General features: G+C 62.3%; 63 protein-coding genes (1 of these 63 running past the window's edge). 35 read left to right on the top strand and 28 right to left on the bottom strand.

The genetic code is table 11. The features are described from left to right. Positions 1-696, bottom strand: partial view of a hypothetical protein gene (locus APY03_RS03290; protein ID WP_146039459.1) — the 5' portion only. It extends 648 nt beyond the left edge of the window; only the first 696 of its 1344 coding nucleotides appear in the window; it begins with the start codon at positions 694-696; its stop codon lies off the left edge, out of view. Between the two features lie 78 nt (positions 697-774). Between APY03_RS03290 and APY03_RS03285 the strand changes: the two genes are divergently transcribed. Next, positions 775-1863, top strand: coding sequence for a GIY-YIG nuclease family protein (locus APY03_RS03285; protein ID WP_068673844.1), 1089 nt, complete (start codon positions 775-777; stop codon positions 1861-1863). A gap of 696 nt (positions 1864-2559) precedes the next feature. On the opposite strand, the gene APY03_RS03280 is transcribed toward APY03_RS03285, so the two are convergent. After that, complete coding sequence (locus APY03_RS03280) at positions 2560-3009, bottom strand: hypothetical protein (protein ID WP_146039460.1); 450 nt, start codon at positions 3007-3009, stop codon at positions 2560-2562. 321 nt (positions 3010-3330) lie between these two features. Between APY03_RS03280 and APY03_RS03275 the strand changes: the two genes are divergently transcribed. Next, complete coding sequence (locus tag APY03_RS03275; RefSeq protein WP_068673841.1) at positions 3331-4302, top strand: AAA family ATPase; 972 nt, start codon at positions 3331-3333, stop codon at positions 4300-4302. A gap of 117 nt (positions 4303-4419) precedes the next feature. On the opposite strand, the gene rnhA is transcribed toward APY03_RS03275, so the two are convergent. Further along, positions 4420-4920, bottom strand: a complete 501-nt coding sequence (rnhA, locus tag APY03_RS03270; protein WP_068673839.1) for a ribonuclease HI — start codon at positions 4918-4920, stop codon at positions 4420-4422. 84 nt (positions 4921-5004) lie between these two features. On the opposite strand from rnhA, the gene APY03_RS03265 reads away from it, so the two are divergent. From APY03_RS03265 to APY03_RS03250, 4 genes are all read left to right on the top strand, one after another. Further along, on the top strand, positions 5005-6114 hold the full coding sequence (locus tag APY03_RS03265; protein ID WP_232081410.1) for an ATP-binding protein: 1110 nt from the start codon (positions 5005-5007) through the stop codon (positions 6112-6114). 18 nt (positions 6115-6132) lie between these two features. Next, positions 6133-7059, top strand: a complete 927-nt coding sequence (locus APY03_RS03260; RefSeq protein WP_068673835.1) for a hypothetical protein — start codon at positions 6133-6135, stop codon at positions 7057-7059. A 22-nt stretch (positions 7060-7081) separates the two neighbouring features. Then, positions 7082-8380 carry a vWA domain-containing protein gene (locus tag APY03_RS03255; RefSeq protein ID WP_146039462.1) on the top strand — a complete coding sequence of 433 codons (1299 nt, stop codon included), beginning with the start codon at positions 7082-7084 and terminating at the stop codon, positions 8378-8380. A gap of 219 nt (positions 8381-8599) precedes the next feature. Beyond that, positions 8600-9616 carry a glyoxalase superfamily protein gene (locus APY03_RS03250; RefSeq protein WP_146039463.1) on the top strand — a complete coding sequence of 339 codons (1017 nt, stop codon included), beginning with the start codon at positions 8600-8602 and terminating at the stop codon, positions 9614-9616. Between the two features lie 58 nt (positions 9617-9674). On the opposite strand, the gene APY03_RS03245 is transcribed toward APY03_RS03250, so the two are convergent. From APY03_RS03245 to APY03_RS03215, 7 genes are all read right to left on the bottom strand, one after another. Then, positions 9675-10682, bottom strand: a complete 1008-nt coding sequence (locus APY03_RS03245; RefSeq protein ID WP_068673829.1) for a hypothetical protein — start codon at positions 10680-10682, stop codon at positions 9675-9677. 110 nt (positions 10683-10792) lie between these two features. Then, complete coding sequence (locus tag APY03_RS03240) at positions 10793-11107, bottom strand: hypothetical protein (RefSeq protein ID WP_068673828.1); 315 nt, start codon at positions 11105-11107, stop codon at positions 10793-10795. Between the two features lie 111 nt (positions 11108-11218). After that, positions 11219-12892: an ATP-binding protein gene (locus tag APY03_RS03235; protein WP_068673825.1), complete on the bottom strand. Its 1674-nt coding sequence runs from the start codon at positions 12890-12892 to the stop codon at positions 11219-11221. A gap of 165 nt (positions 12893-13057) precedes the next feature. After that, positions 13058-14011: a queuosine salvage family protein gene (locus tag APY03_RS03230; protein ID WP_083944134.1), complete on the bottom strand. Its 954-nt coding sequence runs from the start codon at positions 14009-14011 to the stop codon at positions 13058-13060. Between the two features lie 92 nt (positions 14012-14103). Beyond that, complete coding sequence (locus APY03_RS03225; RefSeq protein ID WP_068673821.1) at positions 14104-14475, bottom strand: hypothetical protein; 372 nt, start codon at positions 14473-14475, stop codon at positions 14104-14106. Between the two features lie 113 nt (positions 14476-14588). Further along, positions 14589-14942, bottom strand: coding sequence for a single-stranded DNA-binding protein (gene ssb, locus APY03_RS03220; protein WP_068673819.1), 354 nt, complete (start codon positions 14940-14942; stop codon positions 14589-14591). Between the two features lie 55 nt (positions 14943-14997). After that, positions 14998-15384 carry a hypothetical protein gene (locus APY03_RS03215; RefSeq protein ID WP_068673817.1) on the bottom strand — a complete coding sequence of 129 codons (387 nt, stop codon included), beginning with the start codon at positions 15382-15384 and terminating at the stop codon, positions 14998-15000. 187 nt (positions 15385-15571) lie between these two features. Between APY03_RS03215 and APY03_RS03210 the strand changes: the two genes are divergently transcribed. Beyond that, positions 15572-15793: a hypothetical protein gene (locus APY03_RS03210; RefSeq protein WP_146039464.1), complete on the top strand. Its 222-nt coding sequence runs from the start codon at positions 15572-15574 to the stop codon at positions 15791-15793. Here APY03_RS03210 and APY03_RS03205 read toward each other — a convergent pair. Beyond that, on the bottom strand, positions 15780-16187 hold the full coding sequence (locus APY03_RS03205; RefSeq protein ID WP_068673813.1) for a hypothetical protein: 408 nt from the start codon (positions 16185-16187) through the stop codon (positions 15780-15782). The genes APY03_RS03210 and APY03_RS03205 overlap by 14 nt on opposite strands. Before the next feature lie 122 nt (positions 16188-16309). On the opposite strand from APY03_RS03205, the gene APY03_RS03200 reads away from it, so the two are divergent. The 4 genes from APY03_RS03200 (at position 16310) to APY03_RS03185 (ending at position 18846) form a co-directional block, all read left to right on the top strand. Then, the gene (locus APY03_RS03200) at positions 16310-16630 is read left to right on the top strand and encodes a hypothetical protein (RefSeq protein WP_068673811.1); all 321 of its coding nucleotides are present in this window, start codon (positions 16310-16312) and stop codon (positions 16628-16630) included. 68 nt (positions 16631-16698) lie between these two features. Then, positions 16699-17091 carry an FAD-dependent oxidoreductase gene (locus tag APY03_RS03195; protein ID WP_162571090.1) on the top strand — a complete coding sequence of 131 codons (393 nt, stop codon included), beginning with the start codon at positions 16699-16701 and terminating at the stop codon, positions 17089-17091. Positions 17092-17177: 86 nt separating this feature from the next. Beyond that, positions 17178-17918, top strand: coding sequence for a hypothetical protein (locus tag APY03_RS03190; protein WP_102905887.1), 741 nt, complete (start codon positions 17178-17180; stop codon positions 17916-17918). An 85-nt stretch (positions 17919-18003) separates the two neighbouring features. Then, entirely contained in the window at positions 18004-18846 is an 843-nt protein-coding gene (locus APY03_RS03185; RefSeq protein WP_068673805.1) for an exonuclease domain-containing protein, read from the top strand. Between the two features lie 106 nt (positions 18847-18952). On the opposite strand, the gene APY03_RS03180 is transcribed toward APY03_RS03185, so the two are convergent. Next, positions 18953-19678 (bottom strand): hypothetical protein, encoded by a 726-nt coding sequence (locus APY03_RS03180; RefSeq protein WP_146039465.1) that lies wholly within the window; start codon positions 19676-19678, stop codon positions 18953-18955. 242 nt (positions 19679-19920) lie between these two features. Here APY03_RS03180 and APY03_RS03175 point away from each other — a divergent pair, with 242 nt between their 5' ends. Genes APY03_RS03175 through APY03_RS03165 form a run of 3 tightly spaced genes read left to right on the top strand, consistent with a single transcriptional unit; the run spans position 19921 to position 20822 of the window. Next, complete coding sequence (locus tag APY03_RS03175; protein ID WP_068673801.1) at positions 19921-20160, top strand: hypothetical protein; 240 nt, start codon at positions 19921-19923, stop codon at positions 20158-20160. Further along, positions 20157-20387: a hypothetical protein gene (locus tag APY03_RS43190; protein ID WP_068673799.1), complete on the top strand. Its 231-nt coding sequence runs from the start codon at positions 20157-20159 to the stop codon at positions 20385-20387. Before APY03_RS03175 ends, APY03_RS43190 begins: the two co-directional genes overlap by 4 nt. Positions 20388-20393: 6 nt before the next feature. After that, positions 20394-20822 (top strand): hypothetical protein, encoded by a 429-nt coding sequence (locus tag APY03_RS03165; RefSeq protein WP_068673797.1) that lies wholly within the window; start codon positions 20394-20396, stop codon positions 20820-20822. Between the two features lie 32 nt (positions 20823-20854). On the opposite strand, the gene APY03_RS03160 is transcribed toward APY03_RS03165, so the two are convergent. The 3 genes from APY03_RS03160 to APY03_RS03150 form a co-directional block, all read right to left on the bottom strand. Then, a complete protein-coding gene (locus APY03_RS03160) occupies positions 20855-21175 on the bottom strand; it encodes a hypothetical protein (RefSeq protein ID WP_068673795.1) in 321 nt (106 codons plus the stop codon). 422 nt (positions 21176-21597) lie between these two features. Continuing rightward, positions 21598-22011, bottom strand: a complete 414-nt coding sequence (locus APY03_RS03155) for a hypothetical protein (protein WP_068673793.1) — start codon at positions 22009-22011, stop codon at positions 21598-21600. A 118-nt stretch (positions 22012-22129) separates the two neighbouring features. Then, complete coding sequence (locus APY03_RS03150) at positions 22130-24559, bottom strand: DNA polymerase (RefSeq protein ID WP_083944133.1); 2430 nt, start codon at positions 24557-24559, stop codon at positions 22130-22132. Positions 24560-24857: 298 nt separating this feature from the next. Between APY03_RS03150 and APY03_RS03145 the strand changes: the two genes are divergently transcribed. From APY03_RS03145 to APY03_RS03135, 3 genes are all read left to right on the top strand, one after another. Next, on the top strand, positions 24858-25493 hold the full coding sequence (locus tag APY03_RS03145; RefSeq protein WP_068673789.1) for a hypothetical protein: 636 nt from the start codon (positions 24858-24860) through the stop codon (positions 25491-25493). After that, complete coding sequence (locus tag APY03_RS03140; protein WP_068673787.1) at positions 25490-25735, top strand: hypothetical protein; 246 nt, start codon at positions 25490-25492, stop codon at positions 25733-25735. Before APY03_RS03145 ends, APY03_RS03140 begins: the two co-directional genes overlap by 4 nt. Before the next feature lie 132 nt (positions 25736-25867). After that, on the top strand, positions 25868-26737 hold the full coding sequence (locus tag APY03_RS03135; RefSeq protein WP_068673785.1) for a mechanosensitive ion channel family protein: 870 nt from the start codon (positions 25868-25870) through the stop codon (positions 26735-26737). 85 nt (positions 26738-26822) lie between these two features. Here APY03_RS03135 and APY03_RS03130 read toward each other — a convergent pair whose 3' ends face one another. The 3 genes from APY03_RS03130 to APY03_RS03120 all read right to left on the bottom strand — a co-directional run bounded on the left by APY03_RS03130 (position 26823) and on the right by APY03_RS03120 (position 31580). Next, entirely contained in the window at positions 26823-28001 is a 1179-nt protein-coding gene (locus APY03_RS03130; protein WP_162577695.1) for a hypothetical protein, read from the bottom strand. A 156-nt stretch (positions 28002-28157) separates the two neighbouring features. Next, positions 28158-30782 (bottom strand): ATP-binding protein, encoded by a 2625-nt coding sequence (locus APY03_RS03125; RefSeq protein WP_068673781.1) that lies wholly within the window; start codon positions 30780-30782, stop codon positions 28158-28160. 168 nt (positions 30783-30950) lie between these two features. After that, positions 30951-31580: a hypothetical protein gene (locus APY03_RS03120; protein WP_068673778.1), complete on the bottom strand. Its 630-nt coding sequence runs from the start codon at positions 31578-31580 to the stop codon at positions 30951-30953. A 217-nt stretch (positions 31581-31797) separates the two neighbouring features. Between APY03_RS03120 and APY03_RS03115 the strand changes: the two genes are divergently transcribed. After that, positions 31798-32796 carry a 3'-5' exonuclease gene (locus APY03_RS03115; protein WP_083944132.1) on the top strand — a complete coding sequence of 333 codons (999 nt, stop codon included), beginning with the start codon at positions 31798-31800 and terminating at the stop codon, positions 32794-32796. Between the two features lie 58 nt (positions 32797-32854). Here APY03_RS03115 and APY03_RS03110 read toward each other — a convergent pair whose 3' ends face one another. Further along, complete coding sequence (locus tag APY03_RS03110; protein ID WP_068673777.1) at positions 32855-33280, bottom strand: HAD domain-containing protein; 426 nt, start codon at positions 33278-33280, stop codon at positions 32855-32857. Between the two features lie 81 nt (positions 33281-33361). On the opposite strand from APY03_RS03110, the gene APY03_RS03105 reads away from it, so the two are divergent. From APY03_RS03105 to APY03_RS03085, 5 genes are read left to right on the top strand one after another with little or no spacing between them, the layout of a single operon-like run. Then, entirely contained in the window at positions 33362-34006 is a 645-nt protein-coding gene (locus tag APY03_RS03105; protein WP_068673775.1) for a hypothetical protein, read from the top strand. 7 nt (positions 34007-34013) lie between these two features. Then, on the top strand, positions 34014-34760 hold the full coding sequence (locus APY03_RS03100) for a hypothetical protein (RefSeq protein WP_068673773.1): 747 nt from the start codon (positions 34014-34016) through the stop codon (positions 34758-34760). A gap of 18 nt (positions 34761-34778) precedes the next feature. Beyond that, positions 34779-35219: a MotA/TolQ/ExbB proton channel family protein gene (locus APY03_RS03095; protein WP_068673771.1), complete on the top strand. Its 441-nt coding sequence runs from the start codon at positions 34779-34781 to the stop codon at positions 35217-35219. Positions 35220-35221: 2 nt separating this feature from the next. Then, a complete protein-coding gene (locus tag APY03_RS03090) occupies positions 35222-35581 on the top strand; it encodes a hypothetical protein (RefSeq protein ID WP_068673769.1) in 360 nt (119 codons plus the stop codon). Continuing rightward, positions 35578-35946, top strand: a complete 369-nt coding sequence (locus tag APY03_RS03085) for an ExbD/TolR family protein (RefSeq protein WP_068673767.1) — start codon at positions 35578-35580, stop codon at positions 35944-35946. Before APY03_RS03090 ends, APY03_RS03085 begins: the two co-directional genes overlap by 4 nt. A 9-nt stretch (positions 35947-35955) precedes the next feature. On the opposite strand, the gene ligD is transcribed toward APY03_RS03085, so the two are convergent. Further along, complete coding sequence (gene ligD / locus APY03_RS03080) at positions 35956-37935, bottom strand: DNA ligase D (RefSeq protein ID WP_083944131.1); 1980 nt, start codon at positions 37933-37935, stop codon at positions 35956-35958. Positions 37936-38097: 162 nt separating this feature from the next. Here ligD and APY03_RS03075 point away from each other — a divergent pair, with 162 nt between their 5' ends. Then, positions 38098-38283, top strand: coding sequence for a DUF3606 domain-containing protein (locus tag APY03_RS03075; RefSeq protein WP_068673763.1), 186 nt, complete (start codon positions 38098-38100; stop codon positions 38281-38283). A gap of 66 nt (positions 38284-38349) precedes the next feature. Here APY03_RS03075 and APY03_RS03070 read toward each other — a convergent pair whose 3' ends face one another. Continuing rightward, positions 38350-38592 (bottom strand): hypothetical protein, encoded by a 243-nt coding sequence (locus tag APY03_RS03070; RefSeq protein ID WP_068673761.1) that lies wholly within the window; start codon positions 38590-38592, stop codon positions 38350-38352. Positions 38593-38726: 134 nt separating this feature from the next. Here APY03_RS03070 and APY03_RS03065 point away from each other — a divergent pair, with 134 nt between their 5' ends. After that, positions 38727-39125, top strand: a complete 399-nt coding sequence (locus tag APY03_RS03065) for a hypothetical protein (RefSeq protein WP_068673759.1) — start codon at positions 38727-38729, stop codon at positions 39123-39125. Here APY03_RS03065 and APY03_RS03060 read toward each other — a convergent pair. From APY03_RS03060 to APY03_RS03050, 4 genes are all read right to left on the bottom strand, one after another. Further along, complete coding sequence (locus APY03_RS03060; protein WP_068673757.1) at positions 39088-40131, bottom strand: hypothetical protein; 1044 nt, start codon at positions 40129-40131, stop codon at positions 39088-39090. The two genes, APY03_RS03065 and APY03_RS03060, sit on opposite strands and share 38 nt — an antisense overlap. Positions 40132-40201: 70 nt before the next feature. After that, entirely contained in the window at positions 40202-40855 is a 654-nt protein-coding gene (locus tag APY03_RS03055) for a reverse transcriptase-like protein (protein WP_162487229.1), read from the bottom strand. Between the two features lie 247 nt (positions 40856-41102). Further along, positions 41103-41273, bottom strand: coding sequence for a hypothetical protein (locus APY03_RS41170; protein WP_157103369.1), 171 nt, complete (start codon positions 41271-41273; stop codon positions 41103-41105). Positions 41274-41405: 132 nt separating this feature from the next. Further along, the gene (locus tag APY03_RS03050) at positions 41406-41834 is read right to left on the bottom strand and encodes a hypothetical protein (RefSeq protein WP_068673753.1); all 429 of its coding nucleotides are present in this window, start codon (positions 41832-41834) and stop codon (positions 41406-41408) included. Between the two features lie 48 nt (positions 41835-41882). Here APY03_RS03050 and APY03_RS03045 point away from each other — a divergent pair, with 48 nt between their 5' ends. Beyond that, entirely contained in the window at positions 41883-42986 is a 1104-nt protein-coding gene (locus tag APY03_RS03045; RefSeq protein ID WP_083944130.1) for a DUF7146 domain-containing protein, read from the top strand. 57 nt (positions 42987-43043) lie between these two features. Here APY03_RS03045 and APY03_RS03040 read toward each other — a convergent pair whose 3' ends face one another. Together APY03_RS03040 and APY03_RS03035 are read right to left on the bottom strand one after the other, a co-directional pair. Further along, the gene (locus APY03_RS03040; RefSeq protein WP_068673749.1) at positions 43044-43598 is read right to left on the bottom strand and encodes a hypothetical protein; all 555 of its coding nucleotides are present in this window, start codon (positions 43596-43598) and stop codon (positions 43044-43046) included. A 38-nt stretch (positions 43599-43636) separates the two neighbouring features. Next, positions 43637-44254: a hypothetical protein gene (locus tag APY03_RS03035; protein ID WP_068673747.1), complete on the bottom strand. Its 618-nt coding sequence runs from the start codon at positions 44252-44254 to the stop codon at positions 43637-43639. Positions 44255-44422: 168 nt separating this feature from the next. On the opposite strand from APY03_RS03035, the gene APY03_RS03030 reads away from it, so the two are divergent. The 8 genes from APY03_RS03030 to APY03_RS03000 all read left to right on the top strand — a co-directional run bounded on the left by APY03_RS03030 (position 44423) and on the right by APY03_RS03000 (position 51703). Beyond that, entirely contained in the window at positions 44423-45400 is a 978-nt protein-coding gene (locus tag APY03_RS03030; RefSeq protein ID WP_068673744.1) for a 5'-3' exonuclease H3TH domain-containing protein, read from the top strand. A 48-nt stretch (positions 45401-45448) separates the two neighbouring features. After that, the gene (locus tag APY03_RS03025) at positions 45449-45772 is read left to right on the top strand and encodes a YbaB/EbfC family nucleoid-associated protein (protein ID WP_068673742.1); all 324 of its coding nucleotides are present in this window, start codon (positions 45449-45451) and stop codon (positions 45770-45772) included. 159 nt (positions 45773-45931) lie between these two features. After that, the gene (recD2, locus tag APY03_RS03020) at positions 45932-48169 is read left to right on the top strand and encodes an SF1B family DNA helicase RecD2 (protein WP_068673740.1); all 2238 of its coding nucleotides are present in this window, start codon (positions 45932-45934) and stop codon (positions 48167-48169) included. 42 nt (positions 48170-48211) lie between these two features. Next, positions 48212-48811, top strand: a complete 600-nt coding sequence (locus APY03_RS03015; protein ID WP_068673739.1) for an AAA family ATPase — start codon at positions 48212-48214, stop codon at positions 48809-48811. Next, positions 48808-49128, top strand: coding sequence for a hypothetical protein (locus tag APY03_RS03010; protein WP_068673737.1), 321 nt, complete (start codon positions 48808-48810; stop codon positions 49126-49128). Before APY03_RS03015 ends, APY03_RS03010 begins: the two co-directional genes overlap by 4 nt. Then, entirely contained in the window at positions 49121-49438 is a 318-nt protein-coding gene (locus tag APY03_RS41165; protein WP_146039466.1) for a hypothetical protein, read from the top strand. The genes APY03_RS03010 and APY03_RS41165 overlap by 8 nt, the downstream gene beginning before the upstream one ends. Before the next feature lie 79 nt (positions 49439-49517). Further along, on the top strand, positions 49518-50483 hold the full coding sequence (locus tag APY03_RS03005) for a hypothetical protein (protein ID WP_068673735.1): 966 nt from the start codon (positions 49518-49520) through the stop codon (positions 50481-50483). Between the two features lie 140 nt (positions 50484-50623). Beyond that, a complete protein-coding gene (locus APY03_RS03000; RefSeq protein ID WP_068673733.1) occupies positions 50624-51703 on the top strand; it encodes a hypothetical protein in 1080 nt (359 codons plus the stop codon). A 119-nt stretch (positions 51704-51822) separates the two neighbouring features. Here APY03_RS03000 and APY03_RS02995 read toward each other — a convergent pair whose 3' ends face one another. Continuing rightward, positions 51823-52314, bottom strand: coding sequence for a hypothetical protein (locus tag APY03_RS02995; protein ID WP_068673730.1), 492 nt, complete (start codon positions 52312-52314; stop codon positions 51823-51825). 463 nt (positions 52315-52777) lie between these two features. Here APY03_RS02995 and APY03_RS42315 point away from each other — a divergent pair. Beyond that, positions 52778-53713, top strand: a 936-nt coding sequence (locus APY03_RS42315) for a hypothetical protein (protein WP_198161208.1), incomplete at its 3' end; no start/stop codon positions are given.

Raw genomic sequence — 53713 nt, 5'->3', positions numbered from 1 at the left:
AGGGGCTTCGGTCAGCACGGCCAAGTTGATGCGGCGGGTGTCGAGGATGTCCTCGCCGGGCGTGTGTGTCGTTGGAGCGGTCGCAGCGGGCGCCCGCGTCTTCTTGGCGGGCTGAGAGCTTTGTTTTTTGGCCATGTCTTCGTCCTGTCGTTGAGGTGCGGCTTCTGTGCTGGCTGGCGCTGCTTCCGGCACCGCTGCGAGCGTCAACTGGACCGGTGCCTGAACTGCCACTGCTGTTTGCGTTTCGGTTGATTCCGCTTCGTTTTCAGTCGCGTTGAAGTTTAGCGGAGATTTTAAACGATTTACAACTTCAGGTGTCAAGCGGGCGTTTACGCGGTCAAGGAACCCGCTGGGCAGCTCTAGCGTTACCTCGATGTGGTACGCAACGTCGTGGGGAAAGTTTTCGCCTCGAAGCAGCTCATTCACGCGCTGCAGTGGCATGTCCAGGGCTAGGGCGAGGTTTTCGACGGAGGTCGCGGCGTCCAGGAGAGCTTTAAAGTTTCTGACCTGGATGGCCGAGGCGAGCTGGGTGGGGTCTATCGCGGGCGGTTGATGCCGTGGCGCATTGTTGCGCTTCTGAAACTCACCAAATTGGGGCTGTCGGTTCGACCGTGCCTGGTGTCTTCCGGGGCTTTGATACATAGGGAGACGCTCCTGAAACGAATAAAGCACGTTAAGACGGCGAGTATAGCCCATGAACACTTTCGATTGCCTGTCTTTTTATCGGTATGAAACAGGCCCTCTATACGCCCAAAGCACTTTGAAGCGGATTGAATGGACCACGATTTTGGCTACGTCTACGTACTCACCAACCCCTCGATGCCGGGGCAGGTGAAAGTGGGCATGACCAGGCGACGGCCTGAGCGTCGAGGCGCGGAGCTGTCCAGTGCCACCGGGGTTCCGCAGCAGTTTGAGCTCTTCTACGCGCGCTCGTTCGAGGACTGCGCGCTCGCCGAAAAGGTCGTGCATTCGGTCCTGGATGAGCAGGGTGCCAGGACGGCGAAGAACCGCGAATTCTTTAACCTTACGCCCGAGCAGGCTAAAGAACTGATTGACAAGGTCGCGGAAAGGCTTGCGGTACCCGAAACGGCCGATGTCTTCGCCGAAGCCTTCACCGCCCGCGCCCAGCAACACCTGACCTTACCCCGGCCTGGCGTCGCCGAGCTGGAGGAGGCTTTAACGCTCTTGGAACACGCGGCGTCTCTCGGTCACCATCTGGCGCCATATCTGGCCGGCGAAACAGCCGTTGCGCTGTCCGAGAGAAAGAAGGGTCCTGCAGGGGTCGCCGAGCGATTGGTTGCTCGGGGCCGCGAGCTCTTTCAGCTGTCCGCGGAGCGCGGAGTCAGTCGCGGCTTCGGTAGGGCCGCCGAGGCCTCTTTGCGCCTGGGAGAGACCTTTGAGTACGCCACGCTCTGGGGCCGCTACCTCGCGGCGCTTCCTCCGGACGAGCCTATTCCCGAAGAGGAGCTCGAATTCATCCTCGTTTTCGTGCACGACCACATGTTCAGCGGCGAAAAGGCATGCCCACCGGTTCATGGCTATCTCCAGGCAAACTATCGTCAGTTGCGCGCCGGCGCACGCGGGGGAGGGGCGTCCAAGGAGTTTCTTGTCTGGCTTGACGAATACGCCAGTACGCTCAGCAGCCGGCTGGTGACAAAGGCGAAGTGGCCCCTGGTCGGCCTCGCTGGTCTAGCGGCATTCTGGGCCATTCGGCCGGAGGCCTTCGTGCTCTTCCTCGCTGCAGCCTTGCTCCTCGCGGGCGTAGGTGCCGGCATCAGAAGGCGGTACCGGACACGCGCCGCTTTGAAGGCATCCAAACGTAAGCCGAAGACGGGCCGAATCGACGTTAGCGGGCGACGCTAAAGCCTTGGCGCAGGAGGATTTACCCCATCCACTGCGCTTTTCGACCCGTAGGTGTAACCGATGAAGACGAGGTTGCTATAGGTGTTTGCTGACGCTTTCTGAAGCACTCAGCGGCCTTTCATCGGCAAGCGGCGTGTCCGGACGCGCTGCTTCCCGGGGAACAAGCAACTACCGACCCACCGGGCGCGCTCGTCGCGATGGCCGGGAATCCAGAGTGGCACCAAGTGCGCCTGGGTCGTGTCGCGGGGCCGTTGAAGCGGGGAAGTTGGTCCGCTGGCTTGGCCAGTCGTTGCTTTCGTAGATTTGTCCTGACGAAACTCGGGGCTCCGCGGAAATCGAAAGAGCAATGGCGCGTGCTGGGCCGGCGGGCTGAAATCCCCTTCGCATTCGTGCGAGCGCCAGCAAAAACCAGACAGTCGGTTTGAGCCAGGCAGGAAACTGCTTGACTGGGTCCACTTGAGGTGACGTCGTCGACGGGACTCGAAGTCGTTGCCAATGGTAAGCTCTACGCTCACCAGGCCGAACGCGTTGACACAGGGCTGCCTTAGCCTAGAGACCGGTGGAGTTCGCTTCACCGCGGTACACGAGGCGGCCACCGTGGGTTTGTTGCAGGTTGCGCTATGTCTCACCAGGCCGACCATGGAATCGACCATTCAGAGGGCTCACGTACGGGAATACGGGGGCCCTTTTTTCTGCTCAGCTGCCGCCTCGCATGACATTCCCCAGGCTGATGACGTTGGAATCGACCTCATGCGGCGTCATTTCGTCCAACCCAAGGAACACCATTCCCCGGCCGGCTGGACCGTCTCCCGCGCAAATGAAAGTGCACCGGCCCGGTGCAGGCAGCGCTTCCGCGGGGCGAAGAAAGTCCACGACGAACCGCGCACGCTCTTCGGAAGCGGCGCAGAAACGATATTCCCTGCCCAGGCGCACGCCCCAGTTGCGATAGGCCGCCTGGCCGGAGAGCAGTAACGCCCTGCGCCGAGCGGCAGCCTGCTTGGCCACTGCGTTGTCGTGCAGGAGCTGCGCCTTTGACAGGGCTTCGGAAGCCAGGCCCCTCGAAAATGCATTCGACCAGACCATCTCGGCCTGGCACCGGTTCACCGAGTCCGCAAAGGAAGCTGCCTCCCGCTCGGCCTCGTCCACAACCTTCCATTGCTGGCAGGCCTGGATGTACGTGAGGTCGATTACCTGCGCTTGCATTGCTGAGGGGCCGGCCGCTTAGTGACCCGCGTCCTCGACACCCAATGGCTTCGCACCGCCGCCGATGATGCGGTAAGGCAGAAAGGCGAGCTGTACCCAAAGGCGAATGCAGCTGTCGAAGTACGCTTCCATGAAATGGTTCCCGTTGAGGTGACCGGCTGTTTAGGCAAGCGACTTAAATGTTTGCGCAACGGCATAAAAGTCAGCGCTACACGACGTCAATCCAGCCAGCCGCTGGCGTCAAGGCTCACTTCGGGAGTTTCCATGAGTCAGTTCACGATGTCGCTGTCCCTCGGCGGAACCCGCGAGATTTACAGCCCCGAAGCTGTGGTCAAAGCCATGGCCCGCTCAGAAGGAACGAACAACGCGCTCCTGATGAAAACCTACGGTCGAATGCTTGACGTCGGTGCCCAGCGCTTCATCTCCAAGCCGTCTTCCTCCGACGCGCTTGCGCCGCTCGCCCAGGCGTGCCCCAACTTCCAGGGCGTGGTCGACGACTTGCGCAAATACCTGGAGCTCGCGCTCTATGGCTCATCCCCGCTCAACTTCGTGCCAATCCTGCTGGCAGGCGAGCCTGGGGTCGGAAAGACGCACTTCGCCGCAGAACTGGCGAAGGCGCTGAACATCCCGCATCGCTTCGTCTCGATGGGCACCATGACCAGTGGCTGGGTGCTGTCCGGGAGCTCGTCGGGCTGGAGCGGTGCACGCCACGGCAAGGTGGCCCAGGCGCTGATTGAGGAGACCATCGCCAACCCGGCGTTCACCCTCGATGAGGTGGACAAGGCAGGTGGCGACCACCGCTATGACCCCTTCGGCGCGCTGCTGCAGTTGTTGGAGCCGGACACGGCCAAACACTTCACCGATGAGTTCCTCGACGTCGAAATCGACACGTCAGGCATCTTCTGGGTCGGAACCGCGAACAATCTCTCGGCCATCCCCGACTACATCCTCCAGCGAATGATGGTGTACGAGGTGCCGTCCCCGACGCGCGCCCAGGCCGCCAGCATCGCTCAAAGCATCTATTCGGGGCTTCTGGCCGCTAACGGCTGGGGTTTCGACCCGGACCTCACCGATGCCGTGCTCGAACACATGGCGGAAGTGTCCCCGCGGGAAATGAAGAAGGCCCTGCTCGACGCCATGGGGTCCGCGCGCCTGGCCAAGCGTGAGACGGTCCTTGCCGACGACGTCGGACATTCGCACGTGAAGAAGAAGACGTCGATGGGCTTTCGAGCCTGAATGCTCGCCGGCAGGATTCGGCGTGATTGAGCGAGAAACGCCGAGCTTTAGCTGGGCGTTATGGCATGAGGCGCCTGCGGCAGCTAGCCGTCGGCTTGCCGGCGGGCCGGAGCCAGGTCAGGCGGACGCGAGGGCGTTCGCCGCGCCGAGATTGGCCAGCGCATCCGCGCGTTCATTGCCTGGGTCGCCATTGTGGCCCTTAACCCAGGTCATCTTCACCTTCCGTTTCGCGAAGAGGGCATCCAGCTGCTGCCAGAGGTCGACGTTCTTGACGGCGTCGCCGCCGGCGGTACGCCAGCCCTTGCGCTTCCACCCGGGCATCCACTCGGTCAGGCCCTGAATTACGTACTTCGAGTCGGTGAAGACCTCGATGCGGGCGCCTTCCGGGACGCGGCGAAGCGTCTCAATGGCCGCCGACAGCTCCATCTTGTTGTTGGTCGTTCCAAGGGCTCCGCCGTGGCCCTCAGCAACCACGGTGCCGGTCTGGTCCCGGAGCGAGAAGCCCCAACCTCCGTTTGCTGCGGCGCCGACCTTGCCGTTGGCCTTGCAAGCACCGTCGCAATATGCGACGTAGCTGAGAGCAGCAGGAGCGGGGGCGGCGAACAGGTCGTTTTGCATTTTAGATTTTCTGTGAGTGGTGTCAGCATTGTAGCAGAAAGCGCCTGGCTCTAAAGTCTAAAACGTTTCCTCTTTCGGGGCATCGTGGATGCACCGATAGCCGCGTGCGGGCCGTTCGCTAGACCAAGCAGGACAACTTTCACTCAAGAGGACAAACCAATGAAAATCAACAGAGTTCGTCAAAGCCTGGTGCGCAATATCAATGCGGGTCTGGCGGTTCTGCTTGTTGGCGCCCCTGGCGTCGGCAAGACGGACGTCGTGCACGAAGTCGCAAGACAAACTGAGCGGGAACTGCTCGTTTCGCACCCGGTGGTCTCCGACCCGACGGACGCGAAGGGCTTGCCCTACCCGAACAAGAAGGGCGACGCAGCGCGGTTTCTGCCGTACGGTGTGATGGCTCAGGCGCTCAGCGCCACGAAGCCGACGCTCTGGTTCCTGGACGACCTTGGCCAGGCTGCCCCGGCGGTGCAAGCCGCCTTCATGCAGCTGCTGCTGGCGCGGCGCATCGACGAGCACGCTCTCCCGAACTGTGTCACCTTCGTTGCCGCCACGAATCGCAAGCAGGACCGCGCCGGCGTCTCTGGACTGCTGGAGCCCGTCAAGAGCCGCTTCGTGACCATCCTGGAGGTCGAGCCTGACCTGGATATGTGGATTGACTGGGCGCTCGCAAAGGGACTTCCTCCGGAGCTCGTCGCTTTCCTGCAGTTTCGCGGGGGCGACCTCTTTCACAAGCCCAACCCGACGACCGAGCTGGTGAACAGCCCGTCGCCACGTACCTGGCACAACCTGGCAAAGCTGCTCAAGGCTGGCGCTGCCGATGACCTCAAGGAGGACAAGGCCGGCGTACTGGAAGAGCTAAGCGGCTCTGTGGGCAAGGAAGCGGCAACCGAATTCGTCAACTTCCTGGAAGTGGCGAAGGACCTGCCGAGCCTGGACGACGTCCTGCTGTATCCGGACACCGCGCGCATCCCTGATGAGGTCTCCACTTTGTGGGTCCTGGCATCGGGGCTCGCATCGGCAGCGACGAAGACCAACTTCGGTGCGCTGAGCACCTATGCAGGACGCATGGTCCAACAAGCCTACGGCGAAGCCGCGGCCTTCATGGTCCGCAAGAGCATCGTTCTGACCCCCGGAATCACCCAAACCGCAGCCTACTCACGGCTGCTGGCTGGTGAGGTGGGCGCATTGCTGTAAACGAACAAGGAATCAATCATGGAAATCAAGAATGCAGTGCTCGTTTCGCTGAACATCAGCGTGTGGCAAGCCAACCGCCAAGATAAGAAGATTTCGGAGCAGGTCACCGACGCCCACCAGGTGACGGACCGCCGCCTCGGACGATTCTGGAAGAGCCTTCTGCCGAAGTGCCAGGTGCTGGACACGCTCTACGCGGCCCAACGGGCGGCGCGGACGTTCCACTACGAAAACACCCTGGCGTGGATGCATGACGGCCCGCGTATCTTGCCGACGGCAAACTACGAGTCCTACATGAAGGCGATGCGCGGCTTCAAGCATCAGTTTGAAGTCGCCGTGCTCGGTCTCATCGACCAGTACGACGGTATCCGCGAAGAAGCGCGCAAGGTGCTCGGCCAGCTGTACAGCGAGAGCGACTACCCTGACAAGCAGTCGCTCAAGTACAAGTACGACTTCGACATGAAGGTGATGACGATGCCGGCGTCTGAAGGGATGCTGCATCTGGGCCTGGCCGACAAGGAGGCGCAAGACCTTTGCGCCAAGCTGGAAGCCGACATGCGCGACACGTTCAAACGGGCCAACCGCCGGATGTGGGAAGACCTGCACGAGCGCCTCGAGCGCCTGTCGGCGAAGCTGATGGACGGGGACGCCTACGTGCGCGAAGAGACGATTGCAGCGGTGCGCGACCTCGCGGACCTTCTGCCTCGGCTCAACGTGACGAACGACGAAAAGCTGGACATGCTGGCAAACCGCCTGAAGGGCTCGTTGACCAACGTCAGCGCCGCGATGGTGAAAAACGACCCCAGCGCGCGCAAGCGCGTCGCGGACGAAGCCAAGACGGTGTTCAGTGTCATGCAGGCGTTCATGGGCCAGAAGCGTGCCCCGCCGGCGCCAATGGCCGCACCTGCGGTCAACGCGACGGTGATGGAGCTCAAGCGTGCAGCCTAAGTCGGCACACGTCAAGCGGGTCATGAAGGCCCGCTCCGACATGCTGGCCGACCAGCCGTTCTTCGGGTTTCTGGCGCTGCGCCTGAAACTCGCCGAGGACCCGACGTGTGCGGGCATGTGGACGGATTCGGTGACGCTGGGATTCAACCCCCGGTATATCGATACCCTGGTCGACGTTGAGCTCAAGGGCTTGATTTCGGCTACCGTCCTGCACATCGTAGCGGGCCATCCCTGGAGGCAAGACAGTCGAGAGACAGTTCTCTGGAACGAGGCGTGCGACGAGGCCATCCATCCGATGGTCCTGAAATCGGGTTTCCGACTGCCGCAAGGCATGGCAACAGGCAAGGAGCACCTCGGATTCTCCGCGGAGTTCATCTACTCGAAGCTTCTCGAAGCTCGGCCGCCGGCTCCGCCGCCCGCGCCCCCCACACCGGAAGGTGGCGGCGGGGACGCGGATGGCGGGGACGGAGGCAGCGACCCCACCCCCTCACCCGAGGGTCAGGAAGGCCCCGAGCCCCGGTCACCGGACAACGGAAGCGGGTCGGGCGAGCCAGAGACCGGCGACGAGGATGGCGAGGAGGATGGCGAGGGCGGGCAACCGCAGGCCGCGCCCGCACCGCCGCAGATGCTGGGTGAAGTCCGCCAGGCCCCCACGGAGGCCGAGAACGGCCAAGGGACCAAGAGCCTGGAGACTGAATGGCAACTTGCCGTGGAAGCGGCGACGCACATGCAGGGGGACCTGCCTGGCAACGTGATGTCACTAGTCGGTGAGGCGCTGAAAAGCAGGGTCGACTGGAAGTCGGTGCTGCAAAACTTCGTCGAAACGTCGATGCACGCCCCGGACTACACGATGGCCGTCGTCAATCGCCGCTACCTGCACCTGGGGTTCATTCTCCCAGGCCTGCGCGGGGCAAGCATGAAGACGTTGGTCGTCGCGCGGGACACCAGTGGCTCGGTGAAGAACGACTACCGGCGCCTGTTCAACGGGGAGATTCTCGACATCGTCGAGCGGCTCAAGCCAGAACGGGTTGTGGTTCTTGACATCGACACGCATATCCGCAAGGTACAGGACATGGTGGACGACGTCGCAGAGGAGCTGGACCAGACCACCTATGGTGGCGGCGGTACGCACTTCGAGCCCGCGTTCAGCTACGTCGAGGACGAGGACATCGAGTGCTGCTGCATGGTCTACCTGACCGATTTGCTGGGAACCTTTCCCTGCGAGGCACCCGACTACCCGGTTCTCTGGGCAGTCCCAGAAGGAAGCAACCGAGGAAAGCTACCGCCATTCGGCGAAATGGTTGAACTCGACGTCGACTGAAAACATCTTTTCCAATCCCGGACGCTCACGCGGTCCGGGATTTTTCTTGGGGTGCGGGTTCCGGTATAGGTCGCTAGACACAGAGCAACAGCCTTGTGCTGGGGTTGCTTCACCTCCCGTTCGCACCTCGCAAAAGGCACGGCAAACGAAGCGTCTCCCGAGCTTCGGCTCAAAGGACACCTATCTCAACACCCATGACAACTCAACCTAGCGGTTGGCATGTCGGGACAACGCGAACATCTTGAAAGCAACAGGCCAACTGCCAAACGGAGAAATCTCATGGAAGTTCAAGAACAATCGAATGTCGACCTCTTCAAGGAGTCGGCACGCCGCATGACCGAATTCTTTGCGTCCAAGGGCGTGAAGGTCAAGAACACCATCGCTCTCGAGGCGCTTTCGACCGCCCTCGGCGCGAAGAACTATCGTACGCTGCTCGCCTCGCTGAATCGGCCGGCCGCCACGCGCGCCGAGGAGGACCCGAATGCCTGGAAGCCTGGGCAGCCGCGATACACCGTGCACGCCCTCTATGAAGACAACAATCAGCGCTACTCGGACGACTTCGGGGGTGCTGACGCGCTAGAGGCCGCGGTCTGCTGTCAAGTTGACCGCAATGCGGACTTCTGCAGCGTCACCATCGCGTCTGTCATCGACCGGGTCACCGGAAAGATTGCCGACACCGGCTGGTGCGGGGACGACGAAATCGGAAAGCACGGAGCGGCGGTCCGAGCCATGCTCGACGTTGCGAAGGGTGTCCTGAGACAGGATACCAAGGTGCCAGAAGACGTGGCCGCAGCGTTTCTCTACCTGAACGTGCAAGTCGACGGAACCAGCACAGAGCTCATCGACGAGATGTCTCCGGGCGAAGGCGACATCAAGGAAAGAAAGCCGGTGACGCTCAAAGCCTACGGCCTTGAGCATGTCGTAGAGCCGGTCGAAGCCCTGGAGACCGTGGCTCGGTACATCCTGGACTGCGTGCATGTGCATGGCTGGGTCAAGCTGACCAACGAGGAGCTTCGCAGCGTGTATCACGCTTCGGCGCTCACGCGGTATTTCGAGTACGAGCTTCGTGGCGCATTATTCGACGAGAACGAGCTCGAAATCCTCGATGAAGCACTGCCTGCGGGCAATCTCGCAGGTCACCCGATGGCCCCAGTCACCTGGCTGGCCATTGCAAACGACGAGCAGGTCTTCGCGCAAGGTACGCATTACACCGTCGCCGGGTCAACTCCCGCCTGACGTCATTCGAGCCGCCATCTTCGGATGGCGGCTTTTTCTTGGCGCTGGCCACGCGCAGCTACAGGCGATACACCTTGTCCACAACGCCGCGTAAGCCGGCGCCGATGGTCGTCGGACGAACGAAGGTAATCCGGTCTGGCGCCAGGCGACGGATATGGCCGCGTCGCAGATGTTGCCGGGGCGGATTGCGCTGGCCGTCAATTTCGTAGCCGCCGGCCCGGGCGGGCCCAGCAGGCGCTTTCATGAGGTCCAAGACCCAGCTCTCGTAGAAGGGTGGTCGGCCGTTTTTGATGCGCTTCTTGTTCAGCTTGTCAGGCGCGGGCATCCGCACACGGCCCACGTTGCTGGCGTTGACCGTCAGGCAGAACCCCAGCGCCGTGCTCGCCTCGTCACGCACATCGATGGATAGACGCGCGATGGCCTGCTCCATTGAACCAGTCTCTTGGGCCATGAGGGCGACCATCTCCGGGCACAGGTTGACGGTCTGGCACTCGTACGTTGCCGTCGTTGGTTTGAGGCGCCCCTGGCTCAAGAGAAACTCGCGCTCCAACTGGTCCGAGCCTGGCAGTGGCTCCTCTGCACCTCGCCAGATGCCCGGGTTCAGTGGGATGAACGAAGCCAGGGGTGCTACGAGCCAGCGCTTCGCATCGTCGTGGTAGTACACGGACGCAACAAAAAAGCCGGGTCGGCTCATGCCTGTGGGGCACAAGGCCGGATACCGTTCGGCCAGGCTGCTGGACCAGCAAGCAGCGATTCTCCTGGAGGATGCAGTTTCCTGGAACGCACCTCCGCCGGCGTATACCTCCTTATCCTGGGGGAAGGGCGCCTCGAGCGCGACGGCATCGAACGGAAGCCGGATGAATTCCGAGAAGCTGTCCGTGGAGTTTTCCAGCGCAACGAGCTCGCCATGTTCGGGCAGGTTGAATTTCACGGCTTCGCGCAGGAGTTGGCCAAGTTGCTCATGGACCGCTGCGGTGGTGGTGAAGCCGTTACCTCGCAAGCCTGGCACGCGCGCTTCGAGTTCCTCGATGGCGGTGGTGGAGTAATTCAGGGCTGTAGGTGACACGCGCGGGCCTTTGCTGGAGTGCGTCCATTTTCTCTCATCAAAAGAAAAAGGCGCCGGGGGGCGCCTTTTGAATCATGAAGAAAGCTCAAGCGATGGACTGGTCCATGTAATTAGGCCTTCGGCATGACCGCTTCACCCACGGGACTGGATGTTACGGCTTCTGCTTCAGGCTCGACGGCGGCAGCGGATGCTACGCGACGACGACCGGCGTGAGCGGCAGTGGTTTCGACGAGCCCAAGGACGAATCCGAGGAACGCGACGAAAGAGAAGGCGAAGCACAAGATGAGGTTCAACGAGATGTTGTAGCCAAAAATCGCGTAAATCGGCCAGGGAGCGTCGACGATGAGTGAACCAAAAGCCAACGCGCACCCGAAAGTGATGAGGCGCTTCGACAGGGGAACCGATTGCTGCTTGTTGCGGGACATGGATACTCCAAAAAATGGTCTATGCGCGGTATAGCAACGGCAGGCGGCGGCCCGAGAAAGCTGAATCTAGCAAGAAAAACCCGACCTCAAAGAGGTCGGGTTGGAATGACATTACTCGATGCCGAGCTTCGCCAGGTCCGCGAGCTTGCGCTGCGGAAGCGGCAGGTCTTTCTTCTTGCACTCGTAGACGTACCTGGCCGCGGCGGTTTCAGCAAATTCGCCGACCGCCGACGTCTGCGTCACCAGCGCAAGCAAAATCTCGTCCACGCGCTCTCCGAGCGGCTCTGCGAGTGCATCGCGCAAGGCCTGCATCAGATAGCTGATGACCTTGGCCAGGCCGCCTTCGGCCGCCTTGGTGGCTTCCTTTCGACGCAGCACGAGGCTGCCATCGTCTCCGAGCCACGCGAGGTGGTCGGGCGCATCGCCGAACTCGAGGTGCAGGGCCCCCTTCGACAGCGCCAGTCCGCGGGATTCGACGAGCGAGGCAAGGTCCTTGGCGAGGTAGATGGTCGACGTCTTGAAGGCTGTTTGCGCTGCCTTCTCGGCAGGCTCCAGCTCCGAATGGGCCAGGACAATGCGGTTGCTCACCAGCGAAGGGAAGGTTGCCCGTCCGTCGGCGGTCCACACGTTATTCTCGAATCGCGCAAGGCGCGAAGGGTCCTGCACTTTCAAGCTTTCGGCGAAGACTGCCTTCAGCTGGCTCGGCTCCGTAAAGCCCCAAAGCTTGAGGGTGTCCAGGGAGACGGCCGTACCCTTGCGCAGCTTGACAATCCGCTTGCCCAGCTCGTCCCCCTTCGGGGCGAACAGAACGACCGGTGCGCGCCAGTCCGACACGAGGTCGAAGTACTTGATGCCGCGGCCGAGTACGGACGTCACCAGCTGAGGGTGGTTTTCCAGCGCGGAGAAGAGCGGTTTGGTGCCGGCCTTCACGGCATTGGCGACTTCCTTCAGCTCTTCCTCGGTGTCCTTTCGGACCTTAGGCTTGTCCTTCTCCTTCGCCACGGTTGCGGGGAAGTGCTTGGCGATGCGGGGCCAAACAGGGCAGCTCGACATGATGTCGTTGCGAGCAACGTTCAGGCTGAGCGTGAAGTCCGGCTTGGTCACGACCTCGCCGGCACAGGAGAACCGGTAGCGGCCGAAGTGGTTCACCAGCACGCCGCCGTTGTAGACATCCAGGCTGTAGCCCTTCGGGTCAAATCGGTAGTAAGCCTCGTTGGTCTCCAGGTCCCAGGCCTCGGTGGCAGGGTCCTTCGTGATGAGCTTCGCGTTCAGATAGACAGCGCCAGGCACGTAGCGCACGAGGCGCTCGAGCTCGGCTTCCAGCTGCAGCAGCTCCGCGTCGCTCAAGGCCTTGTAGAACTTCCCGAAGATGGAGGTACCTTGGCGAGCTTCAGTCTCCTGCAGCACGTAGTCGAGACCTTTGGTCTGGACATCGACGTGCATGAGGAACTCGTTGGAGTGCCAGACGTTGCTTGCGTAGGCCCATTGCTGAGCTCTCCCGAGGCCGAATTTTCCGTATATGCGGTGGTTACCTTCGTCATGCGGAAAGCCCAGGGTTTCAAACCAGGCATAAATTTCTTCGCGCGACAGAAAGCCCGAGCCGTCATCGACGATGGTGTACTCGGTGCTCGAGACGTTGATGTCGACCCGTGTGGCGCCGGCGTCGACCGAGTTCATCACGGACTCGGACAATGCCTTGCCCATCGAGCCGGCTTGCGCCTTGATGAAGGTGTGGATGGCCAGCGGATGAAGGGTCAGCTTGCGACTCTCGATAACAGTGCTCATGGTGTCCTTGAGTTGTGGGAAGACGAGCTTCCGGTTGTGATATTTCCTTGTCCGTCGTCTAGGAACCGCCAGCAGGTGGTCTGGCGCCGTCCCGTTTAGGCAGGGGCGCCGGCATAAAAAAGCCCGGCTGTGGTGACAGCCGGGCGAGAAGCGAGGAGGTGGGGCCTAGTAGTTGGTGGTCCGAGTCAGGTGGAATTTCGCGTCGCGTGCCTGGTTTCGGTTGGCCCATAGCCAGAAGTCCACCGCCTCCACAGAGCACCTGAAGTGTTCGGCAAGTTCATTGACAGCCAGGATGGTTGCCGCACGGATAGCCAGTTCCTCCTGGCTGCCTGCCTCGATGAGTTCCTGTCGGTCGATGGCCGCCGCCCACGCCGGCGAGTAGTCGAGCAGTCCCAGCGCGCGCAGGACTTTCGGCAGCTGGTAGTCGGCCGCGGCGGTCACGTCGAGTCGCACCTCCTGGCCCCCCATGCGTGCGTTCCACTCGCTGGCGGCAAACATGAGGGTGAGCTGGGCCTTCTTCAGGTAGCGGTCGCCGTACGCAAGCGGGAACATGTACGCGAGAACCTGCGCGTCCGCCCAGGCAAGTTCGCCGTTCCAGAGCACGCGCCGTGCAATGAATTCAGCCGCGGTGGTGAGCTTCGAGGGCTCCAGCACCTCGTGAAGGATGCGGGCGCGGGCTTGAGCGGCCGGGATGTCTCCGAAGATGAAGCCGACGCCTTCGTGCGCGATGCGGGAACGCAGTTGGCTGGCCACTTCGGTGCACTGCTCGTGGATGGAGCCGTGACCGCCTAGGCCGCCGAGGGCCTCGAGCCAGGCGGCGTGGAATCCTTCCTGCATTGCAAGGGCGCCGACCTTGCCATTGTGGGCATAGCGGATGAACTGGCCCTCCGCATCGACGTCCCAGAACTGGAAGTTCATCGTGTTCATGACGATGAAATACGGAACGAACATGTGCGGATGCGCAGCCAGCGGGCTGGCACCGAGGGACGAGCCCATGGCGCCGAGGTCAGAGGGTCGTTCGAGGGCGGTAATCGCCTCCGATGCGACGCGCACCATGTGCGGGGTGTAATCGGCTTCAGCGACGACGAGAACGGGGTTTCGAAGTGGGTGAGGGTGCATTCCCTGGTTTCCTTTGAGGTGTGTTGCCTCAAAGGTGTAGGGAGCCCTCTTATCGCTATGGCGGCGATACCTCGCCGTACGGTATACGTGCGCTAGGCTGCGCGGCGCGCGCGCCACTTCAGGAAGTTGACCACAGGTGCTGCGCCGCAGGGGGCGTGCGCCAAATGCGGCTGACCAAGAAGCTCAGCCATCAACAGGCGCTCGGGGCTGCCAGGAGGCTGCTGCCGCAGGTGTGTGAGGTCGGGGGCACGGAGGTCGGCGTACGGAAGGGCTTTGATGGCAAACGCCGCAAAGTCTTGCCAAGGCAGAGCGACGTAGGGCGCCCCGAGCGCCGTTTCGAGCGGCGCGGCCAGGGCGTACTGGCCTGCTCGTGTCAACCACACGCGGCCATCCGCGGCCACGAGGACCAGATGCCGAAAGGTGTTCCAGAATTCCTTGGAGGGTGACGAGGTACGCGCAGCCATCGGCTGAATCTAGCACGCGGGTTTCACATCACAAAATCCAAGAGAAAACGCGTTCTCCCCAATGACAAAGGACCGGTGGTCCGGTCCTTTGAGCTTGGGGGGGAGGGAGGCTATCAGGCGCCGGATGCGGCCTCGTCGCGCTTGCCCAGCAGCTGGAGCTCGCGGCCGACGATTTCGGTCGTGTACTTCTCCACGCCATCCTTGTCGGTGTACTTGCGCGTGCGCAGCTTGCCCTCGATGTAGACCTGGCGCCCCTTGGTGACGTATTGGGCCACCACGTCGGCCAGCTTGCCGTACACGGTCACACGGTGCCACTCCGTCTGTTCCTTGCGCTCGCCCGACTCCTTGTCGGTCCAGCGTTCGCTCGTGGCGACACTGAAGTTCGCGACGGCCTCGCCGGAAGGCAGGATGTTCATTTCCGGGTCGTTGCCAAGGTTGCCGACGATGATGACTTTGTTGATGGACATGGAAGGTTCAGTTCGAAGTGAGAGTGAGTTGTGGGAGGAGGGGGTGGGAAAGGGGTCAGTGCAGGTGCGCGCTCAGCGCGCCCGAGGCTTGAAGTTGTGTAGAGAGGCCCAAGCGTTTGAGGGTCAGGGTTGCGACGTTGAGCGCGACGTCATCAGGCCCTGAGAACCGAGCGACATCGACGGCAGCGGCGAAGGGCGGCAGGAGCGCCGCGGCGTCCTCAATGGGGAGCCCGTCATCCTCGGCAAGCGCCGCAACGAGTTGCAGGAGGTCCTCGACTTGAGCTGTTGGAAGCCCTACGCAGTGCAGCGCCTCGAGCTGACGCGCGAGAGCATCCAGGACCGGCGGGTCGAGGACGACGAGGAAAGAGCCCAGAGAAGGACGGAACCTTGTCTGGCTGCTTGCCTGTCGGTAGACACTGTAGAGGGGGAAGAACCTTCGCATTGCGGCTCATGCCCGCGGAGCTGTGATGCGACTTGTAGAAAGACGAGTTTAGCCCTCGACCTAAAACAATGCTTACGGGATGCATTTTAGGTGTGCTACAATGGCTGCGCTTTAGATTGATGAAAGCGGCTTAAAGTGATTCATTCCGCTCCCGTTCCCCTGTAGCTAAGTTGGCGAGGAAACCGCCTTGAAAATCAAACCCATGTCCAAGTCCCAAGCAATCTCTCTGGCGAAGCTCTTCGCCTTGCAAATCTCCGCCCAAGCTATGCTCGTCACCGATGGCATGACCATGGAGCGCGCCTGCCTCGCGGTCAGCGCGGTGATGTTCGTCCTGCCTTTCATCTCCCGCTCCGTTCGCAGCTTCTACCGCAGCGCGCTCGGCCCGCTGCCGGGGCTCATCCGCCCGTAACTCGCGCCCAGACCTGGCTCTCCATCCGCGCGAGGGCCATGTCCATCAAGGGATGCAGGCGCCTCGTGAGGGCACAGGGCCCAGAGAGCTGGCCGTCGACGTCGGTGCAGGCGAGCTCCGGGCCACCCATCATCTCAGGGTCGTACTCGTACGCGCAGAGCTGCACCCGTTGCTCGCCGGCGAACAGCGCAAACTGAACCCGAGTGGGGTCGACCTGGCTGAAGAGCACGCGCAGCTGTGCCTGGGCGCTGCCATCCCTTGCCGACTGCTCGTTGAGTTCGGCCAGCCCGAGCAAAACCGCGTCGACGAGGTGGGCCGACTGAGCGCCTTGCATCTCAAGGACGGCGAGCGCCTGGCTGCGGCTGAAGGGACGAGGGGTCGTGGTGGTTGTCATGGATGAAAAGTGGGTTCCTGCTCCCGTCTAGAACACGCAGCCGGAAATCTAAATCCATGGGCTATAGGTGAGGCCTCGGCCGTCGCGTGCGCCGCACGCATCCGAGGCTCCGCCTATTCGCCATGACTCAAGCTACACTCGCCTCGGTCCTTTCGTTTCTCCTGCCGTGCCTGCTGTACGCGCAGGCCATCCTGCGCCTCTTCAAGGCGGCGTCCCTCAAGCGCGCCTGGTACACCGTTGCTCCTGCCATCAGCTTTGCCTTCACGTCCCTGTGGCTTTCGAGTTCCATCCGGTCGCACTGGGCAGGCGGTCTGCCGGCGGAATCCGTACAGGCACAACTGAGCATCGGACCGCTCTTCTTCGGCTTCCTGCTGGTGCTGGTCGAGGTCCCATTCCTGGCTGCATGGCTATACACGGCACGAGCACCCAAGCGGCGCGCGTGAGTGTTTTTTGCTGACATCCAGAGAGGCCCGCTATCAATCTTCAACTTCAGACCCCTTTTCTCGACCGCATGAGCCAGCTTGCGGCAGGAATGCGTACCAACTTCATCCAGCTGCAAGGCGCCATCGAAGCGGCCCGCAGCCGTCAACTGACGCCGGGACGCTTCGTCGTGCTGAAAGACACCGACGAGTTGGCCCTTGTGCTGCGCTACAACGACGCGGAGCTCTCGCTGTACCCAGGCCACGACTACCCCGTGGTGGTGCGCACCGGCCTCGGCGAGCAGGAATGTGCGCTAGAGGACCTGCACATGAGCCCCCTCGACCAGGTTGTCGCCGTACTCGAGGACGACCGCCAAGTTTGGGTTCGCGCAGTGCAGACCGGCGCAGGCTGGGTCCTCCACGACGCTCAAGGCCGAGCGCTTGCCCTCGACCAGCTGGTCGAGTTGCACGCGGATTCGTTCTGACCTTCCTTCCAAGTCGCCCCATTGGGCGACTTTCTTTTGGCTAAACGCGCCAGCTACAGGTTGCGTCTTCGAACCCACAACACGCCATGAATCGTCGTTTCGCCCGCTTCCTCCTACTGCCCGTGTTTGGCGTGTTTCTCAGCGCCTTGATGGGGTGCACCGGGAAACCGGACCTTGACATCGTCGCTCAGTGCATTGCCGACAAGGCCACGCCAGCTGAAGTTTCGCGGTATGGCTCCCTGCTCGTGAGCGAGGGCAAGGTGACGCCGGACCGCTGGGCGAGCGTTGGTTGCAAGGGCGGGTGGGCGGTGGCCACGGACAAGGAAGCCCGCCAGAGCGTTGCGGAGAAGCTCCCTGAACTCCTGGTCCCCGACCCGGAGTTCCGAGCGGGCGCGTTCAGCGCCTTGCTGGGTGACGGCGCGACGTTAGAGCAACGTAAAGCAGTGGCGTCCCTTGGCCTCAAGCTGGAGGACTTTGCGAACTTGCGAGAAGAAGCCTTGAACTGCATCCAGGCACCGGAGGCGGTGCTCCTAATGATGGCGGAAAGCGACCTTCCATTCGCCATCGCAGTGCTCGGGAGTCGCGCTGACATCGGCGAACCCGCGCACGCGAGGGCGCTCGCTGCGGCGCTGCTGACCCAGGTCAGCCAGACCGCGAGCCTGAAACGCACCCAGCAGTGCGAGGGCGCTAAGGACACTGAATTTCGCGCGTACGCCGCGGAGCTGGAGAGCTTCATGGCGGGCACGCATCCGTGGGCGCCGGGGTGCCGCGCTGAGATGGACGACAAGGGCATGACGCTCTCGTGCCGGGGCGTCGACAAGCCGTAGGCCTATATCCGCGGGCCGCCCGGCCCGGCGGCGCTGCGCCGTTGTAGCTACACGCAGGGTATTCCACCACTAGGACACCTGCACAATGCAAATTCGCACAATCGCTCTCGACACCGAGACCACGGGCCTGGACGCCGGCGCAGACCGGCTCATCGAAATCGCAGCGCTCGACTTCGACCCCGAGACCGGCCTGCCCACCGGCAACACCTTTCACCGGTTCATCAACCCCGAACGGGAAATTCCCCTCGAGGTCTCCCGGGTGCACGGCAAGACCTGGTCCGACCTGAAGAGTGAACCTGTCTTCAAGGAGGTCGTGAAGGACTTCAAGGAGTTCATCGCCGGACAACACGTGGTCATCCACAACGCGCCCTTCGACCTGCGCTTCCTCGACGAGGAACTGCGCTTGGTCCGCGGAGGCAAGATGGATAAAATCGTCGAGCGCACGACTGACACGCTGGCGATGTCGCGGCGGCACACGACGGCCAAGGTTCACACCCTGGACGCGCTGTGCGACCGCTACGGCATCGACCGCACCAAGCGCGTGCTCCACGGGGCCTTCGTCGACTGCGAAATGCTCGCAGCCGTGTATCCACCCCTTCTGGCAGACGCCAACCAGCTTGTCGCGCGCCTCAATGCCGTGCTGCCGTTTCCCCTCGGAGATGCGGTGCCTGATTCCATTGAGGGCATGGCCAAGCGCGCGCTGTTGCTGGCCGACCTCAAGAAGGTCCTGGAAAAGGAGTACGACCGCTATACCGAGCCTGTCAAGAAGCTGACCGCCGGCAAGGACTTTGCGACCGAGCTCTTTGAGGTCACATACACCCCCAGCACCAAGACCGACTGGAAGAAGGTGCAGGCCAACCACCTCGAAGGGGTGGACCTCAAGCAGTACCAAACGCCGTCGAGTAGCATGTACATCCGCTACGTGTGATTCCCGAAACCAGCCCTTGCGGCTGGTTTTGCTTTTGCCCGATGCGGAAGGTCACAATAGAAAAGGCCCCTGACACGAATGTCAGGGGCCTCGAATGTTGATGTAGTCAGTGGCGGGGTAGGTAGCCACCGGCGAAACCGCGTTGGGGGTCGCCGTAGAGCCGAGCCAATCCACAGTTGTCCATCCATGCCTGCACCAGGTGCGCAGGCGCGCTCCTGATGCCGGCCTTGAGCTGCTTCGCATCCTGGCGCCTCACGTAGATGTAGGGCATGCCGAGACGAGCGGATGCCTCGCTCACTTCCGTGGGCGGCTCCTCGATGAACGCGACCTGCTCGCCGGCCAGCGAGATGCGTGGAGCTGCCTCCAGAAGCTTCGACGCATGGTCAATCTGGCGATGCAGTTCAACCTCGGTCAGGCCCCTGGCCCGGCAGCGACTCGCGATGCGCCAGGCGGCCAGCTCCTCAGGGGTTACGCCCGGGCATCGACCTTGGTAGGCCGAAGTCAGGCAGTGGTCCGCCGCAGCGATGACCAGCTGTTGCTGGGTGGGGTTCACGCCGATGAAGCGCAAGAACTGGCCAAGCGACGAACCCTCGAAGTACTGCTCCGGCGGCATCCCGTATCCGGGGTCGCCCTGGTGGTGATGGTCGATGATGTCGTCGGGCCTCAGCCCCATGACGGCGCACTCCACAAACACCTGGTGTGCGCCCACGGGAATGAGAGCGGTGACACCATTTGCTTGATAGGCTTCGTGCGAGTGGACGATGTTCCCGCCGACGGTTGCAAAACCGAAGGCGAGCCCGCGCTCTTCACAGATGCGGGCAATTTCCTGCATTTCGTGGTCCGGAGCGCCGAGTACGAAAAAATATGTTTTCATGTTGACTCAACGTTCAAATAGTTAAATGTTCCTGGGCCGTATAGCGAGCGGCCCGAACGTCTGCGGCGTTTAAGGGCCCGCGGGCGGAACGCGTTTAGGTACGAGAGCTCGGACTCCGCATCGACCTTCGAGGGAAGGCGCAACAGGCAGGCTGGCCAAGCTTGACGTCCACGCGGCTAAAACCGGACGCTAAATAGGCCATGACCCGTTCGTATGCAACCGACCGGCCAGCACAGCATGTTTGGCACATCACGTATTCCAGCAAGAGCGGGCAGCCGCTAGTGCCGGTTGCGGACGCCCACTTGCAGGCCGAGTCGTTGCACCTGGAGGTACTCGCGCTTCGCTTGCTGTACGCGCAGCAGCGCGAACGCATCGCGCAGCTCGAGGCGCAGTTGCAGGCCCGCTCGAGCGGGTCGATTTCCCTCACTTCCCCCCAATGACCGATTTAGCAAAGCCCGATTTCGAATACCGCGTGACGTACGCGGTTGTGCCTTCCGACTTTCCGGACCACGCTCGCGTGGCTGAGGACATGTCAAGGATTTCGCCCAAGCCGCCCAAGGGCGGGGGCTGGCAACTGGCTGGGTCGACGCCGGTTCAGAACGCGAAGGGCTGCGTCATCTTCTACCAGTGGGAGCGCCCGGCCCGCGAGCGCGCTCCGGCCGGCTGAGGCGCCATGGACGCCGAGCTCCGTTCGCTTGCGGTGGACGTGCTGTTGCCAGCCTGGGGCTGGCGCTGGGCGTTCATCATCGGGGTGGGCGTCCTGCCCTTTGCACTGCCCGCCATACTCCCCCTTCAGTGGAAGGACGTTGTCAAATCCGAGCTCCAGCACATCTGCGGTGTTGTAGGGTTGATGCTGTGCTTTCTCAGTTTTGGACTTGCTGTGGATACGGTCTTGGTCGAAGCGAGAAGCTCGCTGGCGCTTGTGGAGACGCAGTGCAAGGTTGCGCAGGCCCCTGATAGCCGGTGGAGCCGGCTGCAGTGCGACCCGGGCGGCTTCTACTTCGTTGAGAAGCCCATCGACGCCGCCCCCGGCGAGACTCTTCTGGTCACGCACCTGAGGATGTCGGGTTGGGCTCTAAAGGCTGAGCGCATCGCGCCTTAAAAAAGCCGCGGTGCCTGCAAGGCCCGAACGGCTCAAAGGCAGGCGAGGGCGAACCACCCGTCCGTGGGCCGGCCCAGGAGCCGGTCGACTGCCTGGCGAGCTTCCTCCGGCGTTCGAGCAAAGCCTGCGAGCAGCAGGGAAACGGCGCCCGCGCGGCGCGCGGCGAGAAGCTTCAGACAGGTAGTACGGCCCGGGCGGAAGGCCAGCTCGAGTGCCAGTCTCTCGACGCCCCGCTCGGCGAACAAGTCCAGGCGGCCCTCAATGACCCGTCCCTCGTGAAAGTACTCCTGTTTGGCGGTGCGAGTGACGCGTGCGCCGTTTTTCTCCAAGACCCAAACAAGGAGGTCAAGCATCCGCTCAGTCTGCTCGCGTGCGAGCCGTCGGTCTGCGCGTGCCTTGGCCCATAGGCTCGGTGCAGCATTGCGCACCAAGCGGGCGAGCGATGGCCCGACGGCCGCAGAAGCCACGTGTGCCGGAAGCAATGTGCCCTCCGGACCGGGCTCCCTGAGCGCCGGTGCGGAAGACGGGGCCTGGAGGTCGGTGTCGGAGGGCGGCATTGTGGAGCCTCAGAGAAGGTTGGTCAGCTCTTCAGATGGAGCAGGTAGATGAGGGCGCCGCCCAGGACGACGCTTAGGAGAACGCAGATTCCCGTGATGAGCTCTGCGTTTTGACGAAGCCAGCGTGTCACAGCGAGGCTCCCTGATGGGATGAATTGTGGAATGGTCCGGACATGGCAAATGGGGTTAGAAAGTTGACAGCGCGTATAGGTAGCCGCTCAATTGAACGTGTTGAGCGGTTTCGTGTTGAGGAGCGTCAGGTACGGCCGCTTGAGCTGGTTGTGCTTGCTCGCGCTGAGGTATGTCGCGCCGTAGGCCACGGGCGGGGAGGCGAACGTGCGCTTGGGACCCGGGGTTGCGACTGCGACGTCAGTGACCTCGCCCAGGACCGCTTCATAGAAGGCTTCGTCCTGCTGGACCTGGGCGGTCGAAGCGGCCGCGGGGTCTCGCTTGCGGGTCATGCGCCTGGTGATGTAGGCGTTTACGCGCTTTGCTGGCTGGAGATAGGCCATCAGCAAGCCAGCAACGCCAAAGGCGACTAGTACCCAGTTTTGAAGAAAAAGGCCTACGGCCACGGTACCTGCCGCCAGAAGCCAATCCAGGGCGCCGAGATAACGAATGAGTTTTTCCATGATTCTGTTGGGGAGGGGTCCGCCTTGTAGAGAGGTGGTTTAGCCGGAGCCGCTCGTCGCGGGCGAAGAAAAAGAGCGTCGACGAATCGACGCTCTTTGAAAATGAAGCCTTTTAGGCTTATCCCTTCAGCCAGACCTCGCCAGCTTCGGGTTCGCAGCCGGCCTTCACCCCGTAGGGACGAAGGAAGTGCTCAGCTGCATCGGTCATGACCCGTCCGATGATTTCGTTGTACTCGTCCAGCACCTCGTCGGGCACCTCGAAAAGCACTTCGTCGTGGACCTGGTTGATGATGGTGTCGAAGACCTTCGGGTACTTGCGAAACTCCTCCATCACCTTGCCCAGAATGTCGGCGCCGGTCGACTGGTCTTCGTAGCTCAGTGCCGCGTTCAAGCCGAACGCATAGATGAGCCGGTTGCCCAGCGTGTAGGAGGCGTAGACAGCCTTCTTGCCGAAGCGGCCGCCACGGTCCTTGTCCGGAATCATCACCGTTTCCTGCGGGTTCAGCTCGGTCCACTTGTGCCAGAGGTCGATTTCGACGTATGCCGCAAGCCATTGCGCGCGAACTTCCGTGGCCTCTTCCAACGTCCAGTGGATGTTGTAGTTCTTGGCAGCAGCGTCCATCAGGCCGCGTGCTTGCATCGCGTACAGGAGGGAGAGGTTGCCGACCTTGCCGGTTTGACGGACGTCGCCCAGCTCAGCCTTCCACTTCTTCAGCTCCTTGGCCACATCTTCGCCCTTCAGGCCTCCGAAGAGAGCCTTGGGGTTGCGGCCTGTCATGTCCAGCGCGGTCCACGTGTGGATGTCCATGCCTTCAATTTCGAACGCGTCGCGCAGGGAGCCCCAATCGGCGGTGCCGGCGGCGTCCGCGCGCATCCGCACTTCGGCCAAGCAGCGCTGGAAGCCCGAAAGCAGCTGCGTACGCTGCAGCTTGCGGTACTTGTCCCAGAACGCCTTGCTCGCATCTTTGCCTGCTTCCATGGCCGCTTCGCGACCCAGCTTCCACTCCTCGAAGTCCTTGACGGCCTTCAGCTCGAGCGCTCGCGCGTCTTCGTAGGTCACCCGGCCCTCAAGCACCCGGCTGATGCACAGGAACACATCGTTCTGCACCACATGGTCGCCCATGTAGGTCTCGACGATTTGCCTCTGAGCGCGAATCGCGAGCGCCGCGCCCACCCGCATGTCCAGTGCCGAATAGTCGGCGGAGACAATCTTGTGGCCAGGCCGAGCACGAACGCAATTTCGGAACTTCTGGTCCCGCGGAAACTGCTGGCAGTTCGGCTCCGACGAAGACAGGCGCCCTGTCACGGGGCCGTGCCCCGTGTTTGGATGCAGCCGCCCATCGTGCGACCGCCCCGCGTACGAGGAGACTTCCTTGGCCATGCCGCCGGCCTTCTTGGCACGGTTGAGTGCGGTCCAGGTGTCGAACAGGGCCTTGGCTTCGGGCGTGATGGCCGCGCGAACGCGCCGCAGGTCCTTTTCGCCAATCTTGAAGGCGCCGGTCTTCTCGGTCATCTCCAGCTCAATGCCGCGGCTCGTGAACGCCGTCCCGATAGCCTCTTTCAGCTTCGCGTTGACCCCGGTGGTCGGGTCGCTCAGCGCAGGCAGATAGTCCTTGAGCGCAGGCTCGAGTTCCGCCATCTTCGCAGCGTGCTCGCGCACCTTTTCCCACTGGGCCGCAACGTAGCCTTCGGATTCCTCCAGGTTCCACGGCATGCCCGTCTCGCGCATCCGCACGATGTCCCAGACCTGGGGCTCGATGATGCGCAGGGGAGCGTGCTCCTCGCGCAACTCGAAATAGCGCTCCAGCAGTTCCGCCGGGTCGTCGATTTCGAAGAACGACATCAGGAGCTCCAGGAGCACCTTCACGTCGTCCGTTGCGTAGTCGTACGCCTTCTGGGTCAGGAACGGCTCGCACCAGTTCTTCGGGCCTTGCATCTCCTTCGGAAGCACCTTGCGCAGCCGGCTGACCGCCAGGTCGGCTAGCGACCAGCCCGACTTGCCGCCCATGAACATGGACACGGCTTCGGCCTGCAACGTGGGGTCTTCGTCCTCATCCTGGCACATGCGCGCCATGACAACGGGCTGCTCGGGGTAGAGGACCCGTGCGATGAGCATCGAATCCAGGAGCAGCGACGGCTCGGTTGTCGCGTAGGTGCGGGTCCAGTAGGCGTCGAAGCCCGCGTTGTGCGCGATGACGACGTTTGTGAAGCATGCAGAGCACACGTCCACCTTCTCAGCTTCGGTGAGCTGGTCCAGGTCGAAGGATTCGACAAGGAACTTTGAGGTGACTGGAAAGCCGCAAGGCGTCGGGTAGAGAACCGACATCACCCGCAGCCGAAGCTCCGAGTCGACGCCGCGTTGATACTGCTTGCCGGAGAACTTCTGTTCCTTGCTCGCCGGGTTGAGGCCCGTTGTTTCAACGTCGATGATTTTCCACGGCGCCGCCGTGATGCGCGCCAGGAGCAGCTTTTCAGCTTTTGCCCATGGCACTGCTACGTGGGTGACCGGGTCGACGTAGTCGAGGTCGAAGCCCATTTGTTTGTTCATGAAAGTGGTTCCTTAAAAGCACGAGGTTTGGTTTCGCCACCCTCGCTGGTGGCCTCACCCGCCTATAGCGAACAGCGCCTACCGTGCTTTGCTGAGACCTTAAATCGCGCAGCTTCATGGCCGCACCCCGGGCTAAAGGGCATGGCTATCCCCCGAGACCGACCTCAATCTCGTGCTCACCGGACCTCACGCGGTTTACCTGGAGACCTGATATCGCTTCGCCCGGGCATGCGTTTGCCGTCAACTAGTCGTGCCTATACGAGCTCGTTAGGTCAACTAGAAGAAACCAGTTCTCGATATGTACAAAGCAACTTTTGAAATCCCTGCCATCGTTCAAGTCGAGGTTTACGTCGATGGCGTCACCAATCAGGTCGACGCGCTTGCCGATGCGTTCGACCGGCTCGGCGACGCCGCCGCGCGAAAAGCCACGGTCGTGTCGCTGAGCACGGACCAGGCACGCAATGTGGGCCTGGAGCGCCTGCCCGAAACAGGCGAGCGTACTTTCGCGCAGATTCCGACACCGGAGAGCGTGATTGGTGCACGCCGCGACGGGTACACGCTTCACCTATATCGCGGGGAGCTCAGAGGCATCGACCGTCCAGGCGACCTCGTCCTTGAGCATCCCGGCTACCAAGAGGCCCGCGACACGCTTGTGGACCAGGTGGAGAAGAGCGGCCGCGAGTACGGCGCTGGCCGCATCATCAACACGCTGACCGGCAACACCATGCTCACCTCACGCAACCCGCGCGGCGGGTGGGAGGTCGTAGGTCAGTCCGCGAGTGGTGAAGAGCGCCACAGCGAAAGCTGGCTCGACAAGGCAACGGCGCTCAGCACGGCCAGGAAGCTCAGCGTCCGGGACGACATCGCTGTGGTCGTCGTGAACGACTTCACGGACCGCGCTGCGGGCCCGAAGGTTTTCAAGCGAATCGCATGAAGCCAGACGTAGTCGGACAGCTGGAGCGTGACGGCAAGGTTCTGTACGCCGGCGAGCCCGTCGGAAACTTCGAACCGGATGCGTCAAACTTCACACTCACCCTAGGCATTGACGGCAACGAGGTCTCGCTGGACCTCTGCGGTCTGCGGCAAGCCAAGCTCCTCATCCAAGAAGGCGAACGTCGCTTGCTCCTGCGTCAGGAGCAAGCCATGAAACGCCGGAATCTCAGCCTCGATTTCTGACGGCCCCGGTCGCCAGCATTCCATTCAGACCCTGCATGCCAACAAGCGTGCAGGGTCTTCTCTTGGCGCGACGCCTAAACGGTTGCGCTAGACAGGGCTCACCCTCCGCCGCGAAGCCGCTTAAACCCGCCCATGTCCATTTTCCCGACCCTGCAGCAGTACGCCACTGACATCCACCTGTTCTTCACCGGAGAAATCGGCCGTGTTGCTGCGACCGTCCTTGTCATCTTGGCTGCGGTCGCGGCCCACCGGCTCAACCTGCGCTACGTGGGGATGTCGACGCGACGAGAGGGCAGCCAGGACGGGTTGCGGCACCGCGTCGTTGCCATCAAGAACGTGCTGTTCCTCGCCGCCAGTCTTGCCATCGGGACCATCTGGGCCACCAAAATCGCCGGAGTTGCGCTTTCGCTGGCTGCCTTTGCTGGCGCGCTGGTTCTGTCGGCGAAGGAGCTCATCATGTGCGCGACCGGCTATCTGCTGTTCACGGTCTCCCGGCCATACCGGGTAGGGGACTTCGTCGAGGTCGCAGGGGTGGCCGGGCGGGTGACCGATGTCGACATGCTCTGTACGACCCTTGCCGAGACCTCCTCGGCGTACCAGCTCACAGGGCGCACCGTCTTGTTTCCCAACAGCTTCCTCCTGTCCACCTCAGTGCGCAACCAGTCGGCCACCGGGGGCTTTGTCATCAACCTCCTGCGCCTTGCGGTGCCGTACAGTGCAGACATCGACGCCTACGAGTCCGCAGCGGTCCGCGCCGGCGATGCGGTGTGCGCACCTTGGCTCGGAACGGCCGACGAGCACTTCCGCCGCATCGAGAAGACCGATTTTGTCGACCTGCCCTCATCGCGGGTGCGGGTGCTCTGGGAGTCTCACGACATCAAGCAGCACTGGCTGGTCATTCGCTTCGCCTCGCCGGCCTCCGAGCGCGTCAATGCACAGCAGGCGGTGACGCGCCTCTTTTGGAAAGAGCTGGGCTCGGTGCCCACAGCCTCGCAGGACTGAGGCGACACGCCTGCGCGCAGGGACGCAGAGCCGGCCAAGAAAAAGGGCCCCGCGAGGATGCGGGGCCCTGAATGATGGTGAGCGCTTAGCTGAGCGTCTTCACCGTGTTGCCAAGACGGTCCAGAATGCGAATCTCTGCGTAGCCGGTCTCGTCATCGAGCGCGAACGCGACTGCATCCTGCACGCTGTCGAACACGCCTTCCTCGCTGGTGCCGCCGCCATGGTCGTCTTCCAGTTGAACCGTGACACCGTCGTGCTGCACGCCGTGCACCGTGAAGCCTTCCAGGTCGTCCTGGTGGGCGTCGTTGTCCAGTTCGCGGTCGCCGCGGTCGATGCCATTGCGCTCGTCGATGGTCACATCGCTCACGCGGTTCCGCAGGCGCACGGAATTCACGTCACCGTTCTCCACCACGTCCTCGAACTCGGCCGCAGCGTCCGACAAGCGGTCGAAGGCCTCGTGCTCGCGCCAGCCGGAGCCATAGTCGACCTCGACGATGAACGGCATGTCTGCCGCCACCGTCGCCGCGGTGAGAATGTTGTTGTCGGCCTTGTACGCGTCGGTCAAGTCGCGAGTCACCTCGTACCTGCACACGCGCATCTTCGTGTTGTTGTAGTCGCGGGGGATGGCCACCACGTCGGCCGGATTCACCTTGCATTCCACGATGCGGCCGTTGGCGTTCGCGAAGTGCGGCAGGTAGTCGTACGAGCACACGTGGAGACCCCGGCTGCAGGTGCGGTCCGGATTCTCGTCGACCTTGTTGCGCAGCATGGTGGGCGTCTGCCCGATGCTGTTGTCGATGCTGCGGGTGTAGATGTCGAGCCAGTCCTCGGTGATTGCCTTGTAGGCGACGAAGCAACCGTCTTCGGTCAGCGCAAGCTTGCCCACCTCGAGGAATTCGTACAGGTGTTCGACCACGCGCAGCGACGGGTTGAGCATCAGGTTTTCCAGGAAATTGGCAGACGGCGTGAGGTCGAAGCCCTCTTCCAGCATGTCGAGCATGCGTTGGACGATGACGCCGGCCACCGGTTCACCCTTGTACAGGACTTGGCCGCCCTTGACCTCGACGTTCGGCGTGAGGAGCACGGCGGCTTCGAGCCGACGCTTCTCGCCGTCCAGGATTTCAAGGATGTCTTCGGGCTTCTGTTTCTCGACCAGGGCCTTTCGGACCGCTTCATAGTGGTCGCTGTTCTTCGCGACCATGATGGGGCGACCGTCGAAGACCATGTGGATTCCGCCGGGCAGGTGCATCATGCTCATTTGCATTGGGTGTTTCTCCGTAATTAAAAAAGGTGCCTTACAGAGCGCAGAACAACCGCGCTACTGAGACCTATAGCGAGTGCGGCAGTGAGGAGGCCTATACGCGAAAAAAAAGAGCGCTCCAAATGAATGGAGCGCTCTCGAATGAGAATTTGCCGAGGGCTACGCTGCGAGTAGCATGGCTTCGGCGGTGACTTCGGCGGCAGGCTCGGGAGCACCGTCGCTGTTGGCAGCTTCGGCGGTCACATCGACTTGGGTGTCCGATGAGTCCTCGGCGACGTCCGGCTCGTCTGCATCTTCCTGCACAGCGTCTTCTGGCTCTTCGGCTTCCTCCAACTCCACCCTTTCTCCGGGCAGGGGGTCAAGCGCGAGCGCCGTCACGAGCATGGTGGCCGCCTTTTCAGGCGATTCGGCCATGACCTTCAGCAGGGCGTCGTCGTCGAAGATGCTCGATGCCAGGGGGTAGCTCTTGCCGACTGACTGACTCACCTCATACGGCGTCTTGCGCTTGCACTCGGTCACGTCGAGATACGCGCCGTCGATGTGTGACTGCAGGTACTTGAGCTCCGTTGCCAAGTCGTCGTCCCCGAGCGCTCCGTTCACCTTGAACGCAAAAGCTGCAACCTCCTCCAGCAAGGGATGCCCGGCGAGCCGAGGCTCAAGCGCTTCCCATGCAGGGGTACGCTTCAGCAGATGCATTGCCAGGATGCCTAGCAGCGAGTACTGCTTCGCGATGTAGGGCTGCGCCAGGTCTGCCTTGGGCGTGCGGTCGATGCTTGCGACCAAGCGCTTCCAGTTGCTTCCCGATTTCAGCTTGCCGACTGTCCAGGTCATCAGCGGGCGGTAGCCCAGTTCGACCAGTTTCAGCCGACGCACTGTCGCCTCGCTTTCCACCATCACGGCGCCGGCAACCTCGTGGCCGAGGCGCTTGAGCACCCGTTGCATGGTCCGCATCGTGCTGCAGAAGTCCCGCTCGCGCGGGCCAACCCAGCCGGTCGAGCCATGATTCATGAACCGGTCGCGGCGTCGGATGACGTAGAACTTCTCGGCTTCTTCCTCAATGTCGCCCAGCGTCGTCTTCGAGGTGCCACCCGCGGCAAAAGTGGTGAAGGTCACCTCTTCGCCGGCGGTCAGCTCCTCTAGCGTCATCGACTTGCGCATTCTGCGTCGTTCGAGGTCCGAGGCGTAACTCGGAGACACCGGCAGCGTCGAGGTCCCTGCACACGGCAGGCCTTCGATTCCGTCCGGACCGCAAATCCGCTCACCCAATGCCTTCGCGTGAACGGCGTCCACGCCCCGGCCAGCTACGACTAGGAAGAATGCATCGGTCGGGGAGCCCGACTGCCTCAGCGCGTAGCGGATACGCGCGTCAGCGGACTTGCTGTCCGAGTAGTAAACCCGGGTGTCCGAGAGCACCGGCACGGTGGTCAGAACCGGCTTGTCCTTGGTGAAGTCCTGATAGCCGTTGACGACTTCCTTCTTGCGGATACCGGTTTCGGTGGAGCGATACAGCCACACGCGGCAGCTGTTGTTCTGCCAGGTGGCGTCGACGACCGGATTTCCGGCGACGTCGCGAATCCAGTCGCCATCTGCATCCTTCTGGTAGGGCTGCTGCTTGCCCATGATGCCGTCGCCGACCTTGGGGAAGGTGAGCGCGCTCTCGTTTGCGACCTGTCGGATGTGCTCGATGTCGTCCTTGCCCACGCCGGCCTCCTTGAGGAAGCTGATGAGATTCATGCGGATGCTCGAGGGAAGCGTGCTCACGTAGCTATGGACCTTGCGATACCAGGCCAGCTTCGTCGGCTCCTTGGTCATCACGTCGGCGCGTACGCGCTCCGCGACTTCCTTCACCGCCTGGTCCAGCCGCGCCATGATGGCGCTGCGAGTCTTGTCGGTGTATTGAAGTGCTTCCCGCGACACGGCCATCAGAACTTCGCCGTTGTCGACAAAGAGATGGATGCCGCCGTCCAGCAGCGCCTGCATGTTCGGCGTCAGGTCGCGCAGCCGAGCCTTTTCGATGGGATAGCGCACATTGGCCATGACGACCGCGGGCACCCGGTGGAACGTTTCGCCACTGGTTCCGAAAGGAGCGCCCATATTAAAGAAGCTGCCCTCGAAATGGAACTCTGGCTTCTTGAGAGGCTTTTCCATCCCGAGGATGCGCGGGGGTACCGTGAACCACTGGAAGATTTCCTGCGCCTTGGCGTGGAATTCAGCGATGTCCCGGTCCTGGACCGGGAAGGTCACCATCACGCCGCTTTGCCAGTCCGGGTCGGCGTCGAAGACGCCCATGTCCGTCACTGCCGGCGAGCCGTTGTCGTCGAGGTGGCACACGTAGACGCGCTTCTTGCCTTCCTTGACCGCGACGACCGTGAAGCCGTCCTCGTTCTCGGGGTCGAAGAGCGTGTACGCAAAAGGCGATTTCGAGCCGAGACCGAAACCACCAGTTTGGTCGTTCGATTGCTGTTTGGTCGAGACACCGTAGACGGTGTAGATGCCTTTGACTTCCTCGTCGCTGAGCCCCGGGCCCCAGTCCTTGATGTAGAACTGAAGGTCGAGCTTCGTGGGAAGCTTGACCTCGATGGGGCGGGTGGGCATGCGCCCGAAGATGTGGGCGTCCATCGCGTTGCAGCCGACCTCGCGCTCCACGGCGCCAATCTTGTCCCCGTACAGCCCGGAGGACAGCACGTTGAACATGTGGGCGTTCTGGGCGATGCCGAAAGTGGCGGTCTGGCCGACACCTTGCTTTGCTACGACCGAAGTCGAAGAGCTTTGTGAAACCTGCATTGGGGGTCCCGTTTCCTGAGTGAGTTGATAAATGTTCCTGTGAGTCGTATAGGGAGCTCGCAGGGCCAGCTAAAGCGGCTGGCATCAAATCAGGGGAAGGGGACTAGGCCGACATCGAGCAGTCGGCGAGATGGGTCGCACGCGACCCTCCCGAGGCGGACCGCGCTCTTAGGCGGCCAGCATCGTCTCCTCGTCAAGGCTCGAAGCGTAGAAGCGCTCGATGAGGCGGAGGTTGAGTTCCTGCAGCAGTTCGCCATCGCCGAAACGAACCGGCAGATTCCATACCACGCAGTCGCTGGCCTCACGCCGAACCTCTTGCACCAGAGCATCTGCGGCTGCCTCCGCCTGGTCTAGAAGATTCATGAGCGCCGCCTCCAGGACCTCCGTTTGGACAGCCAGGCCCGCCGTGTGAACCACCGGCAGCCCAACGCGCAGGCGGGCGTAGCTGGCCTCCGGCGTCGTGACCCGCTCGGCGTGCATGGACAGGTGGACCAGGGCGACGCCCGCCACTCGTCCGCTCGGGCGCTGGACGGTTGCCACTGCGCGAACCAGAATGCCGGCTACATCGTCCTCGTTGACCGTCAGCTCGCCAGCTTGCTGGTTGGCCAGACGCCGAGCGGCCTGGGCCGTGAACGGGCCTTGCTCGGTGGCCAGCGAGTCGACCACCATCTCTGACCAGGCAAGGGCTTGCTGCTCACTGGGGAAATCGGGCAGGACCATCACCAGGTCCGGATTTCCGGGCGCAGAGGGAGAGGGCAGTTGAAGTTCGGTGCGAAAGGCGAGCACGATGGCGGTCATGATGAGGTCCGTTGTGGGTTTTTTTTGGATGTCGCGGGGCTTATTCCCCGCAGTGCCGAAAGTCTAAAAGTCATCGCTAACCATCCCAACGGCTTTCGCTACCCAGTTGTGAGCATCCTCACATCCGCCTGCAATCCGCTCGGGCTAACCCCGTGACGCATTTCACGGTTCCGAGCTGACGCTACACAAAGTAAGACCAACTAATTAACCAGAAACCATGAAGCAGGACACCAACATGCAATCTGTCAGCACCACTCTGCAGGACATCCTGAAGAGCCCCGAAAACGAGCAACCGGCGCTTCTGGCGGCCGTGCTCGACAAGTTCCCGCAGCTCTTTCGCGTGTTGCGCTCCCTGAACGTCGACGAGCTGATAATTGCGCCGGCCGAGGTCCCCGAGGGCGCCGGCTTCCTGGTGGTCGCCGACACAGAGACCACCGGAACGGACAACACGACGGACGACATCATCGAGCTCGGCATGGTCGAGGTCGCCTACGACCGTGAAATCGGCTACATCTATGGCGTGACCCGCGTCTTCAACGAGCTCGAGGACCCGGGCCGGGCGATTCCGGCCCAGGCGGCCGCGGTCAACGGCATCACCGACGAGATGGTCGCCGGCAAGCGCATTTCCGACGCGGAGGTCGACGCATTCGTCAAGGACGCTGACCTGGTCATCTGCCACAACGCGAAATTCGACCGCACGATTCTCGAGCGACGTTTCCCCGTGTTTACGACGAAAGCATTCGCCTGCTCTCAAAGGCAGGTGGATTGGCAGGCCGGAGGCATCACCGGCACGAAGCTGGACTACATTGCGATGTGCCTGGGCTTCTTCTTCGAAGGTCACCGTGCCTCCGTGGACTGCCTGGCACTGGTGAAGGTGCTGAACACGCCCATGGCCGGCTTCGACGGCCAGACCCCGCTGCAGCGGATTCTCGAGACCTACAAGCTCGAGGCGCGCCGTATCTGGGCCACCGGGGCGCACTTCGACTTCAAGGACCTGCTCAAGAAGCGCGGCTACCACTGGCATGACCCCGCGAACGAACCCGGTGCCGAAAAGGCCTGGGCGATGGACGTGGCTGTCGAGGACTTCGCGGCTGAACTCGACTGGCTCAAGGCCGAATGCCTGTATGGCAAGGGGCTCAGCATGCCGGTCGACCGCATCAACGCTTACAACCGCTTTACGTCGCGGCGCACTCCGATGGAGCGCGCGTACCGCTGATTGAAAAAGGGCCGCTTCCACGCGGCCCTTTTCTTGTTCGGAGGTGACTGGAAAGGCCTCAGCCCAGCCTCAGCCTTCGGTCGAGTTCGTCCAGATGCTCGGCCGTGAGGGCAATGCGGGGGTCCGTTCTGACCAGGAACGGGCAGCTGGGCGCGAAGAGGCTGCCGTGGTAGTCCAGCGCAGCATAGGGCCCCCGGATGCGCCCGCTCTCGCGCAGGTAGCGCTCAATCTCCACTTGGCGCTGGTACCGAGTGACGTCGGGCAGGTCTGGAGTCACCCCGATGACCCGGGGGTGGAGTAGCTCGCTTGCGAAACAGTCCCGAAGCTGCGCCAGGGAGTTTTCGAGCCGCCAACTCGACGAAATCACGAGCTCGACGCTCGGTCGTGCGAGGAGCCACGCTTCGAGCAGAGGCATGCGCTCAAACGTGCCATTCATGTTGCGGTGCACGACACCATCGAAGTCGAGTAGGAGAGTGCAGTTCATTCCTCCTATAGCGCTGCGCGTCTGTCCGGCGAAAGGTGGCTAAACAACATGCCTAGATTCAGGCAAATCCAGGAGCATCGAATGCGCGTTGTCGCCCTGGCCGCACTGTCGGCCGCCCTTTTCGCCAGTCCCGCCTTCGCGTCCAACGACGCTGATGGGAAGCCGTTTACGCTCAAGGTGGAGTCCCTGGGCGTACCTGAGCGTGGCACCATTCAGACCGACCTTGCCGCCAACCTGGACGGCAGCGTGGCAACCCCGCGGTCCGCCCAGCCCCGCGTGGCAACGGCGCCGGTCACTCCTGCTCCTCTGGACGCGGCCCCCGCACCCGCGGGCCTGCCGCAGATTGCGGGCACCGTCAGTGCGCCGGGGGCGACGCCTACCCCGGCTGCTGCGCCGGTGCCGGTGCCTGCTTCCGTGGCCCAGCCTGGCGGCGGACAACCGGCCGCTGCGGCAGCTGGCCAAACTGGCCTGATTCCAGGGGAGCCCGCCAAGGTTTACACCACGCTCGCGGCTGCGGCCGAGGCGGGAGTGGACCCGTTGAACGAGCGGACGCTCACCGTGACGAAACACCGTGACGCCGAGGAAGACGAAGCCGGCTTTGATTGGCGCGACCTCAACGCCTACTTGACCTTCCTCAAAGCGAACGAGCAGCTCGCCAAGCTCGGCGGCCTTGGCGTCTTGGGCGCCATCCTGCTGCTGTGGCTTCTGCGTCGCCGTCGAGGCTGAGCAGGCCGTGCTGCTGACGCGCGACCACTTGGTCAAGCTGGGCTCTGGCGTTGCCGGCGGCGCGCTGTCGCTCGCGCTTGCGCACTTCATGGCCCCCAGCGTGGCGCTGATTCTGCCCAAGCCGCCGACGCCCGTGCGCGTGACTATGAAGGCGCCGTCCGCGGCATCAGTGGCTGCCGCCACGCCAGCGACCGCCGCGGGGCCCGGTTCGGAAAAGGAGCTGAGGCTGAAATCGGACAAGCCTGTCGAGGCACCGAAGCCCAAGGCGAAGCCGAAGCCGAAGCCCAGGCCGGCCGCCCCGAAGCCCCCGCAAAAGGTCGCGGAGGACGCTTCCTCCGCCCCCGCAGTGGTTAGTCCGTCCTCGGACCTGCCCACGCTGTCTCAGCCGGCGTTTCCGCAGGGCGCGCCGAATGCAGCCCTTCCCAATCTGCCGGCCATGGCAGCAGCTCTCGATGAAGCCCCTGAGGCGCCTCCAGAGAGCCTGCCAGAAGGTCCGCGCGCCAAGGTGTATCCAGAAGAGCAGGGCGGCAACGTGTTGGTGCTCGGGTTGCTCGTGAACGACCAGGGCGTCGTCATCGACTCCGACATCCTTGTCAGCTCATTCAAGCCACTTTCCGATATCGCCGTCGCCTGGGCGTCCATCGGCCAGACCTGGACGAACTTGCAACCTCCGCTCAACCCTGGCGAGACGCGCTGGATTGAGCTGCGCATCCCCTTTGTGCCGGACACAGACCGTCTGAAGACCCTTCCCTAAAACCAATCCGGAAAATTCATGCAACACCTCGCCGCCTCCATCGACTACCTTCTGTATGTACTTGTCGCCTTGACGTTCGCGGTCATCATTTACAAGGCCGCTATCCTCTATGGCCCAGGCTTGGCGGGCAAGACGCCTGCAAGTCGTGACAAGGCGGACATCGATGAACACGTTGAAACGCTGGAAAACGGCATGGCTCTGCTGGCTGTGATGGCCAGCGCGGCGCCGTTCGTCGGCCTCGCAGGTACCGTCCTGCACATCATGCAGGCGTTGTCGCGCCTGTCTTCGGCTGCCATCGACATCACGCTCATCAGCGGCCCCATCGCGACCGCGTTGAACTCGACCTTGGTCGGGCTATGCGCGGCCGTTCCCGCGCTTGTCGCCTACAACCTGATGCAGCGCCGCATCCAGGTGCTGCACAACCGCCTGCTGCGCGCCGCCAAAGGGGAGGCACGGTGAGCATGGCCGATACCGTCGTTCTACCTCCGGTAACCGTTGCCGGCTATGAGCTGAACTTCTTTTGCGGCTTGGCCGGGGAGGGCGCCGCGCGCGATGTCGTTGCGACCCTGCAGGCCTGGTGCCGCCTGCACCGACTCCGCGGCGCCGAGCTGGCCAAGTTGGGTGCAATGGATGAGGACGGTTGGTACGACCTGGCCCGCCAGTGGATGCTGGAAGCTCGGCGCAAGCTGACGTCGTGGAATGCCTGCGCCCAAGCCATCGCTGCGGCTCAGGCGCCCATCGACATGATGGGTGCCGCCGGCGGCCAGCTTCGCCACTTCCTCGCTACCTACGGCTGGCTTCAATTCACCCCCGCCAAATGACTGCAAACCGCAAACAGCTCGCCGCTATCAACGTCACGCCCCTGGTGGACGTGCTGCTCATCCTGCTTGTCATCATGATGCTGGCGATGCCCATGTTCGTGAAGAAGCTCCCTGTGGACCTCCCTCAGACGAGCCTGAGCGGGACCCCCTCGGTCGCGCAAAGCCTGTCGGTGTCGCTTCAGGCAGACGGCAGCCTGATGCTGGACAGCAATCCCACAACGTTGCAACAGCTGAAGGCGCGCATCACGCCCACGGTCTCAGTGGAGCTCTCGGTGGACCGCGCAACCACCTACGAGCAGATTGCAATGGTGATTTCCGAGCTTCAGGCGGCCGCGCCAAAGGACATCGCCCTCATGACCCGATGAGACATGGCCCTACCTCGCCGTCGGCGGCTTAAAGCCGAGCCGTTCCATAGGAGCGGAAAGCAGTTGCGGGGTGGACCAGTAGTCGCGCCACGGGTCCTTCGTCCTCGTTGATAGCTCGTTCGCTGCGTTTGCCACCGTCCAGTGGGCGCCACTCGTCAGAAGTGGCAGGTCGTCCCAGTCCACAGTCATCGAGACGCCCAATCCTGGCCGGGCCCTTGCCGAAAAAGCCGCTGCGGTGGTGGCCGCGCGATTGTTCCGGAGGTAGTCGACGAAGAGCCTGCCAACGCGATTGGACGGGCCACTCTTGCTCACGAAACGCGAGGGAATCGCGCGAGCAAGGTGCTCGACGATGGCTTGGGAGAAACCCTTGACAACAGCGACCTCATGGACCGGGGCGAGGGGCACGAGGAGGTGCAAGCCTTTCCCGCCACTTGTTTTCAGCCAGCTTTTCAGCCCCAGCTCCTGAAGCATCAGCCGAACCAAGGACGCGTCCTCCTGCACGTGCTCCCAGCTCGTCCCCTCACCGGGGTCGAGGTCGAAGACCATCTGGTCTGGCCGGTCGATATGGCCGCTTCGTGAATTCCAGGTGTGAAGCTCGATGACATTTGCGCGTCCAGCGCTCCACAACGCTGCCTCGCTGTTAACGACCATCAATGGGGCATGGCCTGGCCACAAGCTTGACTCGAGGAGGGTCAGCCCCCGGACTGCCGCTGTATCGGCATGCTTCTGAAAAAATAGTTCTCCAGTTACCCCTTCCGGCCCTCGAAGGAATGAGCAGGGCCGGTCTACCAGGTGGGGCAGCATCCAACGTGAAACGCGTTCGTAGTGCAGGACCAAGTCCCGCTTGGTGAGCCCTGTCACAGGGTCGATGATTCGGCCGGGATGGCTGACCGGGCCACCCCGCACCGTGGCCGCCTTTGACGCGCTCCCCGCGGCATTGGGCGAATTCGCGGCGCCCTTCAACGGCTCCCGGACGACCTCTCGAGCGGGCTTGTCGTCCCGCAGCCCGCGATAGGACGCGTGCCGGATTTGCCCGCCGGGCGTCCATTCGGCGAACTCGACCTCGGCGACCAGCTCCGGGCTCACCCAGATGACCTTTTCGTTGGACGAGTTCTTGGACCAGCGGTCTGGCTTGGGCACGCCGCCGACAAATGGAACCTTGGACGTCACCAGCTTGTTTAGTCGGGCCCGAAGTTTCACTGCCTCGTTGGCCGACCAGCCCGTTCCCACGCCTCCGGCAGACTTGAAAGTACCGTCGGGGCCGTAGACGCCAAGGAGCAGCTTGCCAACCTGAGAGGCGGCATCCGTCCTGGGTATAAAGCCGGCAATGATGAATTCCTGGCGCAGCTTGCATTTCAGCTTCAGCCAGGTATCAGTCCGGGCCGAAACATACGGGGAGTCCAGGCGCTTCGCTATGAGGCCCTCCAGTCCAAGGCCGCATGCCGATGCGAGGATTGAGTAAGGGTCGCCGGGTAGGTTCGAGCAAAGCCGCACGTGCTCCTGTTCGTTCGTCTCGAACAAAGCGGCCAAGGCCATGTATCGGTCCTCGTGGCGCGACGCTCGGAAGTCCCACCCGTTCAAGAACGGCAGCTCGAACACGAAGTACACCAGGTTGGCGGACTTTGCGCCTCGGTCAAAGGAGTTCTGGAGGGCGTTGAAATCCGGGGTGCCCTGAGCGTTCAAACTGACGACTTCGCCGTCCAGCCAGGCGCTCCCGATGTTCATTGCATCCAGCTCTGCGATGAGGGCCGGCATTTTGGCGCTCCAGTCGTGACCACCCCTCGTGAAAAGTCTTGCCCTGCCGTTTTCGACGCGCGCCATCATCCGGTAACCGTCGAGCTTGATGGAGTAGCCCCAGTAAGCCCCCGGGGGAATGCGAGCTGCGAGGGTAGCCAACTGTGGCGCCAGCGAGGGCGGAAGCTCGGAGGCAACCGCGCCTTCGATTGGCGGCCGGGCCGGCTGAGGCCTGGTTTTGCGGGCGGCGGGCATTCCGGGGATTTTCTACCCTGCGAGGTGCCCCGGGTTCACTCCTGTTGCTCGCGTCCCCGTCGGACCGCGCCTTCAACCGAGTTGGTCTTTGGCCGGCGGCACGCGCACGGCGGGCGGCCACCATGAGCAGCGGGCAGCGTGCCCGCACACTGGAGGCAAAAGATGGCTGACGACAAGACGAAGGCTGGCGGACAGGACCGCATCCGAATAAACGTGAACGAGGACTATGAGCTTCGGGACTGGTCCGCCAAGTTTGGGGTGAGCCCCGAGCAGCTGAAGGAAGCCGTGAAGGCCGTGGGCCCCATGGCCCAGGACGTGGAGCGGCACCTAAAGGGGAAGGGCGGCTAGCCGGATTTGCGCTCCCAAAAAAGAAGCCGCTCAAACCAGAAGGTTTGAGCGGCCAGCAGAATCACCTCAGGAGAGGTGTGCGCGCAGCTGCGTCAGACGCATGCGGCACATGTCGAGCAGAGGGTTGCGAACATCCCCGAACTCGCGTACCTTGTTTTCGAGGTTCGTGCGCAGCGCGAAGAGTTCACGTTGGCTCGAAAGACGAAGCTTGTCGAAAAAGTCGCCTTCTTTGGCGATTTCCTTCAGGAACGGCTCGGGTTGGCGAGCGTTGTTGTTGGCAAACGGGAATTTGGCAATGGCGTGGCTCATGGGGTCGCTCCTCAGATGTTGACAGTGGTCCTAGGGGTGACTGAAGGGGAAGTACTTCAGACAAGACCTATAGCGACCCACTTGAAACAGCTTCGGCGGCCGTTTAAACTCGCGCCCCGTTCACCAGGAAGCCCATGCTCTTTCACCGCCGCGTCTTTTCCCTCGGCTCCAACGACGGCGTTCCTGTGCTTGTGCGCCGCGCCCTTGTAGACGGCCACCTGCCGTACGTCGTGTTCAGGGAAGAGGGGGAGAGCCCGTTCCGTGGCGCGCTGCGCGCGAACTTCGAGAGCGTTGCAACGCAGTACTACCTCGAACTCATCGTCCGCGGGCAGCAGCGGCTGGGGCCGCACCTGCATTTCGTGCATGAGCGGCCGCTTTGGTCGAACGGGGTGGTGACGTTCTCAGCCGAATGGAACGAAGTCCACATGGAGCTCACCCCGACCGGCTACAGGCGCGGCCGCTGGGAACCGGTCACGCCTGAAGTACTGACTCAGCTCAGTGGAGAGCTCCAGCCACCGCGTGTCGTGAGCTGAATCTGCCGCCCGCGAACGGCAGGCCGATGCCAGCGCACATCCCCTCGACCACTCGAAGCAGTTCGGAATCCGCCTCGAAGTAGGTGAAAGGCGGAATGAGGATGATGTGCCCGTCGTCTTCGTCGGGCAGCTTGCCGACAATCTCTGCGTAGCCCGAAACGTCGAAGCGCACGCCGACCTCCACATTTCCGTAGGCCTTGCGGCCGTTGCCGAGATTGGCCTGCAGCTCCGCGAGGGCCGGGCCATTGCAGCGAAGGTGCATCTCGGTAATCGTGTGTGGAATGTGGCTCACCACCGACTCCACTTGGACACCTTGCGACACCATGGATGCCTGCACGACACGCGCAAAGGTCTCGGCCGGCCACGGCACGTTGCGGTTGAACAGAGACGTGGTGCCCACAGGCAAGCGGCAGGAAACCAGCATGAACATGGTCACGCTTCGATAGGCGTCCAACTCGGAATCCAGCATGAGCGGCAAGGGCTCGAGCCGGTCTTCACCGCTTTGCTCGGCCTGGAGGACCATTTGCCCGAGTTTTCTGGGTCCCATCACTTGGAGGTCCTCCCGCTTGAAGAGCTTGGTCGACGCGCGCAGGATGCCATGGGGGTTGCAGTAGCCGATAGCGTCCAGTTCGCTGATGAGCGCCTGAGCGTCGATAACCTGGCCCTTGAAGGACACATGCTGCGCGAGCGCCTCGGGGGCGAAGGTCACCGTGAAGGGCACCGCAAACAGCCACAGGAACTCGGGGAAGCTGCCATCCTCTGCCGGCAAAGGAATCTTGTCGTAGATGGCGCTGGTGCAGAATTCCAGCGTGCGCAACTTGCGCAGGTCGCCCTTGCTCGCCTCCAGGGCCTTCTCGACCAAACCGTCAAACCGGTCTGCCGAGTGAAGCATTTCCGTGTGCAGCGCGTCGTAGCAGGCCTTGATTGCTCCCATCTGTCGTCCCCCGTTGCGCGCCGTTGCGGCTTCATCGAGGTGGTACAGGAACTCGGGGCGGGACGAACGCATTGGTTTTTCTTTCTGATGGACTAACTGCGACGTGCATTTTAAGTCGATAGTTTAAAATCGTCAATCCGGTTTAGGCCTCTCCAGCGAGCAACGCCGCCGCGAGGCGGTCCGCGTCGTCGTTGAACGCACGCGGGACCAGCCGCACCTCGAGGTGCTGGAATTTCCCGGCCATTCTGAGCAGCTGCGCCTCCAGTACGCAAAACTTGAGAGCAAGCTTGCCCTGGAAGGCACGCAGCACGCCGAGCGCATCGACGTGCAGGCGGGCCCTGCGGATGCCCGCGGCAAGCATGGCGTCCAGGCACAGCAGTGCCGCCTCCAGTTCTGCTTCCAGTGCGTTGGTGGTGTGCGACGCCTGAGCTGCCTGGAGCGCTGGCGTTCCGACGGCGCCGTGCACGAGGTAAGCGGCCGCCGCGCGACCGCCGCGCACGGCGCCGTCGCTCCACGCAAGATGTGCAGGCTCGGCGTCGGGCGAACCAAAGCGCACAGATGGGACATTTTCGGCCGAGCGCATGCCCAGCCGTTCTCGCAGCTGCATTCGCACCAGGTGGAAGCCTTCCTTGGCCAGCGCGCGTTGGTGGCGGCCGGTGGCACCAGCTTGTCGCAGTTGAATCAGCGTGAAGGCCTGGGCGAGCTTCGCGCCCAGCACCACGGCGTCATAGGGCCTGCCCCCCGTGATGCGTTCGTACAGGTCAGTGGTGAGCTGCTCGACACTGAATTCCGTCATGCCTCGCCGGGCTGTGCGTCGGCAGGCACGGTAGGCTGACCAGACATGGGCCTGGTCGAAGTCCTTGAAACGATGTAGCTTGCCGAGGAGCTGGGCAAGTGAGTGGGCTTGAAGCGCGCGTGGGAGCCGCGCCATGGCAATCCTTGTGGATGAGAGAAAGGGCAGGGCGTTGCGCCCCTCTCGTATAGCCAGGCGTCCGAGGCGTCCAAAAGAAAAAGAGCACCAGGAGGTGCTCTTAGGAAGAAGCTCAGGCGAAAGCGTGAGCCTTGTGCTTGGCGTAGCCGCGCTTGTGCAGGGCCTTACGGTTGCGTTCAACGCGAACACCAGGCTTCATGGACATGGTCTTGGGAGAGAGACCTTGTTCACGCATGGCGGCGTCGCGGACTTGGGCTTGGGTGAGCCTGATTTGCAGTTGCATAGGGGGCCTCGGAAAACGTAGTTGAACTCAGCCCTATAGCAATGGCGTCCAAACAGGGGCGCGGGGCCAGGCGCGGCCTGTGGTGTTCTTTCGCTCGGCACCTTTGTTTCCCTATCAGGCAGAAGCGTTGATTCAGGGGCCCGCGCGGCGGCGTTCCCCCCGCTCGATGGACTGGCCCCGCTCGCAGCAGTGACCCGCAAACCGCAGGAAGCGCCGCGCCAGGAGAAAGGGAACGCCGACCGCGACCGCCAGGCCGCTCAGGACACCGAGCCCCATGCTCACGTCGGCCACGGCCGAGCTCCCAGCTGCAGTCATCCCTGCCACCAGGGTGGGCGCCAGGAAGGGCACCATGGCGGCAGCGAGGAGGATGAAGGCAGGAATGGTGAGGACCAGCCACCACAGCGACGCGGCGGTGGGGCTTCCTGACTTTGCCGCGGCCGCGCCAGGCGCGGGGCCGTAGATGCATTCCATCAGCCAATCGCGGTGGCCGAGCCAGAAGAAATGGAAGGTGCAGGCGGTGAAGGCGGTTTCCCGGGCATTCGCTTTATGGGTTTTCAACATGATGTGCAAGGCTCGCTATAGAAGTCAGGTCAACTGAAATCTTTAGCGATGAGCATTCATACCCTCAATCCAATGAACGAACGCCGATACAAAACCTTCCAAGAGCTCAAGGCGAAAGCCGACGGCGACTGGCCGTACATCCTCCAAGAGCTGGCTCCTGAGCTGGCCGACGCAATGGACAAGGCGCCGCACCACGTGTCGTGCCCTATCCACGGGGGCACGGATGGTTTTCGGTTGTTCAAGGACTACCCGAAGACTGGCGGCGGCTACTGCAACACGTGCGGCCCCCAAGCGAACGGGTTCGCCATGGTCGCATGGGTGCGAGGTATCTCGTACAAGGACGCAGTCCGTGAAGTCGCCCAACTCCTGGAAGGCGAAGCCGCGGCACCCGTCGTGGTCCGTCGCCCGCCGCCTCCGAAAATTCCCGACCTCGTCGACCCCCGAAAGGCGTATGGCCGCATCCGGCAAACCTGGATGGCCTCCACGACCCTGAAGGACACGCCGGCGGAGAAGTACCTCGCCGCGCGAGGCATCTGGTTGCAGAATATGCCAAACACGCTGCGTGCGCATCCGCGTATGCCGTACTACGACAAGGTTGCGAAGGCCATCACCGGTTGGCATCCCTGTCTCCTGGCCCCCATCAAGGACAGCCAAGGGCGCATCGCTTCGCTGCATCGAATTTTCGTCAGTCCGACAGGCGGCAAGGCCAACGTGCCCGAAGCCAAGAAGATGATGTCCGCCTGCCATCCTCTGCCCGGGGCAGCCATCAAGTTGTTCCAAGCAGGCGAAGTGCTGGGAGTCGCCGAAGGCATTGAGACCGCACTGGCAGCTCACGCCATCTCGCGCATGCCTGTGTGGGCCTGTGTGTCGGCCACGTTGATGGAATCGGTCGAAATCCCGGCGTCCGTCAGGAAGGTCGTCATCTGGGCTGACCTGGACCGCAGCGGTCGCGGCATCAAGGCTGCAGAGAAGCTGTCGGCCCGTCTGCGCACCGAAGGCAAGGAAGTCGAAATCTGCATTCCGCAGGGCCCGATTCCTGAGGGCGTCAAGGGCGTCGACTGGCTCGACGTCATGCTGACGGCCGGACTGGAAGGCTACCCACCTCGATGGCAGAAGTGGTCTCCGCCGCCGGAGTACCGCAAGGCCGCTTAATCCATTCTTCAAGAGCTCCCTCCCGGGAGCTCTTTCTTTGCCAGGCGCGGGAGCGCTTCAGGCCAGGCCGGCAGCCACTGCTGCTGCAGCCACCTCGGGGCGCAACGTCCATACCCACTCGGCGCCCTGTCGCTCGCCGTCCGCAAGCGCAAAGGTGTAAACCGGCAAGCCCTCTCGGGGGCTCTCTGGCAGGTCCGTCGGCACCTCGCCGTACAGCAGCCAGCCCAATCGCCCATAGTGAAGATTCGCTGCCTCGTGGCCCTTGTATTCAGCGGCAGCGGCAAGCTCGGTCGCGGTTATCCGGCGGTCCTTTGCCTTCACGTGCGCTCGCAGCATGGCTAGCTGACCATCATGCACGCGCGGTTCGATGCGGCGGAACGCGGCGGTGAGCTCGCCTACTTCCGGGACCAGTCCGTTGCGTGCTCGAGCCTTCTCAGCCAAGCGCTGGGACGTCCAGGCCTGTACCTGCGCGAAACAATCGTCCAGGTTGGCGCCCTTGACTGTGAGCGCTTTGGCTCCGTTGGTGTACACCACGCCGAAATACTCGCCCTCGTAGAGCAACGCAACGAGCCTGTAGGGTCCCACCTCGTCACTCTTTGCGGTCTCGTTCATGCGTAGCTCCTCTGTAAAAAACTTCTTCTGTCAGGCTATCAGGGCCTGAACCAGCCGAGCAGGTCGAACGCCTTCGCCAGTTCGTGGTGCATCACCAGCTGAAACTCCCCGCCCTTGGGCTGCATGGGGTTGGCCAGACCGATTGCACTGCTGTAGAACGGCTCGGAGCTTCCGGGATTCGGGGCAAAGCTCATCTTCAGCGACTCCCCCAGCTTGCGAGCAAGCTTGCCATAGAGCACGTTGGCCAACCGGTACGACTTACTCGTCCGTGCTCCCTCCTTGACCTGGGCGGCAGCATTGCCGAGCTCCGTGAAGGTGACCGTCCGGTTGTGCGCCCGGAAGTGCCTCTCAAGCATGGCTCGGCCCATTGCGCTGACGCCCCCTTCCTGTTCGAGCTGGAGGAGGGCTGAGGCATAGCGGTCCGCGCTGGGAACCTCGAACCTCATCACCTCGGCCTCGACCTTTTCACGGCGGGTCGCCAGTCGGAACACCTTCGAGTGGTCGGTAGGCACCCCTCGCTCTGTAAGGAACGAAGCGATTTCGCGCCAGGTGTGACCCTTCTCTCGGAGCGCTTCGATAGCTTCCAAGTAGAGCTCAAGCCCCTCCTTCGGGGCGGCGGCCAGGGCGTCGTTGAGTATGGTGGTAGGGCTGGGCATCGCGCACAGCTTACACCAGGCCGAACAGAATGCAACAGCGTAAACCAGGCTGCAACAAAATGGACTTCCCCGCGGGGCTCCCGGGCGCCCTGGGCGGAAAGCGCCAAGCACAGCCGCGCGGCTAAAGCCCGTGACTACAGGCCAGGTCCCCTCAACCGCTACCAGCCAATGCAAGTCCGTCTCATTGACGCCAACGCGCTGGGCTTTGCCCAGTATTTCATCGGGAAGAAAGCAGGCCACGACAACCAGCGCACGCACGCAGTTCGTGGCTTCCTGGAGCACGTGCGCTCCCGCCTGCACTTCTCGCAGGGCGTAGTGAACCTTCTCCTGTGGGACGGCAGGGCGCAGTGGCGCTACGACCTCCTGCCGGCGTACAAAAGCTCGCGGCACAAGACGCCTGAGCAGCGCGAGGCGCGCGAGACCTACGAGCCGCAGCGGCCGCTCATCCAACGTGCGTTGAACTACTTCCCCGTGATTCAGCTTCTGCATCCTGGCGCGGAAGCGGACGACCTGGCATTTGGCCTTGCGGGACAGCTGGCGGCGCAGGGGCATCTGGTCGACCTGTCGACCTCGGACACGGACTGGCTGAGCCTCGTGGCAAACCGGGTGCGCTGGGTGAACGCCAAGAAGTTGACGCAAGTCATCGAGCTGGATGGGTTCTTCAAGGCAACCGGCGTGAGTTCGCCCCAGCTCTACGCCCACGCAAAGGCGATGGCCGGGGACACGACCGACGACATTCCTGGCGTCGAAGACGTGGGCCTCAAGCGGGCGGCGGCGCTTCTCGCGAAATACGGAAGTCTGGAGGCCGCGCTCACCGCGGCGGAGGACCTGCTCACCTTCGGCGCGGAAGCGAAGTACTACCAGGGCCTGACCGACGCGGACGTGCGTGAGAGCGTCCGCCGCAACGTCAAGCTGGTCGACCTATCGGCCGGCCCGGTGCTCCAAGGCTCGGACATCCGAACTACGGTCGGCCAACTCGACGAAATGGAGCTCGCAGGGCTCTTCGACGAACTGGGCTTTGCAGACTACCTGACCAACTGGAGCTACTGGGGTCGCCCCCTGTCCAAAGAGCTGGAGAAGGCCGATGTACTTTCGGTTCAACGCGCCATCTCCAACATCCACTTTAGCTGGACCGCGAAAAGATAAACGGCTGGACTAGACCGTATCACCCATTACTTGCCCCTTGGAGCACACATGAAACAAATGCCCGGCTTGCTGAGCAAACTTTCCCAAATGCAAAAGCGCATGGAAGCCGCTCAAGCCGAAATTGCCGCGATGACCTTCGAAGGCACCGCAGCCAACAACCTGGTCACCGTGACCATCACCGGCGCCGGCGAGCTCAAGCGCGTGAACTATGACGCCAGCCTGAAGAGCGAAGACCTCGAGACCCTGGGCGACCTGGTCGTGGTGGCTGTGGCCAATGCCAATGCGAGGAAGGAAGAAGCGTCGAAGGCCAAGCTGGGCAGCCTGGCCGCCGGCCTGATTCCCTTTGGCATGAAGGTTCCAGGCCTGGGCTAAACCAAGGGCTAGAAGTCCTTTGAAGGCCCGCTTCGGCGGGCTTCTTCATTTGCCTGAACGAAAAGGGGAGCGCCGGAACTGCGTTATAAACCCATCCCCTTTACTAAAGACTAAACTCTACGTAAAATGCATTGGCGCATGCCGGCGTTTTAAGGTTCGATGGCCAGTCCTTCTTCTTCCCAGCCCACCGAGCAACTGAGCGGTGTGGTCAAAATCCTCACGTACGTGAACCCCGAGAACGGCTATTTCGTCGCAAAAGTCGATGTGCCGGGAAAGGGCGAGCGCACGGTGCTCGGTACCGCCCCTGTCATCAACGTGGGCGAGCTCATCAGCGTGCGCGGGGCCTGGGGAAGCTCGAAATGGGGCCCGCAGTTCAAGGCGGTGGAGGTAACCCTTTCGCAGCCCACGATGCTCGAAGGCATCGTCAAGTACATGTCCAATGCCATCCCCGGCATCGGCAAGGGGTTCGCCCAGAAGCTGGTCGACGCGTTCGGGGAAGACGTTTTTGACGTCATCGAGAACCACCCGGAACGCCTGAAGGGCGTCAAAGGCATCGGCAAAAAGCGCATCGACTCCCTCATCGAGTCGTACGCCGAGCAGAAGGCGACGCGCGAAATCATGGTTTTCCTGCACAAGGCGGGCCTGTCTACCCTGCGAGCAAAGCGCATCCTCGACAAGTACGGCGCCTCGGCGGTCGAGAAAATCAAGGCGAACCCGTACATCCTCTGTCAGGACATCTGGGGCATCGGGTTCAGAACGGCCGACGAAGCAGCCTTCAAGCAAGGGATTCCGCGGAACAGCGAGTACCGCATCCGTGCCGGCGTGCACTACGTCCTGCGCGAGGCCGAGGGGCAGGGCAGTTGCGGTCTGCCGGTGGAAGTCGTTCGCGAGAAGGCGAGCGAACTCCTGGGTGTGGACTACGACGTTCTCAGCACCTGCTTCGAGCAGGAGGTTGAATCCGAGAGCCTGATTCGCGATTTCTCAGGCGGGGTGGAGTGCCTGTTCTCCCCGCGAACCTACAAGGCCGAGAAGGCGGTGGCGGACCTACTCCTGAAGCACGCCAAGCGTCCGCTGGCCCATACGGTCAAGGACATCGACGTCTCCATCCTCTCCGTCGAGATGGACATGCACATCACGCTGGAGGACGCTCAGCGCGATGCGGTTCGTGCGGCGCTGCTGTCTCAGGTATGCGTCATCACAGGGGGTCCCGGTACCGGCAAGACGACCATCACCCGGGTCGTTATGGAGTGTCTCCAGGCGGCCGGCATGAGCCCGCTGCAGCTGTGCGCGCCCACCGGCAAGGCAGCCAAGCGCGCGGCCGAAGCCACGGGTTTCCCCGGCCAGACGGTGCACCGCACGCTGGAAGTCCAGCGGGACGGTACGTTCAAGTTCAACGAGAAGAATCCGCTCGATGCGGACGTCCTCGTGGTCGACGAATCTTCGATGGTGGACATCTACATGTTCCTGTCCATCATCCGCGCGCTCGCGCCGCACACGCGCCTCATCATCATCGGCGACGTCGACCAGCTGCCTTCCGTGGGTCCGGGCAAGGTGCTGGGCGACATCATCGACTCGGGCGTGCTGCCCACGGTGATGCTGCGCCAGGTATTCCGCCAGGCCGCGAAGAGCCAAATCATCCGGAACGCGCACGCCATCAACCGTGGCGACATGCCGGAACTGAGCTATCTCCAGGACTCGGACTTCCACTTCTCGAGCATCATGCCGCGGGACCCGAAGAGTGAAACCGACAAGGAGAAGGCGCGCTCGGACATCGAGAAGGAAATCCTTCGCCTTGCCCGCGACATGTACAAGCTCGGCTACGACCCTATCCGTGACGTCCAGATTCTGGCGCCAATGCGGCGCGGCAAGCTCGGCGTGCTGGCCCTGAACGTTCAGTTGCAGGCATTCCTGAACCCGATGCCTGAAAAGCAGGTCGAGTTCAACGGGACCAAGTGGTGCACTGGCGACAAGGTCATGCAGCTGCGCAACAACTACGACAAGAACGTCTTCAATGGCGATATCGGCTACATCTCAGACGTCGATGCCCAGACCCGAACCGTCATGGTGGAGTTCGACGCGGTTCCGGTCGTCTATAGATTCCAGGACCTGGACGAGCTGGCGCTTGCCTACGCGTTCACCATCCACAAGAGCCAAGGCTCGGAGTTTCCGGTGGTCATCATGCCGCTCGATACCAGCCACTACATGATGCTTCGACGTAACCTCGTGTACACCGGCGTGACCCGAGCACGGAAGTTGTGCGTGGTCGTCGGCCAGCCAATGGCCATGAAGCTGGCGGTGGAGCGCGCTCAGAAGGATGAGCGTTGGACGCGCCTAAAGGAATGTCTCATGAAGGGGCTGCCCGCAGAGATGCGGCGAGAAGAAGCGCTTGCTGCATAAGTTAGCTGGCTATACCGAGGGCAACTACCAGCCCGGAAATCCATGACCTCCAAGCGAAGCGGCAAGCTCAAAATCATCAACCTCTTTGGCGCACCAGGAGTGGGCAAAAGCTCCGTCGCTGCCGGCATCTTCTGGCTGATGAAGGCCCAGCACTGCAGCGTGGAACTCGTGAGCGAGTATGCGAAGTATCTGGTTCTATCCGGGCGAAAGTGGCAGTTGACCGAGGAACAGGTCTACCTGTTTGCCAAGCAACATCACAAGCAGTTCGTCATCGAGCGCTCGGGTTACGAGTTTGGGGTGACGGACAGCCCGTTGCAGCTCTGCCAGTTCTATGCCCCGAGCAAGTACTTTGGCAGTTTTGAACCCCTCGTCGACGAGGCATCGGAAGCCTTTGAAAACATCAACTTCTTCGTTACCCGCGACCTGGAAGCGGGCCATTTCGAGGAACGCGGGCGGACGCAGGGTCGCGCCGAAGCGCTAGAAGTGGAGCGACAGATGCGAGCCTTCCTGGCACGGAAGAACATCCCCTACACGGAGCTTCCTGTCGACATGCTGGCGCCGTGGCGCGTTGTGAGCAGTTTGAACATTGGCCAGCCGCCGGTGCCAGAGTTTGCCGCCTTTGGGCTGGAGACCTCTGCATGACGGAACATAAGCCGCTCTTGGTCATGACCTACCTGTTGGCTGTCGACGGGGACGGGTCGACCTGGGCCACGCTGGAGCGCTGCACCAGACGAAAGAGCGCTCAGCCGGACCGTTGGGCCGTCCGAACGCCCTGGGGCGGCTGTCTGAACAAGGACGCCATCTTCGAGTACGAGCCGTCGAGCTCGAGCCGAGATGCCGCGTTTCTCGCCCGGGCCAGGTTTGACACCCCTGAGCAAGCCTTAGACGTTTGGCTAAAACACTATGCACATGAGCGCATGCAATCCGAATATGACATCCGAGGTATCCGCCTTGTCTGACAAAAAGCCGCTCCTAGAGCGGCTCTTTTCACTCGAAAACTTCCTGCAACTGGTGGGCGTGGTCGGCGGACTATGGGGCAACTACCTAATCAACCAGACCAACGCCGCAGGATTTGTACTGTGGCTACTGTCCAACACTGCGCTCACCTGCCTTCAGTTTCGGACCCGTCTATTTGGACTGGTTGCGTTACACATGGCCTATGTTTATTTATGCTTTCAAGGTATCGCTAGTTGGGCCGAAAAAGCGCCGGCGTCCCTCTCAGCTTGGGTGCCTGCGTGGCTTATTTTCGTCTCGCGGTTTGTCGCATAGCCGCGGCGGCGATAATCTCAGGTTAAGTTGAGTTGCCGGGTACTGCCCGTTTAGAGTGTTCGCTTGCTAGGTAACATATTTGAGCCAAATATCCGCTTCGGAACTACTGCAACTGGCCCGACTAGGGCTCAGCCCGGGCCCCGAAGGTGGGCGCCAGGACGCATTCGCTCTGCTTGCAGAGTGCGTCGAAGACTTTGTTGTCAACGACCGCGACCTCGCCTATGTCGTGTTGAAGGCGCGCTCAGAAAATGTGATTCTTGCACAGTATCTCCAGCGCGTTATCCGGACGGTCTCAGCCGAGGAAAACGTCCCGGCGGCCACAGACAGCTGGCGATTGATTCTCGGCGGCATCGGCGTGCTGCTGCCGCCCGGCTTCGACTTTCAGGTCGACCAGTGGGCGAGGGCCATCGAAGGGTTGGAGTCCAGCCTTTCAACCCTGTGGGCTGACCAGACCCACAACGTGACCGTCATGCCGGAGGCGAGCCCCGTCGAAAGCTTCTACAAGCTACGGCCTAAGGCTATTCGCTCCGGCCTATTGCAACTTTTCAGTGACAAATGGGCTGACGCCTTCCACCTGGGTGACGTGGCACCTGCTGAGGCGTGGTCCGCCTTCGTGCTTCCGTTCGTTGTCGCCGTGGAAGTTGAAAGTGCCCAGAGCTTCGTACGTAACGAACTTGCGCCTCGCGCGCCGACGCTCGCGCTATCCGGGATAAAGCACCGGTTTGAATCCCATTTTGACCTTGGCTCTCCGGGCGCCAAAACCCCCTTTCTGTTGCCTCCGGTGGATTGGGCGAACCTGTTCTCCTTCGTGCGCGGGATGCACTTTCGCAAGGCCGTGCGCGAGCTGGTGACCGACCGCCCGGAGGCCTCCAACGATTGGGTGCTGAAGTTCGACGCCCCGACCCTGCGTTTAACGAACTTCAAAGCGCGGATAACCAAAGAGTTCCTTTTCCCTGAGGAAACACCGGCGGATGTTCGGCAGATTGCAGCTGCGCCTGCAAGCCAGCTAGGCATCCCGTACGTGGACGGCACCAAGGCCGACTAGCTCCGTTTAAGCACAAAAAAGCCGCGCATCTCCCGACGACAGCGCCACGGCTGCGGCCTCGGGGCGCTCAAAAACCTCAGCAGTTCTAGGCCTTTGCTCCGACCCTGGCTACACGTGTCAGGACAATAACTGGAGCAGACATGCAGACCTTTCTCGTTGGAGGCGCAGTGCGCGACCTCTTGCTCGGCCTTACTCCCAAGGACCGCGACTATGTGGTGGTCGGCGCGACCGCCGAGTACATGCTCGACTGTGGATTTCGCCCCGTCGGCAAGGACTTTCCGGTCTTTTTGCACCCCCTGACGCAGGATGAATACGCGCTCGCGCGCGTGGAGCGCAAGACGGCAGCCGGCCACACGGGCTTCACGGTCTCTACTGAGAACGTGACGCTCGAGCAGGACTTGAGCCGTCGAGACCTGACCATCAATTCGATGGCGATGGCGCTCGGGGGCGACCTCATCGACCCCTTTGGGGGCAAACGCGACCTTGAGATGAAGGTACTTCGCCACACGTCGGGCGCCTTCCTGGAAGACCCCCTGCGTGTGCTGCGCGTGGCACGATTCCAGGCTCGGTTCGGCCCCGATTGGTGTATCGAGAACAGCCTGCTCATGACGATGCATGGGATGGTCGCCGCAGGCGACCTGGCGGAACTGCCGTTCGAGCGAATCTGGGCGGAACTCAAGCGCGGCCTCATGGAGCCACATCCCGACTGCATGGTGACGACTTTGCTTGGGCTCGGGCTTCTAAGTGGCCCGAATGCGCTCAAAGGCATCAGCGTCCGGCCGGACTACGTGGAATCGCTTCGGCGCGCGGTAGCCAGCGAGGCAGCCCTCGAGGTTCGCTTCGCATGCGCCTTCCGGCTCGACAGCGACCAGGTTTCGGGCAAGCTGCCAAAAGACGTGACGGACTTGGCGCTTTGCGTGCAGCGTGCCGAGCAGGCCGAGCTTCGCCAATTCGACAGCCTAGTCGCCCAGCGCCAACTGGCGTTGCTCGAGGGGCTCGACGTGCTGCGCCGCCCGCAACGGGTGGAAGCTACGGTGCAAGCGTTGCAGTTGATGCACACGTTCGGTGCCGACGGCTTTCGCGCGTCTTGCGATGCACTCAGGAACATTGACTTCCAGGGCTTGGCCCAAGGGCTAGCCGGACCTGCAATCAAGCACCGCATCGAGCAGGAGAAGCTCGCCGTGTTGATTGCTCGCAAGGCCATGGCCGCTGCCGCCTGAAAACTCGTTCTTCGAAGCGTCCGACCCCTCCGTCGGGCGCTTTTTCTTTGCCTAGGCCAGAAAAGGCGACGCCGGTTGAGCACCGGCGTCGTTGAAAAGGGGAGAAGAGGAGAAAGGGTCTAGCCGAACAGGGACGTGCGCATTTCGAGGTCTGGCTCGCGATAAGCCGCTGACTCGCGCACCACGCCGGCGCCGAACAGGCCTGTAAGGACCTCGAACGCGACGAATCCATGGTGGTTGAAAGGGAAGCCGCTTGCCGCTGCGTAAGCCACAGTGATGCACGTGACCAGCGTCGGCAAAACGAGGCGCCGGAATACCTGCAGGCTGGGGCGTGTGAAGACGGCGCGGCCGCCCCTCAAGTAGATGAAGAGCAGGCCGACCAGCATCACGACCGTTGTGTGGCCCGATGCCTGGTAGCCGCAACATGCCGCACTAGCCCCCCACAACGCGACGGCGGGGTACCACTGTAGCCGAAGCAGCCGGCTTGCGAGCTCATACCGGGAGTGAACGGAGGCCATGCGGTCACCGCCAACCATTTCACCGGTCGCCGCGATAACAGCCAACACCGTCGCCAGTATGAGGAAGGTGCCTGGAGACAGAAATGTGTTCATCGTAAAGTTTTCGTTGAATGTTGTCCTGCACCGGTATAGCGACCGAACGGCCCACTGGCAGTTGAAAATAGTGAGCACAAACGCTTTAGAGTTTAGAGGAACGTATGCTAAAATGCAACGCACCGACGGATGGGATTTAGCTTTTTGGCTCGCCAATTCAGGCGCGCGAGCAGGGGCAGGTGGCTATACGTCGAACGCCCTCTAGGGCGGTATCCTTCAATCCGGCTCTTCCGCGTCTCATCGCCAGCAAGAGCCATCGACAGAGAGTTCCATGAACACGTCGCTCCCGACTCCCAGCAAGAAGTTCGACCTCCTGGTGCAGAGCGCCATCCTTCGAGGCGAGAAGCCTACCAAGGGCCTTGACGCCCAGCTTGCGCCCAACGAAAACCAGATGCATCGACTCACGGCTTTCATGGCCGACGGCCGCCAGGTCGTGGTCGCTCAACGTCACGGCCGAGGCGGGATGGACTTCAACAAGCTGCTGGGCGGCAAGGTTTACGCGGTGGCGGCCGACGCACTGTCGCCGGTGTTCGAGAAGGAGAACAACAAGCCGACGAAAGTTCAGAAACAGGAGGAGGGCAAACCCCTTTTCTCGTCGTCGGGCTTCTACCTGCTCTCGTCGAAAGACTATCCCGCGCTTCGAATCGCGGAGGGCTATACCCGCCTGTTTGCGGATGGAGCGAAGGTCATGCTCCTCACCGCGGAGCAGCTTGCGGCCAAGGAATCCCTCTCGATGACCTCCGACATGGACTGGGAGATGGCCCTTGCGTTCCTGGGCGCGGCTTTGGGCGACGACCGCAACATGGTCACGCCGTTTGACGTGGACATCAACCGCAAACGCCGCCGCGGCATCGAGACGGCGAAGGGCGTAGCAGAAGACGACCAGGAGACGTACACCGGCGTCGAGTTCACCGAGTTGGGCGCGAGCAAGAAGGACGGAAACCCCTTCGTCCTCTACACGTGGCGCATCGACGGCGGTGCAGCCCGGACCGGAACGCTCATGCGTGAGTTCGAGGCGACCGACGACAACGACCGACCCATCACGAAGTACGACGACGCGGACGCCACGGTCGCGCGCTTTGCGGACAGCGCCGAGGGTCGTGAGATTGCAGCCGCCTGCGAGGCAGGCAGGACCGTGGACTTTGCCTTCGTCCAGGGCCACGTGATGCGCACGAGCGTTTCGTTCCGCCGCAAGGTCGAGAACGTTCGTGCTGCGGGGAGCGACAAGCCCGCGTACGGCGACGCCGTCTACATCTGGGGCGCGCTAGGCGGTTGGGTGAAGGGCTTGGTGAGCGTGATGCAGTCGATGCACCCCAACTTCCCGGCGAAGGATTACGACGCCCACCACTACGTCGCGGCCTGTCGCCAAGCCGAGGTCGGGATGACGAAGAAGCCGGAC

Origin of the sequence: Variovorax sp. WDL1 (assembly GCF_001541225.1) — a bacterium.
Classification (GTDB): domain Bacteria; phylum Pseudomonadota; class Gammaproteobacteria; order Burkholderiales; family Burkholderiaceae_C; genus Variovorax.
The sequence above is the reverse complement of the archived record's forward strand: the minus strand, read 5'-3'. Positions and strand labels throughout refer to the sequence as shown.

Coding starts and splice junctions, on each gene's coding strand:
- APY03_RS03145 (WP_068673789.1), top strand. CDS start 24,858: ATGTACAAAGCAACTTTTGAAATCCCTGCCATCGTTCAAGTCGAGGTT.
- APY03_RS03075 (WP_068673763.1), top strand. CDS start 38,098: ATGGCTGACGACAAGACGAAGGCTGGCGGACAGGACCGCATCCGAATA.
- APY03_RS03090 (WP_068673769.1), top strand. CDS start 35,222: ATGGCCGATACCGTCGTTCTACCTCCGGTAACCGTTGCCGGCTATGAG.
- APY03_RS03190 (WP_102905887.1), top strand. CDS start 17,178: ATGAATCGTCGTTTCGCCCGCTTCCTCCTACTGCCCGTGTTTGGCGTG.
- APY03_RS03115 (WP_083944132.1), top strand. CDS start 31,798: ATGAAGCAGGACACCAACATGCAATCTGTCAGCACCACTCTGCAGGAC.
- APY03_RS43190 (WP_068673799.1), top strand. CDS start 20,157: ATGACCGATTTAGCAAAGCCCGATTTCGAATACCGCGTGACGTACGCG.
- APY03_RS03045 (WP_083944130.1), top strand. CDS start 41,883: ATGAGCATTCATACCCTCAATCCAATGAACGAACGCCGATACAAAACC.
- APY03_RS03135 (WP_068673785.1), top strand. CDS start 25,868: ATGTCCATTTTCCCGACCCTGCAGCAGTACGCCACTGACATCCACCTG.
- APY03_RS03125 (WP_068673781.1), bottom strand. CDS start 30,782: ATGCAGGTTTCACAAAGCTCTTCGACTTCGGTCGTAGCAAAGCAAGGT.
- APY03_RS03175 (WP_068673801.1), top strand. CDS start 19,921: ATGACCCGTTCGTATGCAACCGACCGGCCAGCACAGCATGTTTGGCAC.
- APY03_RS03260 (WP_068673835.1), top strand. CDS start 6,133: ATGGAAATCAAGAATGCAGTGCTCGTTTCGCTGAACATCAGCGTGTGG.
- APY03_RS03105 (WP_068673775.1), top strand. CDS start 33,362: ATGCGCGTTGTCGCCCTGGCCGCACTGTCGGCCGCCCTTTTCGCCAGT.
- APY03_RS03205 (WP_068673813.1), bottom strand. CDS start 16,187: ATGACAACCACCACGACCCCTCGTCCCTTCAGCCGCAGCCAGGCGCTC.
- APY03_RS03060 (WP_068673757.1), bottom strand. CDS start 40,131: ATGCGTTCGTCCCGCCCCGAGTTCCTGTACCACCTCGATGAAGCCGCA.
- APY03_RS03110 (WP_068673777.1), bottom strand. CDS start 33,280: ATGAACTGCACTCTCCTACTCGACTTCGATGGTGTCGTGCACCGCAAC.
- APY03_RS03255 (WP_146039462.1), top strand. CDS start 7,082: ATGAAGGCCCGCTCCGACATGCTGGCCGACCAGCCGTTCTTCGGGTTT.
- APY03_RS03120 (WP_068673778.1), bottom strand. CDS start 31,580: ATGACCGCCATCGTGCTCGCCTTTCGCACCGAACTTCAACTGCCCTCT.
- APY03_RS03030 (WP_068673744.1), top strand. CDS start 44,423: ATGCAAGTCCGTCTCATTGACGCCAACGCGCTGGGCTTTGCCCAGTAT.
- APY03_RS03185 (WP_068673805.1), top strand. CDS start 18,004: ATGCAAATTCGCACAATCGCTCTCGACACCGAGACCACGGGCCTGGAC.
- APY03_RS02995 (WP_068673730.1), bottom strand. CDS start 52,314: ATGAACACATTTCTGTCTCCAGGCACCTTCCTCATACTGGCGACGGTG.
- recD2 (WP_068673740.1), top strand. CDS start 45,932: ATGGCCAGTCCTTCTTCTTCCCAGCCCACCGAGCAACTGAGCGGTGTG.
- APY03_RS03215 (WP_068673817.1), bottom strand. CDS start 15,384: ATGCGAAGGTTCTTCCCCCTCTACAGTGTCTACCGACAGGCAAGCAGC.
- APY03_RS03070 (WP_068673761.1), bottom strand. CDS start 38,592: ATGAGCCACGCCATTGCCAAATTCCCGTTTGCCAACAACAACGCTCGC.
- APY03_RS03140 (WP_068673787.1), top strand. CDS start 25,490: ATGAAGCCAGACGTAGTCGGACAGCTGGAGCGTGACGGCAAGGTTCTG.
- APY03_RS03155 (WP_068673793.1), bottom strand. CDS start 22,011: ATGGAAAAACTCATTCGTTATCTCGGCGCCCTGGATTGGCTTCTGGCG.
- APY03_RS03225 (WP_068673821.1), bottom strand. CDS start 14,475: ATGGCTGCGCGTACCTCGTCACCCTCCAAGGAATTCTGGAACACCTTT.
- APY03_RS03230 (WP_083944134.1), bottom strand. CDS start 14,011: ATGCACCCTCACCCACTTCGAAACCCCGTTCTCGTCGTCGCTGAAGCC.
- APY03_RS03025 (WP_068673742.1), top strand. CDS start 45,449: ATGAAACAAATGCCCGGCTTGCTGAGCAAACTTTCCCAAATGCAAAAG.
- APY03_RS03250 (WP_146039463.1), top strand. CDS start 8,600: ATGTCGGGACAACGCGAACATCTTGAAAGCAACAGGCCAACTGCCAAA.
- APY03_RS03050 (WP_068673753.1), bottom strand. CDS start 41,834: ATGTTGAAAACCCATAAAGCGAATGCCCGGGAAACCGCCTTCACCGCC.
- APY03_RS03160 (WP_068673795.1), bottom strand. CDS start 21,175: ATGCTTGACCTCCTTGTTTGGGTCTTGGAGAAAAACGGCGCACGCGTC.
- APY03_RS03275 (WP_068673841.1), top strand. CDS start 3,331: ATGAGTCAGTTCACGATGTCGCTGTCCCTCGGCGGAACCCGCGAGATT.
- APY03_RS03240 (WP_068673828.1), bottom strand. CDS start 11,107: ATGTCCCGCAACAAGCAGCAATCGGTTCCCCTGTCGAAGCGCCTCATC.
- APY03_RS03015 (WP_068673739.1), top strand. CDS start 48,212: ATGACCTCCAAGCGAAGCGGCAAGCTCAAAATCATCAACCTCTTTGGC.
- ssb (WP_068673819.1), bottom strand. CDS start 14,942: ATGTCCATCAACAAAGTCATCATCGTCGGCAACCTTGGCAACGACCCG.
- APY03_RS03165 (WP_068673797.1), top strand. CDS start 20,394: ATGGACGCCGAGCTCCGTTCGCTTGCGGTGGACGTGCTGTTGCCAGCC.
- APY03_RS03235 (WP_068673825.1), bottom strand. CDS start 12,892: ATGAGCACTGTTATCGAGAGTCGCAAGCTGACCCTTCATCCGCTGGCC.
- rnhA (WP_068673839.1), bottom strand. CDS start 4,920: ATGCAAAACGACCTGTTCGCCGCCCCCGCTCCTGCTGCTCTCAGCTAC.
- APY03_RS03180 (WP_146039465.1), bottom strand. CDS start 19,678: ATGCAGGAAATTGCCCGCATCTGTGAAGAGCGCGGGCTCGCCTTCGGT.
- APY03_RS03040 (WP_068673749.1), bottom strand. CDS start 43,598: ATGAACGAGACCGCAAAGAGTGACGAGGTGGGACCCTACAGGCTCGTT.
- APY03_RS03130 (WP_162577695.1), bottom strand. CDS start 28,001: ATGCAAATGAGCATGATGCACCTGCCCGGCGGAATCCACATGGTCTTC.
- APY03_RS03035 (WP_068673747.1), bottom strand. CDS start 44,254: ATGCCCAGCCCTACCACCATACTCAACGACGCCCTGGCCGCCGCCCCG.
- ligD (WP_083944131.1), bottom strand. CDS start 37,935: ATGCCCGCCGCCCGCAAAACCAGGCCTCAGCCGGCCCGGCCGCCAATC.
- APY03_RS03065 (WP_068673759.1), top strand. CDS start 38,727: ATGCTCTTTCACCGCCGCGTCTTTTCCCTCGGCTCCAACGACGGCGTT.
- APY03_RS41170 (WP_157103369.1), bottom strand. CDS start 41,273: ATGCAACTGCAAATCAGGCTCACCCAAGCCCAAGTCCGCGACGCCGCC.
- APY03_RS03095 (WP_068673771.1), top strand. CDS start 34,779: ATGCAACACCTCGCCGCCTCCATCGACTACCTTCTGTATGTACTTGTC.
- APY03_RS03150 (WP_083944133.1), bottom strand. CDS start 24,559: ATGAACAAACAAATGGGCTTCGACCTCGACTACGTCGACCCGGTCACC.
- APY03_RS03010 (WP_068673737.1), top strand. CDS start 48,808: ATGACGGAACATAAGCCGCTCTTGGTCATGACCTACCTGTTGGCTGTC.
- APY03_RS03055 (WP_162487229.1), bottom strand. CDS start 40,855: ATGACGGAATTCAGTGTCGAGCAGCTCACCACTGACCTGTACGAACGC.
- APY03_RS03085 (WP_068673767.1), top strand. CDS start 35,578: ATGACTGCAAACCGCAAACAGCTCGCCGCTATCAACGTCACGCCCCTG.
- APY03_RS03000 (WP_068673733.1), top strand. CDS start 50,624: ATGCAGACCTTTCTCGTTGGAGGCGCAGTGCGCGACCTCTTGCTCGGC.
- APY03_RS03285 (WP_068673844.1), top strand. CDS start 775: ATGGACCACGATTTTGGCTACGTCTACGTACTCACCAACCCCTCGATG.
- APY03_RS03200 (WP_068673811.1), top strand. CDS start 16,310: ATGACTCAAGCTACACTCGCCTCGGTCCTTTCGTTTCTCCTGCCGTGC.
- APY03_RS03195 (WP_162571090.1), top strand. CDS start 16,699: ATGAGCCAGCTTGCGGCAGGAATGCGTACCAACTTCATCCAGCTGCAA.